General features: G+C 70.2%; 57 protein-coding genes, 2 tRNA genes and 1 riboswitch. Of the genes, 34 read left to right on the top strand and 25 right to left on the bottom strand.

Annotated features, from left to right (window positions below; all coding sequences use genetic code 11):
- Positions 1-51 precede the first annotated feature (51 nt).
- Together FK529_RS13580 and FK529_RS13575 are read right to left on the bottom strand one after the other, a co-directional pair.
- Entirely contained in the window at positions 52-1,110 is a 1,059-nt protein-coding gene (locus FK529_RS13580; RefSeq protein WP_146561976.1) for a 3-deoxy-7-phosphoheptulonate synthase, read from the bottom strand.
- A 193-nt stretch (positions 1,111-1,303) separates the two neighbouring features.
- Complete coding sequence (locus FK529_RS13575) at positions 1,304-3,274, bottom strand: thioredoxin domain-containing protein (protein WP_146561974.1); 1,971 nt, start codon at positions 3,272-3,274, stop codon at positions 1,304-1,306.
- Between the two features lie 259 nt (positions 3,275-3,533).
- Between FK529_RS13575 and FK529_RS13570 the strand changes: the two genes are divergently transcribed.
- On the top strand, positions 3,534-3,866 hold the full coding sequence (locus tag FK529_RS13570; RefSeq protein WP_205124388.1) for a hypothetical protein: 333 nt from the start codon (positions 3,534-3,536) through the stop codon (positions 3,864-3,866).
- On the opposite strand, the gene FK529_RS13565 is transcribed toward FK529_RS13570, so the two are convergent.
- The 3 genes from FK529_RS13565 to mca form a co-directional block, all read right to left on the bottom strand.
- Complete coding sequence (locus FK529_RS13565) at positions 3,867-5,783, bottom strand: ArnT family glycosyltransferase (RefSeq protein ID WP_231703080.1); 1,917 nt, start codon at positions 5,781-5,783, stop codon at positions 3,867-3,869.
- A gap of 75 nt (positions 5,784-5,858) precedes the next feature.
- Positions 5,859-6,197, bottom strand: a complete 339-nt coding sequence (locus tag FK529_RS13560) for a hypothetical protein (RefSeq protein WP_231703079.1) — start codon at positions 6,195-6,197, stop codon at positions 5,859-5,861.
- Positions 6,197-7,063, bottom strand: coding sequence for a mycothiol conjugate amidase Mca (gene mca, locus FK529_RS13555; protein ID WP_146561970.1), 867 nt, complete (start codon positions 7,061-7,063; stop codon positions 6,197-6,199). Before mca ends, FK529_RS13560 begins: the two co-directional genes overlap by 1 nt.
- A 60-nt stretch (positions 7,064-7,123) precedes the next feature.
- Between mca and FK529_RS13550 the strand changes: the two genes are divergently transcribed.
- From FK529_RS13550 to greA, 3 genes are all read left to right on the top strand, one after another.
- Positions 7,124-7,552 carry a DUF4307 domain-containing protein gene (locus FK529_RS13550; protein WP_146561968.1) on the top strand — a complete coding sequence of 143 codons (429 nt, stop codon included), beginning with the start codon at positions 7,124-7,126 and terminating at the stop codon, positions 7,550-7,552.
- The gene (locus tag FK529_RS13545) at positions 7,549-8,313 is read left to right on the top strand and encodes a queuosine precursor transporter (RefSeq protein WP_231703070.1); all 765 of its coding nucleotides are present in this window, start codon (positions 7,549-7,551) and stop codon (positions 8,311-8,313) included. The genes FK529_RS13550 and FK529_RS13545 overlap by 4 nt, the downstream gene beginning before the upstream one ends.
- A gap of 168 nt (positions 8,314-8,481) precedes the next feature.
- Positions 8,482-8,976, top strand: coding sequence for a transcription elongation factor GreA (gene greA / locus FK529_RS13540; protein WP_146561965.1), 495 nt, complete (start codon positions 8,482-8,484; stop codon positions 8,974-8,976).
- Positions 8,977-9,045: 69 nt separating this feature from the next.
- On the opposite strand, the gene FK529_RS13535 is transcribed toward greA, so the two are convergent.
- The 3 genes from FK529_RS13535 to FK529_RS13525 all read right to left on the bottom strand — a co-directional run bounded on the left by FK529_RS13535 (position 9,046) and on the right by FK529_RS13525 (position 12,889).
- On the bottom strand, positions 9,046-10,146 hold the full coding sequence (locus FK529_RS13535; RefSeq protein ID WP_146561963.1) for a polysaccharide deacetylase family protein: 1,101 nt from the start codon (positions 10,144-10,146) through the stop codon (positions 9,046-9,048).
- Between the two features lie 175 nt (positions 10,147-10,321).
- The gene (locus FK529_RS13530) at positions 10,322-11,494 is read right to left on the bottom strand and encodes a cystathionine gamma-synthase (RefSeq protein ID WP_146561961.1); all 1,173 of its coding nucleotides are present in this window, start codon (positions 11,492-11,494) and stop codon (positions 10,322-10,324) included.
- Positions 11,495-11,506: 12 nt separating this feature from the next.
- The gene (locus FK529_RS13525) at positions 11,507-12,889 is read right to left on the bottom strand and encodes a cystathionine beta-synthase (RefSeq protein ID WP_146561959.1); all 1,383 of its coding nucleotides are present in this window, start codon (positions 12,887-12,889) and stop codon (positions 11,507-11,509) included.
- A gap of 70 nt (positions 12,890-12,959) precedes the next feature.
- Between FK529_RS13525 and FK529_RS13520 the strand changes: the two genes are divergently transcribed.
- Positions 12,960-13,877: an SGNH/GDSL hydrolase family protein gene (locus tag FK529_RS13520; protein WP_146561957.1), complete on the top strand. Its 918-nt coding sequence runs from the start codon at positions 12,960-12,962 to the stop codon at positions 13,875-13,877.
- Positions 13,878-13,941: 64 nt separating this feature from the next.
- Here FK529_RS13520 and FK529_RS13515 read toward each other — a convergent pair whose 3' ends face one another.
- The 3 genes from FK529_RS13515 to FK529_RS13505 all read right to left on the bottom strand — a co-directional run bounded on the left by FK529_RS13515 (position 13,942) and on the right by FK529_RS13505 (position 15,754).
- A complete protein-coding gene (locus FK529_RS13515; protein WP_146562080.1) occupies positions 13,942-14,862 on the bottom strand; it encodes a Bax inhibitor-1/YccA family protein in 921 nt (306 codons plus the stop codon).
- Between the two features lie 127 nt (positions 14,863-14,989).
- Complete coding sequence (locus FK529_RS13510; RefSeq protein WP_146561955.1) at positions 14,990-15,529, bottom strand: Clp protease N-terminal domain-containing protein; 540 nt, start codon at positions 15,527-15,529, stop codon at positions 14,990-14,992.
- Between the two features lie 18 nt (positions 15,530-15,547).
- Positions 15,548-15,754, bottom strand: a complete 207-nt coding sequence (locus FK529_RS13505) for an RNA polymerase subunit sigma-70 (protein ID WP_146561954.1) — start codon at positions 15,752-15,754, stop codon at positions 15,548-15,550.
- An 84-nt stretch (positions 15,755-15,838) separates the two neighbouring features.
- Between FK529_RS13505 and FK529_RS13500 the strand changes: the two genes are divergently transcribed.
- The 4 genes from FK529_RS13500 to lipP1 all read left to right on the top strand — a co-directional run bounded on the left by FK529_RS13500 (position 15,839) and on the right by lipP1 (position 19,567).
- A tRNA-Leu gene (locus tag FK529_RS13500) sits at positions 15,839-15,915 on the top strand.
- A gap of 215 nt (positions 15,916-16,130) precedes the next feature.
- On the top strand, positions 16,131-16,877 hold the full coding sequence (locus tag FK529_RS13495; protein ID WP_146561952.1) for a ParA family protein: 747 nt from the start codon (positions 16,131-16,133) through the stop codon (positions 16,875-16,877).
- Between the two features lie 1,029 nt (positions 16,878-17,906).
- Positions 17,907-18,251: a hypothetical protein gene (locus FK529_RS13490; protein WP_146561950.1), complete on the top strand. Its 345-nt coding sequence runs from the start codon at positions 17,907-17,909 to the stop codon at positions 18,249-18,251.
- 383 nt (positions 18,252-18,634) lie between these two features.
- Entirely contained in the window at positions 18,635-19,567 is a 933-nt protein-coding gene (gene lipP1, locus FK529_RS13485; RefSeq protein WP_146561948.1) for a LipP1 family hormone-sensitive lipase, read from the top strand.
- Positions 19,568-19,590: 23 nt separating this feature from the next.
- Here the strand turns inward: lipP1 and FK529_RS13480 are convergent, their stop codons facing one another.
- Entirely contained in the window at positions 19,591-20,172 is a 582-nt protein-coding gene (locus tag FK529_RS13480) for a dihydrofolate reductase family protein (RefSeq protein ID WP_146561946.1), read from the bottom strand.
- Positions 20,173-20,242: 70 nt separating this feature from the next.
- A riboswitch (guanidine-III (ykkC-III) riboswitch) is annotated at positions 20,243-20,306 on the top strand.
- An 18-nt stretch (positions 20,307-20,324) separates the two neighbouring features.
- Between FK529_RS13480 and FK529_RS13475 the strand changes: the two genes are divergently transcribed.
- The gene (locus tag FK529_RS13475; protein ID WP_146561944.1) at positions 20,325-20,639 is read left to right on the top strand and encodes a DMT family transporter; all 315 of its coding nucleotides are present in this window, start codon (positions 20,325-20,327) and stop codon (positions 20,637-20,639) included.
- On the opposite strand, the gene FK529_RS13470 is transcribed toward FK529_RS13475, so the two are convergent.
- The 8 genes from FK529_RS13470 to FK529_RS13435 form a co-directional block, all read right to left on the bottom strand.
- On the bottom strand, positions 20,623-21,768 hold the full coding sequence (locus FK529_RS13470; protein ID WP_146561942.1) for a DUF418 domain-containing protein: 1,146 nt from the start codon (positions 21,766-21,768) through the stop codon (positions 20,623-20,625). The two genes, FK529_RS13475 and FK529_RS13470, sit on opposite strands and share 17 nt — an antisense overlap.
- A gap of 82 nt (positions 21,769-21,850) precedes the next feature.
- On the bottom strand, positions 21,851-22,129 hold the full coding sequence (locus FK529_RS13465) for an SDR family oxidoreductase (protein ID WP_146561941.1): 279 nt from the start codon (positions 22,127-22,129) through the stop codon (positions 21,851-21,853).
- A 91-nt stretch (positions 22,130-22,220) separates the two neighbouring features.
- On the bottom strand, positions 22,221-23,174 hold the full coding sequence (locus FK529_RS13460) for a Ppx/GppA phosphatase family protein (RefSeq protein WP_146561938.1): 954 nt from the start codon (positions 23,172-23,174) through the stop codon (positions 22,221-22,223).
- Positions 23,171-23,695 carry a DUF501 domain-containing protein gene (locus tag FK529_RS13455; protein WP_146561936.1) on the bottom strand — a complete coding sequence of 175 codons (525 nt, stop codon included), beginning with the start codon at positions 23,693-23,695 and terminating at the stop codon, positions 23,171-23,173. The genes FK529_RS13460 and FK529_RS13455 overlap by 4 nt, the downstream gene beginning before the upstream one ends.
- Complete coding sequence (locus tag FK529_RS13450) at positions 23,695-24,114, bottom strand: FtsB family cell division protein (protein ID WP_146561934.1); 420 nt, start codon at positions 24,112-24,114, stop codon at positions 23,695-23,697. The genes FK529_RS13455 and FK529_RS13450 overlap by 1 nt, the downstream gene beginning before the upstream one ends.
- A gap of 39 nt (positions 24,115-24,153) precedes the next feature.
- A complete protein-coding gene (eno, locus tag FK529_RS13445; RefSeq protein ID WP_146561932.1) occupies positions 24,154-25,437 on the bottom strand; it encodes a phosphopyruvate hydratase in 1,284 nt (427 codons plus the stop codon).
- 151 nt (positions 25,438-25,588) lie between these two features.
- A complete protein-coding gene (locus tag FK529_RS13440) occupies positions 25,589-26,983 on the bottom strand; it encodes a purine-cytosine permease family protein (protein WP_231703077.1) in 1,395 nt (464 codons plus the stop codon).
- A complete protein-coding gene (locus FK529_RS13435; protein WP_146561930.1) occupies positions 26,983-27,378 on the bottom strand; it encodes a YybH family protein in 396 nt (131 codons plus the stop codon). Before FK529_RS13435 ends, FK529_RS13440 begins: the two co-directional genes overlap by 1 nt.
- A gap of 256 nt (positions 27,379-27,634) precedes the next feature.
- Between FK529_RS13435 and FK529_RS13430 the strand changes: the two genes are divergently transcribed.
- The 20 genes from FK529_RS13430 to FK529_RS13335 all read left to right on the top strand — a co-directional run bounded on the left by FK529_RS13430 (position 27,635) and on the right by FK529_RS13335 (position 49,809).
- On the top strand, positions 27,635-28,030 hold the full coding sequence (locus FK529_RS13430; RefSeq protein WP_146561928.1) for a response regulator: 396 nt from the start codon (positions 27,635-27,637) through the stop codon (positions 28,028-28,030).
- Between the two features lie 141 nt (positions 28,031-28,171).
- Positions 28,172-28,534 (top strand): NADH-quinone oxidoreductase subunit A, encoded by a 363-nt coding sequence (locus FK529_RS13425; RefSeq protein ID WP_146561926.1) that lies wholly within the window; start codon positions 28,172-28,174, stop codon positions 28,532-28,534.
- The gene (locus tag FK529_RS13420; RefSeq protein WP_146561924.1) at positions 28,525-29,079 is read left to right on the top strand and encodes a NuoB/complex I 20 kDa subunit family protein; all 555 of its coding nucleotides are present in this window, start codon (positions 28,525-28,527) and stop codon (positions 29,077-29,079) included. The genes FK529_RS13425 and FK529_RS13420 overlap by 10 nt, the downstream gene beginning before the upstream one ends.
- On the top strand, positions 29,076-29,795 hold the full coding sequence (locus FK529_RS13415) for an NADH-quinone oxidoreductase subunit C (RefSeq protein WP_146561921.1): 720 nt from the start codon (positions 29,076-29,078) through the stop codon (positions 29,793-29,795). Before FK529_RS13420 ends, FK529_RS13415 begins: the two co-directional genes overlap by 4 nt.
- Positions 29,796-29,821: 26 nt before the next feature.
- The gene (locus FK529_RS13410) at positions 29,822-31,081 is read left to right on the top strand and encodes an NADH-quinone oxidoreductase subunit D (RefSeq protein WP_146562076.1); all 1,260 of its coding nucleotides are present in this window, start codon (positions 29,822-29,824) and stop codon (positions 31,079-31,081) included.
- Entirely contained in the window at positions 31,078-31,800 is a 723-nt protein-coding gene (gene nuoE / locus FK529_RS13405; protein ID WP_146561919.1) for an NADH-quinone oxidoreductase subunit NuoE, read from the top strand. Before FK529_RS13410 ends, nuoE begins: the two co-directional genes overlap by 4 nt.
- Positions 31,797-33,137 carry an NADH-quinone oxidoreductase subunit NuoF gene (gene nuoF / locus FK529_RS13400; protein ID WP_146561917.1) on the top strand — a complete coding sequence of 447 codons (1,341 nt, stop codon included), beginning with the start codon at positions 31,797-31,799 and terminating at the stop codon, positions 33,135-33,137. Before nuoE ends, nuoF begins: the two co-directional genes overlap by 4 nt.
- Positions 33,134-35,503: an NADH-quinone oxidoreductase subunit G gene (locus FK529_RS13395; protein WP_146561915.1), complete on the top strand. Its 2,370-nt coding sequence runs from the start codon at positions 33,134-33,136 to the stop codon at positions 35,501-35,503. Before nuoF ends, FK529_RS13395 begins: the two co-directional genes overlap by 4 nt.
- Positions 35,500-36,822, top strand: a complete 1,323-nt coding sequence (gene nuoH / locus FK529_RS13390) for an NADH-quinone oxidoreductase subunit NuoH (RefSeq protein WP_146561913.1) — start codon at positions 35,500-35,502, stop codon at positions 36,820-36,822. The genes FK529_RS13395 and nuoH overlap by 4 nt, the downstream gene beginning before the upstream one ends.
- Positions 36,815-37,318: an NADH-quinone oxidoreductase subunit NuoI gene (nuoI, locus tag FK529_RS13385; RefSeq protein ID WP_146561911.1), complete on the top strand. Its 504-nt coding sequence runs from the start codon at positions 36,815-36,817 to the stop codon at positions 37,316-37,318. Before nuoH ends, nuoI begins: the two co-directional genes overlap by 8 nt.
- Entirely contained in the window at positions 37,315-38,088 is a 774-nt protein-coding gene (locus FK529_RS13380) for an NADH-quinone oxidoreductase subunit J (RefSeq protein ID WP_146561909.1), read from the top strand. The genes nuoI and FK529_RS13380 overlap by 4 nt, the downstream gene beginning before the upstream one ends.
- The gene (gene nuoK / locus FK529_RS13375) at positions 38,085-38,384 is read left to right on the top strand and encodes an NADH-quinone oxidoreductase subunit NuoK (protein ID WP_146561907.1); all 300 of its coding nucleotides are present in this window, start codon (positions 38,085-38,087) and stop codon (positions 38,382-38,384) included. Before FK529_RS13380 ends, nuoK begins: the two co-directional genes overlap by 4 nt.
- A 3-nt stretch (positions 38,385-38,387) precedes the next feature.
- Complete coding sequence (gene nuoL / locus FK529_RS13370) at positions 38,388-40,265, top strand: NADH-quinone oxidoreductase subunit L (RefSeq protein WP_146561905.1); 1,878 nt, start codon at positions 38,388-38,390, stop codon at positions 40,263-40,265.
- Positions 40,262-41,776: an NADH-quinone oxidoreductase subunit M gene (locus FK529_RS13365; protein ID WP_146562074.1), complete on the top strand. Its 1,515-nt coding sequence runs from the start codon at positions 40,262-40,264 to the stop codon at positions 41,774-41,776. The genes nuoL and FK529_RS13365 overlap by 4 nt, the downstream gene beginning before the upstream one ends.
- Positions 41,773-43,254, top strand: coding sequence for an NADH-quinone oxidoreductase subunit NuoN (nuoN, locus tag FK529_RS13360; protein ID WP_146561902.1), 1,482 nt, complete (start codon positions 41,773-41,775; stop codon positions 43,252-43,254). The genes FK529_RS13365 and nuoN overlap by 4 nt, the downstream gene beginning before the upstream one ends.
- A 15-nt stretch (positions 43,255-43,269) precedes the next feature.
- A complete protein-coding gene (locus tag FK529_RS13355) occupies positions 43,270-43,584 on the top strand; it encodes a hypothetical protein (RefSeq protein ID WP_146561900.1) in 315 nt (104 codons plus the stop codon).
- 50 nt (positions 43,585-43,634) lie between these two features.
- On the top strand, positions 43,635-44,258 hold the full coding sequence (locus tag FK529_RS13350; RefSeq protein ID WP_146562072.1) for a TetR/AcrR family transcriptional regulator: 624 nt from the start codon (positions 43,635-43,637) through the stop codon (positions 44,256-44,258).
- A 168-nt stretch (positions 44,259-44,426) separates the two neighbouring features.
- Positions 44,427-48,077 (top strand): transcription-repair coupling factor, encoded by a 3,651-nt coding sequence (mfd, locus tag FK529_RS13345; protein ID WP_146561898.1) that lies wholly within the window; start codon positions 44,427-44,429, stop codon positions 48,075-48,077.
- Positions 48,074-49,036 carry a nucleoside triphosphate pyrophosphohydrolase gene (locus FK529_RS13340; protein ID WP_146561896.1) on the top strand — a complete coding sequence of 321 codons (963 nt, stop codon included), beginning with the start codon at positions 48,074-48,076 and terminating at the stop codon, positions 49,034-49,036. The genes mfd and FK529_RS13340 overlap by 4 nt, the downstream gene beginning before the upstream one ends.
- Positions 49,037-49,080: 44 nt before the next feature.
- Positions 49,081-49,809 (top strand): lytic transglycosylase domain-containing protein, encoded by a 729-nt coding sequence (locus tag FK529_RS13335; protein WP_146561894.1) that lies wholly within the window; start codon positions 49,081-49,083, stop codon positions 49,807-49,809.
- Between the two features lie 15 nt (positions 49,810-49,824).
- On the opposite strand, the gene FK529_RS13330 is transcribed toward FK529_RS13335, so the two are convergent.
- From FK529_RS13330 to FK529_RS13320, 3 genes are all read right to left on the bottom strand, one after another.
- Entirely contained in the window at positions 49,825-50,124 is a 300-nt protein-coding gene (locus FK529_RS13330) for a MerR family transcriptional regulator (protein WP_146561891.1), read from the bottom strand.
- A gap of 162 nt (positions 50,125-50,286) precedes the next feature.
- A complete protein-coding gene (locus FK529_RS13325; RefSeq protein WP_146561889.1) occupies positions 50,287-50,625 on the bottom strand; it encodes a hypothetical protein in 339 nt (112 codons plus the stop codon).
- A 56-nt stretch (positions 50,626-50,681) separates the two neighbouring features.
- The gene (locus FK529_RS13320) at positions 50,682-51,509 is read right to left on the bottom strand and encodes a DoxX family protein (protein WP_146561887.1); all 828 of its coding nucleotides are present in this window, start codon (positions 51,507-51,509) and stop codon (positions 50,682-50,684) included.
- Between the two features lie 364 nt (positions 51,510-51,873).
- Here FK529_RS13320 and FK529_RS13315 point away from each other — a divergent pair, with 364 nt between their 5' ends.
- The gene (locus FK529_RS13315; RefSeq protein ID WP_146561885.1) at positions 51,874-52,089 is read left to right on the top strand and encodes a hypothetical protein; all 216 of its coding nucleotides are present in this window, start codon (positions 51,874-51,876) and stop codon (positions 52,087-52,089) included.
- A 182-nt stretch (positions 52,090-52,271) separates the two neighbouring features.
- Here the strand turns inward: FK529_RS13315 and FK529_RS13310 are convergent.
- A tRNA-Gln gene (locus FK529_RS13310) sits at positions 52,272-52,343 on the bottom strand.
- Between the two features lie 130 nt (positions 52,344-52,473).
- On the opposite strand from FK529_RS13310, the gene glmU reads away from it, so the two are divergent.
- Genes glmU through arsC form a run of 3 tightly spaced genes read left to right on the top strand, consistent with a single transcriptional unit; the run spans position 52,474 to position 55,275 of the window.
- A complete protein-coding gene (gene glmU, locus FK529_RS13305) occupies positions 52,474-53,925 on the top strand; it encodes a bifunctional UDP-N-acetylglucosamine diphosphorylase/glucosamine-1-phosphate N-acetyltransferase GlmU (RefSeq protein WP_146561883.1) in 1,452 nt (483 codons plus the stop codon).
- On the top strand, positions 53,922-54,899 hold the full coding sequence (locus FK529_RS13300) for a ribose-phosphate diphosphokinase (RefSeq protein WP_146561881.1): 978 nt from the start codon (positions 53,922-53,924) through the stop codon (positions 54,897-54,899). The genes glmU and FK529_RS13300 overlap by 4 nt, the downstream gene beginning before the upstream one ends.
- Positions 54,900-54,933: 34 nt before the next feature.
- Positions 54,934-55,275, top strand: a complete 342-nt coding sequence (gene arsC, locus FK529_RS13295; RefSeq protein WP_146561879.1) for an arsenate reductase (glutaredoxin) — start codon at positions 54,934-54,936, stop codon at positions 55,273-55,275.
- 58 nt (positions 55,276-55,333) lie between these two features.
- On the opposite strand, the gene FK529_RS13290 is transcribed toward arsC, so the two are convergent.
- The gene (locus FK529_RS13290) at positions 55,334-55,525 is read right to left on the bottom strand and encodes a hypothetical protein (RefSeq protein ID WP_146561877.1); all 192 of its coding nucleotides are present in this window, start codon (positions 55,523-55,525) and stop codon (positions 55,334-55,336) included.
- Positions 55,526-55,536 lie beyond the last annotated feature (11 nt).

The raw sequence follows: 55,536 nt of genomic DNA, 5'->3' as shown, positions 1-55,536 counted from the left end.
CGGCGCGATCCCGCCGCGACCGGCCGCAGCACCCGAATTTCGGGACACGCCTCAGCGCAGCGCGGCTGCGAGATCGTGCAGCACCGAGTCGGTGGTGCCGAAGTCCATGCACTTGTCGGTCACGGACTGGCCGTAGACGAGTTGCCCGGGGCCGGGCTGCTGCGCGCCCGCGACCAGGAAGGACTCGAGCATGAGACCGGAGATGCCGGGCTCCCCCGAGGCGATGCGCGTGGCGATCTCGCGCGCCACCTCGGCCTGCCGGACGTGGTCCTTCCCCGAGTTGGCGTGCGAGCAGTCCACCATCACCGACGGCGCGAGGCCGGCCTTCTCCAGCGCGCCCACGGCGGCGGACACCGACGCGGCGTCGAAGTTGGGGCCGCCGCGGCCGCCGCGCAGGATGATGTGGCAGTTGTCGTTGCCGACGGTCTCGACGACCGCCGCGGCGCCCTCGTCGTCGGTCCCGAAGAAGACGTGCCGTGCCCCGGCCGACAGCGCACCGTCGATCGCGACCTGGACGTTCCCGTCGGTGGCGTTCTTGAAGCCGATCGGCATCGACAGCCCGGAGGCGAGCTGGCGGTGCACCTGCGACTCGGTGGTGCGGGCGCCGATCGCGCCCCAGGCGACGGTGTCGGCGATGTACTGCGGGCTCGTCGGCTCGAGGAACTCGCAGCCCACGGGAAGGCCGGTCTCCAGGATGTCGAGCAGCAGCCGCCGGGCGGTGCGGAGGCCGCGGGGCACATCGTAGGACTCGTCCATGCCGGGGTCGTTGATGAGGCCTTTCCACCCGACGGTGGTCCGCGGCTTCTCGAAGTAGACGCGCATCACGACGAGCAGCTCGTCGGCGAGCTCGTCGGCGATCGGCTTGAGCCTTCGGGCGTAGTCGAGGGCCGCCTCGGTGTCGTGCACCGAGCAGGGGCCTACGACGACGAGCAGTCGCTGGTCCCGGCCGGCGATCACGTCGGCGACCGCGGCGCGGTCGGCCTCGACCTGGGCGGCGAGGCGGGGCGCGAGTGGCAGCTCGTCCCGCAGTTGCAGCGGCGAGGGGATCGCGTGGAACGCCGAGACCCGGCGGTTCGATGTCGACGCCGGCGTTTCGAGTTCGATGGTCATGGGAAACCTTCCTGGTGGAGGCACCAGAGCCCTTCCGGTGCCATAGAAAAAGGCAGCGAGTGATCTCGCTGCCTTCGGCTCCGGGTTCGTACGGTCGGGATTATCCGCGCACGCGCGCATCACCGACGGCTCCACCCGGAGCCTCGATAAAGCGCCAATACGCGTTCATACCCACGAGCCGAACCTAGCACAGCTAGCGCAGGATCTCTGTGGCGAGGGTCTCACCGTCCGTGACGGGCAGCGAGCACACGGCGCCGTGGCACACGTACGCCGCAGCCCGCCCGTCGACGGGCCCGCGCCCCTCCAGCAACGGATGCGAATCCTTCGCTCCGGCGACGACAACCGCGCCGCCGGGCGCCAGCCGTCGCGCCTCCGCGACGAGCGCGGCGGCGCCGGCTCCGTCGGCGACGGCGATCTGCAGCCCCGCCGCGGCCTGCTCGGCCACGGCGAGATGGTGCCCCGCGCCGCGCGGTACGCGCCGGATCAGCTCCCCCGAGCGCGCCCGCGTGGCGGCGGCGAGCGCGGCGTACCGCTCGCCGAGCAGCGCCTCGGCGTAGGTGAGGGCCTCGGCGATGAGGCTCGCCCCAGCAGGGGTGGCGCCGTCGGCGGGGTCACGCGGACGAGTCAGGAGCGCCTCCCCGTCCGACGGTGCGTCGTACCAGCTCCCGCTCGCCGCAGGATCGGCGAACCGCTCGACCGCGGCGTCGAGGATCGCCGCAGCCGCTGCGGCCCACTCGGATCCGCCGGCGTGCTGCGCCAGTGCGAGCAGCCCGGTGACGAGCGCAGCGTAGTCCTCCAGCATCCCGTCGGCCTCTCCGACCGCTCCGCCGAGCGAGCTGCGGCGCAGTCGCTCACCGTCCCAATGGGTTTCGAGCACGTACCTGGCGATCGCCTCGGCCTCGTCGAGCCGGCCCGCTTCGGTGAGGGCGGTGATCGCGAGGCCGTTCCACACGGTCACCACCTTGTCGTCGCGGCCCGGCTGCGGTCGCAGCGTGCGTGCGTCGAAGAGCCGCCGGCGCACGTCCGCGAGACGCACCGGGTCGGGTTCGCCGAGCAGTTGCAGGGTGGAGTTGCCGTGCTCGAAGGTGCCGCCCGGGGTGACCGCGAAAATCTCGGCGGCCCAGGCACCGTCGGCCTCACCGAGCACCTCGACCAACTGGTCCGGCGTCCAGACGTAGGTGGCGCCCTCGACTGAGTGACCGTCGACGACGGTGTCCGCGTCGAGCGAGGAGGCGAGCCCGCCGCCGTCGACGCCGAGGTCGCGGATCAGGAAGTCCGCGGTCTCGTCCGCCACGCGCAGCGCCAGTGGCGAGCCGGTCCGCCGGCCCAGGTGCGCGTAGAAGCGGAGCAGCAGGGCGTTGTCGTAGAGCATCTTCTCGAAGTGCGGGACCACCCAGTCCGCGTCCACGGCGTACCGGGCGAAGCCGCCGGCGAGCTGGTCGTAGATGCCGCCGCGGGCCATCGCCTCGGCGCACCGCACGGCCACGCCGTAGGAGGCGGGGTCGCCGGTCCGCTCGTGATGCCGCAGCAGGGCCTCGACGGTGGCCGACGGCGGGAACTTCGGCGCGCGACCGAATCCGCCCGACGGGTCCTCGTCGGCGCAGATCGCGCGGACCGCGGCGCCCAGGTCGTCCGCGGAGGGGGCGGCACCGTCGGGCAGGCCGGCGGAGGCCTGCCGCAGGTGCGCGGCCACCTGCCCGGACACCCGGCTCACCTCGTCGCGGCGCTCGCGCCAGGTGTCGGTGATGGCCTCAAGGAGCTGGGGGAAGCTCGCCTGGCCGTTCCGCGGCTCGGGCGGGTAGTAGGTGCCGCAGTAGAAGGGCTCGCCCGACGGGGTGAGGAAGCAGGTCATGGGCCAGCCGCCCTGCCCGGTCATGGCGACGGTGGCGTTCATGTAGATCGCGTCGAGGTCGGGGCGCTCCTCCCGGTCGACCTTGATGCAGACGAAGCCGGCGTTCATCTGCGCCGCGATGGTCTCGTTCTCGAAGGACTCGTGCGCCATGACGTGGCACCAGTGGCACGCGGCGTAGCCGATGGAGAGCAGGATCGGCACGTCGCGCTCGGCTGCCTCCGCCAGCGCGGCCTCGCTCCACTCCCGCCAGTGGACCGGGTTGTCCGCGTGCTGGCGCAGGTAGGGGCTGGTGGACGCGCCGAGACGGTTCATGTCCCCATCCTGCCTCAGACCGCAGACACGGCGCGTTGTCGACGAACGGGGATCAGCGTCGACATGGCGCTCCTGATGCCGGACGTCTTCCGCTAGCGACGCCGTCGCCTTAGTCCGACGGTGCCGCCCGCGCCGGGTGCCTGCCGGTACGGGCGGCTCCGTCCGGCCCGCCTCGGTGTGCGGATACACGCTGCGGTTAATTCGGAACTAGACCGACGTATCCTCGAAGTAGTCGCATTCATCCGCGAAGGAGGCGCTCGTGACGGAATTCGTCGCGCCGTCGTGGATGCGCTCGCAGATCAGCGCCGAGCAGTACGACTCCTGGTCCGAGGAGCAATGCGTCGGCATCGAGATCGTGGACGGGATGGTCGTCGTGAGGCCGAGCGCATCGAAACGCCACAACCGCCTCGCTCGCCTGTTGGCGAACGCGCTTGATGCCGCAGCGGGCGAGGAGTGGACCGCCGACGAACCCCCGATCGTGTACACCTACGTGCTCGACCCGGCGGCCCAGTCCTACCGCGACGGGGACGTGTTCATCGGCACGGTGAACACCGCTGTCCCCTTCGCGGTATCCATCGATCTCCTTGGATGACTACGCCACCAGCTTGTAGACCGTCGCGCTCCCGACCTTCGTCGCGGTGAAGTTCTTCTCCACCCAGCTCTGGATCTCGGACTTCCCGGCGCCGGGGCGGAAGCCGCCGGTGGAGACGTAGTACGAGACCTTCCCGTCCTTCACCCACTGCTGGAACTGCGCGAGCGTGGGCGCGGGGTCGGAGCCGCTGAACCCGCCGATCGCGATCACCGGCCGGCCCGAGTTCAGTTGCAGCGAGCCCTGGCTCTGCGCGCCGTTCACCGCCGCTGCCCACGGCGTGGTGGTGCTCTTGAGCAGCGCGACCAGCTCGGCGCTCGCGGCCTGGCCGCCCGGCCCGCCGGCCCCGTCGCGCGCACCGTCGGGCAGCTCGACGCCCGCCGGCAGCTCCACCTTCGCCCCGCCGCCCGACGGTGCCCTCCCGTCGCGCCCACCACCCGGACCGCCGCCGAACACGTCGCCGGACTTCGCGGTCTTGACCGCGGTGGGCACGCCGCCACTGTGCGCGGTACCCGCCGTCGAGACGGAGAACGCCGCTGTCGCAACGCCGCCGGCGAGCAGTGCAAACACGAGCGCGACCGCCACCGCACGCCCGACCCTCCGCCGGGTCACGACCAACGCGACGATCGCCGCCGCCATCAGCACGCCCACGACGATCCCCAGCGCCGGCCAGGCGTACCCCGCCCGCCAGGCGCGGACGATGCCCCACCCGCCGGCGGCGAGCACCAACGCGATCAGCGCGAGCGTGCCCGGCACCGTCGACCTCCGGCTCCACGTGACGGCCGCACCGGCGCCCACGAGCACCGCGATCGCCGGGACCAGCGCCACGGTGTAGTACGGGTGCACGGTGCCGCTCATGTACGAGAACACCACGCCGGTCACCACGAGCCAGGTGCCGAAGACCGTCAGCCCCAGCGCGAGATCGCGGTCCAGGCGGCGGCGCGCCACCAGCACCAGGCCGATCACGAGGACCAGCAGAGCCGCGGGCAGCAGCCAGGAGATTTCGTTGCCGAATTCGTTGCTGAACAGGCGTGCGAGGCTCGGGGTGCCGCCGAAGGAGGTGCCCGTGGCGGCGTCGCCGCCCGGCCCACCGCCGCCGCCACCGAAGCCGGAATCGCCGCCGCTGTTCCCGACGATCCGCGCCAGGCCGTTGTAGCCGAGCACGAGGTCCATGAACGTGCCGTCCTTCGAGCCGCCGATGTACGGGCGCGAGGACGCGGGCCACAGCACCGTCAGCAGCACGTACCAGCCCGCCGAGACGACGACGGCCACGACACCCAGCGTCAGATCACGGCCCCGCCGCAGCCATGAGGTCTGCGCGAACAGCAGGTAGGCCAGGCCGAAGCCGGGCAGCACCAGCAGGCCCTGCAGCATCTTGGTCAGGAAGGCGAAGCCGAGCAGCGCGCCGCACGCCACGAGCCAGCGCCACGACGCGGCCTGGCACGCCCGCACGGTGCAGTAGGCGGCGGCGGTCATGAGCAGCACGAGCAGCGCGTCGGGGTTGTTGAACCGGAAGATGAGCACCGCGGCCGGGGTGAGGGCGGTCACGGCGCCGGCCAGGAGAGCTCCTCCGGTCGTGATGCGCGCGGGAAGCGAGCCGAGGAGCCGCCGCGTCGTCAGGTACACCAGCCCGACGGTCCCGACCCCCATCAGCGCCTGCGGCAGCAGGATCGACCAGGACGAGAGCCCGAAGACGCGGACGAACAGGCCGGTCACCCACAGTGCCGCGGGCGGCTTGTCGACGGTGATCACATTGCCCGGGTCGAGGGAGCCGAACAGCCACGCCTTCCAGCTCAGTCCGCCGGCCTGGGCCGCGGCGGCGTAGAAGTCGTTGCCGTAGCCGCTGATCGACAGGTTCCAGCAGTACAGCAGCGCCGTAGCGGCGAGTAGTGCGGTCACGGCCCAGCGCCGCGGAGTCATGTACTTCACGGACGCCACCCTCGCGGGCGGAACTGGGCGGACCGGCCTGTCGGGCTGGGAGGTCGCTGTGAGCGCCTAGCGGCGCGTCTCGCCCCCGGCGCCGTCGTCGCGGCCCGACGGTGCGCCGTCACCCTTGGCGAGCGAGACGTCGTGCTCGATGGCGCCGTGCTCGATGGCGCCGTGCTCGGTGCCGCCGGCCTCATCGCCCTCGCCGGGAGTCTCGTCGTCGAAGGACTCGGGGAGGTTCTTGACGTGCTTGTTCATCGAGCGGATCAGCAGGAACGTCACGGCCAGCAGGAAGACGATCACCGCGAGGCCCAGCGGGCCCGACTTGCCGAACTCCGGCCCCCTGGGCTTCTGCGGGTCCTGTGCGAGGATCGTGACGTCCGTGGCGAGCTGCAGTAGGGGCCCCATCACTTCTCGATCCCGCTGAACAGGTCCTTCTCGGGCATCCTGCTGCTCACCTTCGTCTTCGCCAATTCATACTCCTCGGTCGGCCATAGGCGCTGCTGCCATTCCATCGGCACCGCGAAGAAGGGGCCGTTGGGGTCGATCTGCGTGGCGTGGGCGCGCAACGCGTCGTCGCGCACGGGAAAGTACTCGCCGCACTCGACCTGCGTGGTCACGCGGGCCATCATGTCGTTCTTCTCGTCCTTCCACCGGGCGAGCCACTCGGTGTAGGGGTTCTCGTGGCCGTGTTTCTCGAACTCGTCGGCGAAGGCCTGGAACTTGCCGCGTAGGAAACCGTGGGAGTAGTAGACCTTCGAGATCTGCCAGGGCTCGCCGGCGTCGGGGAACTGTTCGGGGTCTGCGGCCGCCTCGTACGCCGCCATCGACACGGTGTGGGTCATGATGTGGTCCGGGTGCGGGTAGCCGCCGTTCTCGTCGTACGTGAGCATCACGTGCGGGCGGAACTCGCGGATCAGGCGCACCAGCGCCTCCGTGGGCACTTCCACCGGCTCCAGCGCGAAGCAGCCCTCGGGGAGCGGGGGCAGCGGGTCGCCCTCGGGGAGGCCCGAGTCGACGAAGCCGAGCCAGCGGTGCTCGACCCCCAGGATCGCGGCGGCCTTGGCCATCTCCTCGCGACGCACCTCCGGCAGGCGGTCCTTGACGCGGGCGACGTCCAGCGCGGGGTTGAGGATGTCGCCCCGTTCGCCACCCGTGAACGTCGCGACCAGCACGTCGTTCCCCTCGGCCGCGTACCGCGCCATGGTGGCGGCGCCCTTGCTCGACTCGTCGTCCGGGTGCGCGTGGACGGCGAGGAGGCGGTAACCGGTCATGTCCCCAGTCTTCCACGATCGACTGACGGCTCGCCGCGCCGGGTGTGCTTCGATGGAAGCATGTCGACCGCCCCCGTCCGCCCCTCCGATCGCTACCCCGACGAGCGTGATCCCGCGCGTACCCGCCGCTTCGGGATCATCGGGCTGGTCGTGGTCGTGATCCTCGGCATCGGGCTCGCGTGGGTGGGTTACCAGAAGTTCGCGCGGCAGCCGGTCACCGGCGAGACCGCGGGTTACCAGGTGCTGTCCGATTCCGCGGTGGACGTGCAGGTCACCGTCACCCGCACCGACCCCCAGCAGGCGGTCAGCTGCATCGTCTACGCCAAGAACAAGGCGGGCGACGAGATCGGGCGACGCGAGTTCTACGTCGCCCCGTCGGCGGACCCCGTCATCGTCGTGTCCGGCGAGGTGCGTACCACCGAACCGCCCGCCGTCGGGGACGTCTTCGGTTGCGGGACGAACGTGCCCGCGTATCTTGACCGTGCGTGAGCACTGACACCTCCCCCACCCCGAAGTCTGGGCGGCCGGCCCGCGTCCGCGCGCGGCCGGCGTTCGCCACCGTCTCGTCCCCCTACCTGCCCCCGATCGTCGGCCTGTTCGTCGGCGTCATGATCATCAGCAACATCACGGGCACCAAGGCCGTGCTGTTCGCCCCATCGCTGCAGTTCGAGTTCTTCGGCCTGCAGGTCAACGGCATCGCCACCGATGGCGCCTTCTACCTCTTCCCCCTCGCCTACGTCCTCGGCGACGTGATCTCCGAGGTCTACGGCTTCCGCGTCATGCGCCGCGTGATCCTCACCGGGTTCGCGATCCTCACGCTCGCGGCGCTCAGCTTCTGGGTCACCACGCTGCTCCCGCCCGCCCCCGGCTGGCCCAACAACGAGGCCTTCAACACCGTCGTGGGCGTGGTCCCACAGTTCCTCATCGCCGGCCTCGCGGGCTATCTCGTGGGCGAGTTCATGAACTCCTGGGTCCTGGTCCGGATGAAGGCCTGGACGGGCGAGAAGCACCTGTGGTCGCGCCTGCTGGGCTCCACCGTGGTCGGCCAGTTCTTCGACACCCTCGTCTTCTGCTCGATCGCCGCCCCCGCCCTCGGCTTCACCAGCGCGGGCCAGTTCCTCAACTACCTGATCCTCGGATTCGTGTGGAAGACGCTGGTCGAGATCGTCATCATGCCGCTGAGCTACGCGCTGTGCGGCTTCCTCAAGCGACGCGAGCCCACCTACCAGCAGGCACTCCTGGCCGCCTGATCCGGATGCCCCGTTCCGTTTCCCATGCTAGAATCGGCGGATGCACGGTTCCGCTTGGAGCCGTGTATTGCTGCATTTACGGGCCCCGGGCGCCGTTCCGGGGCCGGTCGGCTGCGGGATGGTGACATCCCGCAGTGGACCGTGCCGACTACGACGAAGGACGAAGAAATGACGGACACTCAGGTGACGTGGTTGACCCCCGAGTCCCACGAGCGCCTCAAGAACGAGTTGGACGCGTTGATCGCCAACCGCCCCGTCATCGCCGCCGAGATCAACGAGCGCCGCGAAGAGGGCGACCTCAAGGAGAACGGCGGTTACCACGCTGCACGCGAGGAGCAGGGCCAGCAGGAGGCGCGCATCCGCCAGCTGCAGGAACTCCTCAACAACGCCAAGGTCGGCGAGGCCCCCACCCAGTCGGGTGTGGCGCTCCCGGGCTCGGTCGTGAAGGTGTACTACGACGGTGACGAGAAGGACACCGAGACCTTCCTCATCGCGACCCGCGAGGACAGCGGCCAGGACGGCGGCCTCGAGGTCTACTCGCCGAGCTCGCCGCTGGGCGCGGCCCTCATCGACGCGAAGGTCGGCGAGACCCGCGAGTACACCATCCCGAGTGGCGCGACCGTCAAGGTCACGCTGATCAGCGCGGAGCCCTACCACTCCTAGGCTGTCCGCACCGTCGGCAACGGCCCGTCCCCGCGTGGGGACGGGCCGTTGTTGTCGACTGCAGCGGGATTAACCGGCGCGGCTGCCCAGCAACTGACTGACGGTGACGAAGGCGTAGCCCTGATCACCGAGTTGCGTCATCGTCCGGTCGAGCGCGGTCGCTGACGAGACGAAGGTGTCGTGCAGCATCACGATCTGCCCGGGCTTGACCTTCATCAGCACGTCGGTCAGGCCGTCGGGGTTCCCCTGGTAGTTGTAGTCCATCGAGTCCAGGTCCCAGAGGATCTGCGTCATGCCGAGCCGCTTGCCTGCGTCGACTACCGACGGCGACGTGTGCCCGCCCATCGGCCGGAACAGCGTGGGCGCGCTGCCCACGGAGGCGCGGATCGCGTCGCTGGTCTGCTGCAGCTGCGCGGTGGCGTCCGCCTGCGACAGGGTCGTCATGTCCTGCTGCGTCCAGGTCCCGTTGGCAACTTCGTTCCCGGTGCCGGCGATCGCCGTCATGATGTCCGGGTTGAGGCCCACCTGCGCGCCAGTCACGAAGAACGTGCCCTTGGCGCCGTGGCTGTCGAGGATCTGCAGGAACTGCCTGGTCGCGGGACCGGGGCCGCCGGAGAAGGTGAGCGCGACGCACTTGCTCTTCGCGCAGTCGACGCTGCCGTCGGCCCGGTAGACGGGCTTGATCACGGGCTTCGCCGCCGCCTGCGGGGCGGGAGCGGGAGCGGACGTTCCGCCGCCGCGGCCCGACGGTGCGCCCCCGTCCCGGTTCGCGGCGTCGCCGCCAGGTCCGGCCGTCGCGGGCGCGGCTGTCGTCGGCGCGGCCGTCGTGGGCGCCGGCGGGACCGCGGGCGCGGTGGGGCCGGCGACGGTGGGCTGCGGCCTCGCGGGCGCGCCCGGCGGCGGCACCACCACCGTCATCGTGGCCGGGGCCTGGGGCGACGGAGGCACGGTCGTCTGCCCGGGCGGCAGCACCCCGGGGTTGCCGCCCGCGCTCGGCTTCGCGGAGGCGCCCGACGGTGCCGACGGCAACGGGTCGAAGGTCAGACTCGACCCGAGGCGGCTCGGATCGCCGCCGGTCACGCCGCACCCGACCGCGACAGCAGCCGCGATCACGAGGACGCTCCCCGCGACGGCGTAGTTGCGGACCTTCCGGCTCTGATTCGGCCTCAAGAACTCACTCCAGCCACTTGTGTCACGTTCTACAACAAGCGCCACTTTAGTCCCACGAACCCTAAAGCGGAAGTCGAAGGTTCAGAAGGTGACCGAGTCGTTACTCCCGCGGGACGCGGGAGCACGGCGGGGAGCGGATTCCGCGACCAGCGCGGCGCGCAGCGCTACTGCGGCGTCAGCCGAGCGCGTTCTCCAGGTCGGCGATCAGGTCGCCGATGTCCTCGATGCCGACGGACAGGCGCACCAGGTCCTCGGGGACCTCGAGCTGTGAGCCGGCGGTGGAGGCGTGCGTCATCGCGGCGGGATGCTCGATGAGCGACTCGATGCCGCCCAGCGACTCGGCGAGCGTGAAGACCTCGGTCCGCGCGCAGAACCGCTGCGCGGCCTCACGGCCGCCGGCGAGGCGCACGGAGATCATGCCGCCGAAGCGCTTCATCTGCTTCGCCGCGACGGCGTGGTTCGGGTGGTTCTCCAAGCCCGGGTACAGCACCGTCGACACCTCAGGGCGGCCGGAGAGGAACTCGACGATCTTCTCCGCGTTGTCGCAGTGCCGGTCCATCCGGACGCCGAGGGTCTTGATGCCGCGCAGCGCGAGGTAGACGTCGAACGGGCCGGGCACGGCGCCCGCGCCGTTCTGCAGGAAGGCGAAGTCGGTGTCGAGCTGCTCGTCGTTGGTCACGAGCGCGCCGCCGACGGTGTCGCTGTGCCCGCCGAGGTACTTGGTCACCGAGTGCAGAACGACGTCAGCGCCCAGGGTGAGCGGCGTCTGCAGGTACGGGCTGGCGAAGGTGTTGTCCACCACCAGCTTCGCGCCGCCCGCGTGCGCCACCTCGGCCAGGGCCTCGATGTCACCGATGTTGAGCAGCGGGTTGGTCGGCGTCTCGATCCACACCAGCTTGGTGGTGGGACGGATCGCGGCACGTACCGCGTCGACGTCGGTGACGGGCGCGGGGGTGTGCTCGACACCCCACTGCGAGAAGACCTTGTCGATGAGCCGGAAGGTCCCGCCGTAGGCATCGTCGGGGATGATCAGGTGATCGCCCGGGCGCAGCGCGGCGCGCAGCAGGCAGTCGGTGGCGGCCATGCCGGAGGCGAAGCCGCGGCCGAACGTCCCCTCCTCGATGGCGGCGAGGTTCGCCTCGTACGCACGACGGGTCGGGTTGCCGGTGCGGGCGTACTCGAAGCCGCCGCGCATGCCGCCGACGCCGTCCTGAGCGAAGGTGGAGCTGGCGTAGATCGGGACGTTGACCGCGCCGGTCAGCGGGTCGGGCTCGTAGCCGGCGTGGATCGCGCGGGTCGAGAAGCCCTGCGCCGCATGCTTGTCGATCGCGCTCTTCTGCTCGCTCATCGTTCGACCCTTCTACTTGCCGTGGGAGAGGAAGTTCAGCACGTCGTGCCGGGTGATCACCCCGACGGGCTTGCCATCGTCGATCACCATGAGGGCATCGGACTCGCGCAGCGCGGTGTTGGCCGCCGAGACCGGCTGGCCCGCACCGATGAGCGGAAAGGCAGGGCCCATGTGCTTGCTCACCGGGTCGGCGAGGCTCGCGCGCCCCTCGAAGACCGCGGAGAGCAGCTCCCGCTCGGTGACGGCGCCCGCGACCTCGCCCGCCATGATCGGCGGTTCCGCGCCGACGACGGGCATCTGCGAGACGTTGTACTCGGCGAGGATCTCGATGGCGTCGCGGATGGTCTCCGACGGGTGCGTGTGCACCAGGTCGGGCAGCTCACCCTTCTTGCCGCGCAGGATGTCGCCGACGAGGGACTCCTGCTCGTTGGGGTCCAGCGGCGCGCGGAGGAAGCCGTAGCTCGACATCCACTTGTCGTTGAAGATCTTCGACAGGTAGCCGCGGCCACCGTCGGGCAGCAGCACGACGACGACGGCGTCGGGGTCGCGCTCGGCGACGCGCAGCGCGGCGACGACGGCCATGCCGCAGGAGCCGCCGACGAGCAGCCCCTCCTCGCGAGCGAGGCGACGGGTCATGTCGAAGGAGTCGGCGTCGGAGACGGCGATGATCTCGTCGGGGATGTCGGGGTCGTAGGCGCTCGGCCAGAAGTCCTCACCGACGCCCTCGACGAGGTACGGCCGGCCGGTGCCGCCCGAGTAGACGGAGCCCTCGGGATCCGCGCCGACGACCTTGACCTTCCCGCCCGAGACCTCCTTGAGGTAGCGACCGGTGCCGGTGATGGTGCCGCCGGTGCCGACGCCGGCCACGAAGTGGGTGATCTTGCCCTCGGTGTCGCGCCAGATCTCGGGACCGGTGGTCTCGTAGTGCGACGCGGGCCCGTTCGGGTTGGAGTACTGGTTCGGCTTCCAGGCGCCGGGGATCTCCCGCGTGAGGCGGTCGGAGACGTTGTAGTACGAGTCCGGGTGTTCCGGCGCGACGGCGGTCGGGCAGACGACGACCTCGGCGCCGTAGGCCTTGAGGACGTTGCGCTTATCCTCGCTGACCTTGTCCGGGCAGACGAAGACGCACTTGTAGCCGCGCTGCTGCGCGACGATCGCGAGGCCGACGCCCGTGTTGCCGGAGGTCGGCTCGACGATGGTGCCGCCGGGCCTCAACTCACCCGACTCCTCCGCGGCGTCGATCATCTTCACCGCGATCCGGTCCTTACTGGAACCGCCGGGGTTGAGGTACTCGATCTTGGCCGCGACCAGGCCCGAACCGGGCTTCACCACGGAGTTCAGTCGCACCAGTGGGGTGTCGCCGATCAACTCGCTGACGTGTCCTGCGATACGCATGCCTCCATGGTCCCATTCACGCTCCGTGGGGCGTGCGACCGGTGCCCGCCTCGGTGGGTAGATTGGCGGCATGGGGTACTCCCGGAGCCGACTGGCCCGTGACGCGCTGTACACCTCGGCCGCCGCCGCCAGCGGCGCCGGAGCCACCTGGGGCGCCTACGCGCTGCTGAACAAGCAGGCGCGCACCGCGCGCACCGTCATCCCCCACCGCACCGACAAGGCACCGTCGAAGGACGGCATCTACTCCCCCGGCACCACCGCCGTGACGCGGCCCGGGCCACACCGCACCGCCGACGTGAGCCTCATGGTCTTCGGGGACTCCACCGCGGCCGGACTCGGGGTCGACGATGCCGAGCACACCCCGGGCGTGCTCCTCGCGCGCGGCGTCGTGGCCGAGACGGGCCGGACCGTGCGGCTCGCCGTGAAGGCGATCGTGGGCGCGACGTCGAAGGGGCTGGCGGCGCAGATCGAGGCGGCGTTCATCGCGAAGCAGATTCCGGACGTCGCCGTGATCATCGTCGGCGCGAACGACGTCACGGCGCTCAACGCGATCGAACCCTCGGCGCGACGCCTCGGCGCGGCGGTCGCCCAATTGCGGGGCGCGGGCGCCGAGGTCGTGGTGGGCACCTGCCCGGACATCGGGGTGGTACAGGCCATCCCGCAGCCGCTACGGTCAGTGATCCGGCGGTACGGGCTGCAGTTGGCGGCGCGGCAGCGGGCGCACGTGCTCGCCGCGGGCGGGCACCCCGTGCCCTTCGCCGACACCCTGACGCCGGAGTTCCTCGACGCTCCCGAGCGCATGTTCTCGCCGGACAACTTCCACCCGTCGTCGGCGGGCTACGAGCTGGCGGCGCGGCTGCTGCTCCCCGAGGTGCTTGCTGCACTCGGCGAGTGGCACGGACCGCTCCCGTCGCCGCCGGAGGTCTCCGAGACGGCGGACGCACGCCGGCTGACCACCCGCCTGGCCCGCGCGCTGCGCCGGGACTGAACGGCACCGAGACGCCGAACGCCCCGCAGCCAGGGCGGCTGCGGGGCGTTCGGACGAGTGGAACCTAGTCGCTGCTGTAGAAGTAACTCAGCAGGCGCAGGATCTCGACATACAGCCAGACCAGCGTGACGGTCAGGCCCAGGGCCACGCCCCACGCCGCCTTCGACGGTGCGCCGGCGCGGATCAGCTGATCCGCCTGGTCGAAGTCCAGCAGGAAGCTGAACGCCGCGATCGCGATGCACACCAGCGAGAAGATGATCGCGATGGTGCCGCCGCCGCGCAGCGGGTTCGACTCATCACCGGTGACCAGGGTGAGCACCAGGTTGCCGAGCGCGAGGACGAGCACGCCGATCATCGCCGCGAAAAGCATGCGGGTGAACCGCGGCGTCACGCGGATGGCGCCGGTCTTGTAGACCACGAGCATGCCGATGAAGACACCGATGGAGGCGAGGATGGCCTGACCGATGAGCGCACCGGCGCTGACTCCGCTGACTGCGTAGTTGGCGAAGACGAACGAGATCGAGCCGACGAACAGGCCTTCCAGCGCCGCGTAGGAGAGCACGATGGCCGGGTTGTCCTGCTTGCGGCCGAAGCTGGCGATCATCACCAGCACGAAGCCGCCGATGCCGCCGATCAGCAGCAGCGGCATGGCGCCGACGATGCCGGCCGAGACGAGTGCGTAGGCCGCGACCGCGAAGGCGATCAGCACGGCGAGCGTGCTACCGGTCTTCGTCACCACGTCGTCGATGGTCATCGACCGCGAGTCCGTGCCCTGCTGGTAGGGGGCCTGCGGCGGCTGCTGGTACTGCTGGAACTGCATGCCCTGGGCGGCGCCGGCGGCACCCATCCCCAGGTTCATGCCCTGCGGGTATCCCTGCTGCTGACCGTAGCCCTGCTGCGGGTAGCCCTGCTGATAGCCGGCGGGCGCCTGCTGGCGGGTCTCCTTGGTCAGCCCGCGGAAGATCGGGTTGCTGCTTTCGCGCACCGTGGGGTCCTTTCCCTGGTCGTGCACCTGTACATGGTGTTCAACGTTCAGTCCGCGGCCAAAGTTCCCGGTTTCGACCGCAGTCTTTACGAACAGCTTAACCGTGCGGCGCCGGATGCGCAGGGGCCTACGCCGCGGGCCGATCGAGGAGGTCGTGCAGGACGCGGCGGAGGTCGTCGCGCGGCACGGCCGATTCCACCGCGGCGATCGAATCGGAATCCTCGCTGAGCAGCACCCCGAGCAGCATGTGGGCGCTCTCGATGCTGCGATCCTTGCGTTGTGCGGCCTCCCGCACCGCGAGTTCCAGGGTCCGCTTCGACGCGGGATCGAAGGGGATGTGGCCGGCGCGGAACCTCTTGCGAATGGGCCGCAGGATGTCGAAGCCGAAGCGCTTCTCGATCGCCTCCGCGACGGCGCCGACGTCGATGCCGATCCCCCGCAGGGCCTCGGTATCGCTGTCCGTGATGACGCGGCCGGCGGCGCGCGCGCGTACCACCTCGGGCGTCAGGCCCACGCCGGCCAGCTCGCGCTGCAGCGGACCGTCGACGGTGCCGAGCACTCCGAGGAGCAGATGGGTGGGCGTGATCTTGTCGGCGCCGCTCTCGCGCGCCTCCTCCTGGGCGAGCACGACCGCGACGCGGGCGCTCTTGGTGAACCGTTCGAACACAGCAGTCCTGTTCCCGGCTTATTTGCCGTATTTCTTGTGCACCGCCTGGCGGGTGACCGCGAGGTGTTCCGCGATGTCCTGCCAGGACCAGCCGCGGTTCCGGGCGTTGGACACCTGGACCGCCTCGAGTTGGTCGGCCAGCTTCCGCAGTGCGACGACGGCGCGGAGCCCCTCCGCAGGGTCCTCCGATGCCGCCGATCCGACGAGGGTGGGTGGTGAGCTCACGCCGTCAATCTACGTTGACAGCACCTGTCTGTCAACGTGTGTTGACGGCGCCGGCGGCGGGCCGCACGCTACGCTTCCCCCTGCGCCCCCATAGCCCAATTGGCAGAGGCAGCGGACTTAAAATCCGCATAGTCAGGGTTCGAATCCCTGTGGGGGCACCACATCACCGCACGTAGGCCCGGTTGAGCCCACTCCATCCGGCGCTCTCAGCTTGCCACCCCGGCACCACCCCAGCGGGGCTAGGCAGTTGACCACGTCCCGTGTTTTGCCTCTACAGGACCGCCCCCGCGAACTATCCTCAGTCATCAATTGGCCACCGCGGCGGAAGACAGCAATCTACAGTGAAGATAATTACACTCTTTAACAACAAGGTGGAGTGTCAAAGACCACCACTTGCTTCAACCTCGGTTGGATGCTCGCTTCCCGCGGAAGCCGAGCGGTCATGGTGGACGCCGATCCACAATGCAACCTCACGGGATTGGTTCTTGAACTTAGCGCCGAGGACGCCCTCGAAGAATTCTACGCGGACAATCCGGGCTCGAATCTAAAGGATGCGCTGGACCCCGCATTCAGATCCAGGCCAGTACCACTTAAGCCAATCGAGTGCGTTCCAGTCGAAGGACAGGAAGGGCTATTCCTGGCCCCCGGGCATGTTGCGTTAGCAGAGGACGAGACTTCACTTGGCGTGGCGCAGCAACTTTCGGAATCTCTGCAGAGATTGCGGAACCTACCCGGAAGCTTCTCGCATCTATTCCAGATTACAGCTGAGAAGTACCACGCCGATTACGTCATAGTTGACCTCAGCCCCGGACTAGGCGCAATTAACCAGAACCTCGTGGCAACGTCAGATTATTGCTTAGTGCCGTGCAGTCCGGACGTTTTTTCGGTCATGGCTATCGATTCGCTCTCGCGAATACTTCCAAAGTGGATTGAATGGGCCAGAAGAGCGCATAAATTGGAGGTACTTGCAGAAGCGGACTACCCCTTTCCGGAGCCAAAACTAAAGTTTCTCGGAGTCGTGGTGCAGAGATTCAGAATCCGAAGCGGCCTGCCGACTATGGCGTTTCAAAGTACTTCGACAAGCTCGATTCAACGATCGCCAACTCACTCATTCCTCAGTTGAGCAAGGCGGACTTCCTACTACCTCCGGAGGAGTACGCGAAACTCGACCTGGACGCAGCGTATGTGCTCGCAAACGTGTCTCCCGCGAACCAACGCCGCCGAGGACGACTCGATCGCAATCATCGCCTCGGCGGGGTTCGACTATATGGGTCAGATTTCGTTGCTAGCCGATTAGCCACCCAAGAAGGGGGTATCGAAGGGGCGTCAGCATGACGAGCACTCCCAAGATCACAAGAAGTATCGCGATTGTAATGACGTAAGCGGAGGCAGTCACGACAACTGGTTCCAGTACGTTCCACAAGGATCTGAGCCAGGCCATCAGCGCGACCATCGCGGCGTGCACGCCACGATCGACGGATGCCACCCCCGCCGCGGCTCCGCCTCGCTCGCTTGCCAGCCTCCAACGTTCCGTTCGCTCGGCCTCTCGGGCTTCGGCCCGCGCGGCAGCCTCCGCTCGAGCAATCTCCCGCTCACGCTCTTTGGCACGCCGCTTGCGTCCCTTCTCGACGCGCCCAGCGAAGAACGAGGCGGCTCCAAACGCGAGCTCCCCCTTCGACGGTGGAGGAGCGGGCTTGGAAGCGACCTTCCGGCGTGACGCGCCCTTCCTTTTCCCGCCGACTCGGACGGACTTCGATGCAGACACAGGGCCAACGCTTGCGCCGACCCCGATCCGCGCACCGCCCTTTCCTACGCTGCCGCGCAGCGGGCCGATCCCGCCACCGATCCTTAGCCCCATGATGCGCCCCCATCTGGACGGTTCATAGCCAGCCTTTAGGAGCTGGTCACTGATATCCAAGGGTAAACCATTTGGCCCCGCCCGGATGGCTCTGGTCCAGATGGACCTGCCGCGATGTAGTCGACGGCGCTATGAGCCCCGCCGACGAACCGAAGCAAGCAAGCAAGCACTGAACGAAACCATGGCCTGGTTCGGCGCGCGGTTCAGGGCACGGCGGTCAGAACTCGGTCTCAGTCGGGAAGCAGCAGCCGTGTCAAACTGCCACCCTGGGCCAGACAAAGTTGACATAGCCAGGTGGGTTGGATTCTCAACCGATCCGCCAGCAAACTTGTATCGGTGGTGCATGATGAGGCGCATGACCATGATGAATTTTCCGTTTGTCGGACTCCTTGTCGTCATCGCGATCGTATGCGCGATCACTCAGGGATTATCGCCTCGAGGAAGAATCGGGACGCCGCCGCGTTTGCACTTCTCGGCTTCATTCTCGGCGTTGTCGGCGTAGTGATCGCTTTGGTCGTCAGCGACGGCATTCCGAAGGCGCCACCTGGATGGCAGTCCGTTCGATGCGTCCGCTGCAATACCATCCAGAACATTCCGGCCGGCGATCCGTTTAAGTGCTATCAGTGTGGGCTGGAGTGACCACCTGACGCATTTCTCCTTTCGTCGGAGAAGACCGCTGACCTACTCCTCGCCCAGCCGTTTCACCTCGCGCATCAGGGCCTCACGCTCGACCTCGGAGCTGATCACGCCCCCGTCGCGGAGGATGGACCAGGACACGCGGTGGGAGGCGAAGCAGACCTCGACGTGGGCAGGAAAGGTGACGTCGTCGACACGCCGAGACCCTTACCAGGGGCTGCCCGCACAAGTTTGAAGAACCACTACCGCGATCAGTGCGCGCGACTCGCTGCGCCGTTCTGCAGTTGTCGCTACACTCGCGGGCAACAGAGATTCGATAGTCCGGTCGCGGACATCAATGCCTCACCAAGCTCACTCATTTGTTAGAATAGGCAATAGGAGAAGGTATGGTCCACCCACAGGTCAGGGCAATTCTGGATCAGATGTCGGCGAGCGGGTTCACAGACTTCGCCGACAACACCCTCGAGGAGAACCGGGCGCTAACGGAGCAAACCCCGCCCGAACTGCGCGGTGAAATCTTCCCGATGGCAGAAGTCTTGGACGACACCGTTTCCGGCCCTGCGGGAGACATTCCGATCCGAGTGTACAAGAATTCCGCGGAGCCGAACCAGCCGGTGCTCGTGTACTTCCACGGCGGAGGCTGGGTCGTCTGCGGTATCGAATCCCACGACGCTGCGACCCGCCGACTCGCTCATATCGCGGACGCCACAGTGGTCTCAGTCGAGTACCGCTTGGCTCCTGAGCACCCGTACCCCGCCGCCCTGGACGATACCTGGGCCGCGCTGACCGAAATCGCGGCGCGCGCCTCGGAATGGGGCGGCGATCCGGACCGCATCGCTATTGCCGGGGACAGTGCTGGTGGCCACTTGGCCGCAATCGCCGCCCAAAGAGCGGCAAAGGAAGGTGGCCCCATTCTTCGTCACCAACTATTGGTGTACCCGTTTTTGGACTTCGACGGCGACTACCCCTCATTGCATGAGAATGCGTCGGGTTATCTCCTCTCGAAGCGCGGAATCGATTGGTTCACGGAGCGGTTTCTGCGCCCTGAGGACTCCCGGAAGGACCCTCGGGTCTCCCCCTTGCTCGCCGCGAATGTCTCGGGCGTCGCTCCCGCAACGATCGTCGTCGCCGAATACGACCCGATGCGCGACCACGGGCGTGCCTACGCGGACAAGCTGCGGGCTGCGGGTGTCGATGTCGACCTGCAGGAGAACCCCGGCATGATCCACGGATTCTGGGGGTACCCCGGCGCAGTCGATCAAGCCGTTGCGTCCTTCGATGCAGCGGGCGCCCGCGTGCGGGAAGCACTGACGAAGTAGGAATCGCGCGGCGAACGCCGTGATCAGGCTTGGTGCGTCACGTCGTAGATGACCTTGAGCACCCCGTTGGGGTAGGCCTGCGATTCCCGCAGGCGCAGCGCAGTGGCGGCGCGGTCCTCCCGGCCGAAGATGCTCTTGCCGGCGCCGAGCAGATACGGGAAGACGAGGAGGTTGTACCGGTCGATGAGGCCGGCGTCGGCGAGGTTGCGCGCGAGCTCGCAGCTGCCGTGGATGAAGATCGGGCCGCCGTCGCTCTCCTTGAGCGCAGCGACGTCGTCCGCTGACCGCAGGATGGTGGTGCCGCCCCACCCGTCCACGAGCCGGTCCTCGCCGATCGTGGCGGAGGCGACGTACTTCGGCAGGTCACGGTAGGCGGCGTGGTCCTCGGACTGCGGCCACACCGCGCCGAAGGCCTCGTAGCTGCGCCGCCCGAAGAGCAGCGCGGTCGTCTCCCCCAGTTCCTCCCCCTTCAGGGTGAAGGCCTCCGGGAGGAAGTCGTGCCGTGCCACCCAGCCACCACTGCGATGCCCCTCGACGGTGCCGCCGGGCGAGTCCGCCACCCCGTCGAGCGAAACGAATCCCGTGTACACCAGTTCGCGCGTCATGCCCCTCACAGTAGTGTCCGGTAATCTTCGTCACCGCGACTTGACCCCCGAACATCGGCGAGTAACCTGACTGGCGTCGCGAAAGACATCCGGACGAGGCGCACCGTACCCGGCGAGCGAAAAGACGGTGCGAACCTGAGGAGGTTCGCATAATGGCATGGATCGTTCTGATCGTTTCCGGCATTCTCGAGGCCATCTGGGCCACCGCTCTCGGCAAGTCCGAGGGCTTCACCAAACTCAACCCGTCGATCGTCTTCGGCGTCGCGCTCGTCGCCAGCATGGCCGGGCTCGCGTACGCGATGCGCGACCTTCCCACCGGCACGGCGTACGCGGTCTGGGTCGGCATCGGCGCCACCCTCACGGTGGTCTACGCGATGGTCACGGGCGAGGAGTCGGCGTCACTGATCAAGATCGTCTGCATCATGGCCATCGTCGGCGGCGTCGTCGGGCTCAAGCTGGCCCACTGACCGTCGCGCGGGCATGCTCGCGCATCCGGGCGGTGCCGCCGTACGTCGCCGTGCGCAGCACCCATTCGACGGGGCCGTACCGGAACCGTCGGGTGTACCACCGCGCGGCCACCAGTTGGAGTGCGAAGGTGACCAGGGCGAAGGCGAGCACCGCACCGTCGGACCACATCCCGGCCTGCGCGAAACCGTAGCCCGTGAAGGCGATCGCCGCGATCAGCGACTGCGACAGGTACACCGTGGCGCTGATCCGGCCCGCCGGCGCGAAGACCTCGGACACCGCCGGTCGCGCATGGATGACCCGCAGGAAGGTGGCGGCGTACGCGGCGGCGAGTAACGGCCCGGAGATGTAGCCGAGAGCCTCGGTGTGCGGGATGTGCAGCACCACCGGGATCACCGAGAGCGGCAGGCCCAACCCGAAACCGATCGCCTGCACCCGCGGCAGGTGCGGGAGGTAGCGGGCCGGGTCCTCGAGGAGACGCGCCTTCCCCGCCGCGAGGCCGACGAGGAACAGTGGCAGTACGTTGAGCAGCCCGAAGACCACCGTGGGGCCGAGGCGTCCGACCCAGTCGTCCCATCGGTACGCGGCCGCCTCGCCCCACCCCGCCCGGACCGCGTCGAGGGCGGCGGCATTGTCGGCCGCCACCTGCGCGGCGTCGAGCGGATGGCCGATCCGCGCGACGGTGAGAGCGACGAACAACAGTAGGCACACCGTGTACAGCACACCGGCGAGCCGCAGCGCCGACCTCGCGCCGAGCCCACGGAGCGCGAGCAGGGCGAACCCGATCACGCCGTAGCCGAACAGCACGTCGCCCGTGAACAGGAACACGGTGTGCAGCAGGCCGATCGCGACGAGCGCCAGGAGTCGCCGCACGGTGCGGGCGGTCGCGTTCGCGCCGTCGCGCTCCGCGGAGCGGAACTGCAAGGTCAACGAGTACCCGAACAGGAAGGAGAACAGCACGTAGAAGCGGTTGTGCAGGAACATCTCCTCGAAGGCCCGCACCGGTCCCTCCGCGAAACCCGCGGGGTTCGCCATGATCGCGATGTTCACCGCGAAGATTCCGCCGAGCGCGAAGCCGCGGAGTGCGTCGAGCGCCGCGATGCGCGGTACCGACGGGGTGGTCGTCGTCATGCGGCAAAGCTACGACCGCTCCGCGGCGCACGCCTCCGTGAAAGCCCGGATATCCTCCCCTATTCCAGGGGCTGCGGTCCGGTCAGGCGGCGCGCTCGGCCAGCCGGCCGGCCGGGTCCAGCACGGTGTCGACCGCGCCGTGCCGCGCCTCGGCGCGATCGAGGGCCGTGGCCCACTGCTCGGGGTCGGCGAGGTCGGCGACGAGCGCGTACACATCGCCGGAGAGCACGGACACCACATCGCGGAAGGTCGTGCCCACCGCCGTCACGCGGTTGCCCGCCGCGGAGAGGTCAGCGACCAGCCGCGCCGTCGCCTCGGTCCCGTCCAGCACCACGATCACGCATTCGGTTGCCTTCGTCATCTTCAGACTTCCTTTCGCCGTCTGAGGAAGACGTTAGGCGGCCGAACCGCTTCGTGCGCTGCCGGAAGGCTGTGAGTTCGTCAACAGTGCGTTAATTCGCGGGTTCGGCGAGTCCCATGGCGACGCCGTCGAGGATGTCGCGCTCGGAGACGATGAGCTCGGTCACGCCGACCGCGGCCAGCCGCTCGGCGAGCCGCATCGCCACCAGTGCCCCGCCGCCGATCACGTCGGCGCGTCCGGGGTGCATCGGACCCAGCGCCAGGCGTTCCGCGGCGGTCATGCCCACCAGCCTGCGACACAGCCCGATGAGGTCGTCGAGCGGCACCCGCGAGCCGTGGATCAGCGCGGGGTCGTACTCCGCGAGGCCGCGTGCCAGCGCCGCGAGCGTGGTGAACGTCCCGGCGACACCGATCCAGGTGCGGACGCCGTCCAGCGGTGCGACGGCGGTGGCCGCGTCGAGCGCGGCATCGATATGGGACAGCGCGTCCGCCACCTCGAGAGCGGTCGGCGGGTCGGTGGCCAGGGCACGTTCCGTGATCCTGACGCAGCCGATGTCCGCCGAGTAGGCGTGCGCGACGGCACCGCCGGAGCCTACGACGAGCTCCGTCGAGCCGCCCCCGAGGTCGACGACGAGGGCCGGATCGGCGACGGCGAGGCCCGCGGTGGCCCCTCGGTAGGACAGCTCCGCCTCCTCCGTGCCGGCGATCACCTCGGCGCGGGCGCCGGGCGTGATCCGCCCCAGCGCAGCGGCGGTGAGGTCGAGGAAGGCGTCGCGGTTCGCGACGTCACGGGCGGCGGAGGTGGCCACCATGCGTACCCGCGTCGCACCCAGTTCGAGTGCGGTGGAGACGTACTCGTCGAGCGCAGCGCCGACCCGATCGAGGGCGGCAGCGGCGAACTCCCTCGTGGCGTCCACGCCCTCACCGAGCCGGACGATCCGCATCTCGCGGTGCAGCTCCACCAGTCCCGCCGCGGTGGCGCGGGCGACGTACAGCCGGATGCTGTTGGTACCGCAGTCGATCGCCGCGACGACGAGGGGACTCACGCACCACCCCAGGGGAACCGCGGCTCCGGCCAGTCGGCGGGGATCGCGCTGCCACGCAGGCCCGCCGCGGCGGCGAGCGCGACGGCCTCGTCGCCCAGCAGGACCACCCCGGGGCCCTCGGCGAGGGCGTAGGCGATGAGCACATGCAGGCACTTCACGCGGTCCGGCATGCCGCCGCCGGTGAAGTCGGTGCCCAGGTCCTCCAGGGCGTCGCGGGATTCCAGATAATGACGGTGCGCCGCGCGGTAGTTCTCGGCGATCGTCTCGTCGGAGGCGAGCAACGCCTCCATCTCGCGCATCACGCCCGCACTCTCCTGGCGGCTCGCCTCGGCGGTGAGCCGCGGATCCGTCAGGTAGTAGAGCGTCGGAAAGGGCGTGCCGTCGGGCAGCCGCGGCGCGGTCTTGACCACAGCGGGCTCGCCGTCGGGCGTGCGATAGGCGATGGCGAGCACGCCGCGGGGCACACGGCCCAACTGCGCGGCGACCCGGTCCAGATCCTCCTGGGCGACCGCGTCACTCATCAGTGCGGCACCGCGATCGTCCGCCACACATTGGTGTACCAGGGGTTCTGCTTGGCCTGCTCGGCCTCCACCTGCTCCGGCGTCGGTTTCGGGGCGCCCGGCACCTGCACGCGGTAGGGCGTCTCACCGGGCATCACGTACTGCAGCCGGATCCGGGCCTGCGCCTTGATGTACTCCGGATCGTCCTGCAGCCGCTTCTGCTCCTCGAGTCGCGCGATGTCGGAGAGCAACTGGGCGTGCTCCGCCGCCACCTTCTCCTCGCGCGCCTGCTCCGACATGTACGTCCGCACCGGTACGGCGAGCGTGAGGGCGAGGACGCCCAGCACCAGGAGCAGCACGACGGTCCGCCCCGCGCTCCGTCCGTCCGCACGGGCTTCGGCGCCCGAGGGGCTGCGCACGAGGCGGGACCTGCTGCTCACTTCGGCTGTGCTCCTTCGTCTCTCGATGTTGCTACTCGGCTAGCTGGTGAATTCGAAGCGGGGGAAGGCGGTGTCGCCGGCGTAGCGCGCGGCGTCTCCGAGCTCCTCCTCGATGCGCAGCAGCTGGTTGTACTTGGCGACGCGCTCGCTGCGGGCCGGGGCACCGGTCTTGATCTGGCCGCTGCCTACCGCCACCGCGAGATCGGCGATGGTGGTGTCCTCGGTCTCGCCCGAGCGATGGCTCATCATCGACTTGTAGCCGTTGTTGTGGGCCAGGGCCACCGCGTCCAGCGTCTCGGTGAGCGTGCCGATCTGGTTGACCTTCACCAGCAGCGCGTTCGCGGCGCCACGGGCAATGCCGTCCTCGAGCCGCTCCGGGTTGGTGACGAACAGGTCGTCGCCCACGAGCTGCACCTTGTCGCCGATCGCGTCGGTGAGCTCGACCCAGCCCTCCCAGTCGTCCTCCGAGAGCGGGTCCTCGATCGAGACCAACGGGAACTCGCCGACGAGGCCGCGGTAGAACTCACCCATCTCGGCCGAGCTGAGCACCTTGCCCTCGAACGCGTAGCCCTCCGGCGTGTAGAACTCGGTCGCGGCCACGTCCAGCGCGAGCGCGACATCGGTGCCCAGCTGCAGCCCGGTCTGCGCGATCGCCTCGGAGATCAGGTCCAGCGCCTCGCGAGTACCGGCGACCGACGGTGCGAAACCGCCCTCGTCACCCAGCCCCGTGTTCAGGCCCTTGGCCTTGAGGACCGACTTCAGCGCGTGGTAGACCTCGGCGCCCCAGCGCAGCGACTCCTTGAAGGTCTCGGCACCGATCGGCGCGACCATGAACTCCTGCACGTCGACGCCGCTGTCCGCGTGCGCGCCGCCGTTCAGGATGTTCATCATCGGCACCGGAAGGATGTGCGCGTTCGGGCCGCCCAGGTAGCGGAACAGCGGCAGCGCGGCCGACTCGGCGGCGGCCTTCGCCGCGGCGAGCGAGACGCCGAGCAGTGCGTTCGCGCCGAGACGGCTCTTGTCCGGCGTGCCGTCCAGGTCCAACAGCGTCTGGTCGATGATCCGCTGCTCGTCGGCGGGGATACCGATGACCTCCGGCGCGATGACCTCGAGTACGCCCTCGACGGCCTTGGTCACGCCCTTGCCCAGGTAGCGGTCGCCACCGTCACGGAGCTCCACGGCCTCGTGCTCGCCGGTCGACGCACCCGAGGGCACCGCCGCGCGAGCGAAGCTGCCGTCGGCCAGGACGACCTCGACCTCGACCGTGGGGTTACCCCGCGAATCGAGGATCTCACGGGCGCCTACCTGGATGATTTCGGACACGATCTCTCCTTCTGCACTGGCCGAGCTCGGGGCTGCAACTCAGCCGCCAGCCTAGTGCCCGGCACCCGCGACGCGAAGCCCGGCGCGCACGAAGTCCCGATCACACCGATCGGATCCACTCATACCGCGGCCCAGCGGCGCTAGCCTGCGGTCATGTCCACCGCACGGAATCCCCGGCAGCCCGATCGAGGGGAGTCGGGGCGACGGATCGCCCAGGTCCGCCCGAACCGCGGCGGACGGCTGCGCTCCCGGCCCAGTACAGTCCGGCGCTCACCACGAAGGTCGGGACCGTGGCACCCACCGGGCTGACCCACAGGTAGGTGATCGCCGAGGAGAAGCCGACGCCGGCGATCCACACGGCGACGGCGACCGGGTTCCAGCCGCCGCGGTACCAGTAGTCGCGTGAGCCGGCCTCGGCGAGCGACGCGGCGTAGCGCCCGCGCCGTAGGACGTAATAGTCCACGACGATGATCGCGAAGACCGGGATGAAGACGATGCCGATGGCCGTGAGGAACGAGGTGAATTTGTCGAGGAGCGCCAGCCACGCCGATCCGGCGATCGAGACGACGCCGAGCCCCAGCGCGGCGGGCAGGAATCGGATGCGACCGGGTTCGGCATTGACGAGCGAGGTGACCATCCCGTAGACGGCCATCGTGTTGGTGGCCATCACCGAGAAGACGACCACCCCGGCCAGAGGGACGCCGAACTCGGCCACGATCGCCGTCGGATCGAAGGACGGGGCGTCCTTGCCGTTCGCGAGCAGCCAAGCGATCGCAGTGGCACCCAGGGCCATCGCGGCAACCGTCGAAGCCACGTAGCCGAGCCCCGAGCCGATGACGCCGCCCCGCTCGCTGCGCGCGAACCGGTTGATGTCGGCCGAGAGCACCGTCCACGAGATGGCCGTGGCGACCACGATGTCGAAGATGCCGAGGCCGCTGAGGCCCTCGGGGTCGCGGGGAAGGGCGTTCAGGCGGGCGAAGCCGTCGCCGAACATATCGATGAACAAGTACCCCATGATCGCCAGGATCACGACGGCGAGAATCGGTTCCACCTTCGCGATACCTGCATGGCCGAAGATGGCCAGCGACACCACGATCACCTCGCACAGCACCGAGAACAGGACCGGATTCGAGTATCCGGTCTGCTGCTCGATCACGTAGTTCACGGTGACGCCGGCGAGCATCGCCTGCACCCAGCTCCAGCCCATGAGCACGGCGATGTTGGCGGCCACCGGGATCCGGCTGCCACGCACCCCGAAGGAGGCACGCGTCAGTGCCATCGTCGGCAGACCGGTGCGGGTGCCCACGTTCCCGACCGCGACCAGGACCAGGGCGCCGACGACAGTGCCCGCGAGGATCAGCCAAAAGGCGCCGCTCAGCGAGACTGAGGGCACGAACAGCGTGCCGGTGAGCATCGTGGTGACGACCAGGTTCGCCGCGAGCCAGATCGCGAAGATGCGCCGCCCGCCGAGCTCTCCCCGCACGGGGCTCCCGTCGTCGGCGGAGGCGTGCAGGTACGCGTCGAGCCGGCGGTAGTAGCGCAGCATCACGAGGCCGAGAGGTGTTCGTGGACGGCCACAAGGGTGCCGTCGGGAGCGGTGGCGAAGACGATCGACTCCCGCTCGCGCGTCTCGGTGCGGGACCCGTCGCGGACCTGGGTGACGGTGTGCACGTCGTGGCTGAACACCGCCGTGCCGCCCACGGCCGTCACGATCCGCGCGGTGCTCTCGCACGAGATCACGCGCCAGCCGGAGTCGATCCAACCGGCCCACAGGCGCTCGTACTCCGCACGGTCGGCCAACGTGCGCGGTTCGGTGTGGAAGACGAAGGTCGCGCGCGGGTCGAAGCCAGCGAAATAGCCGTCGGTGTCCGTGGCGGTGAAGGCCTCGATGATGCGATCGGCCGCCGCGAGCACCTCGCCCTCGGGGATCGTGCGCTGCATTTCATCTCCTGACCTGCGGTTCTCCCGCTCCCGGGTCGGCCCACCTTAAGCCCGATCACGGGACGCCGCAAGCAGGTGTTCACTCCATGGTTTCCGATTTCGATCGTTCTGCGCGATCAGACCACCGTCAGGCCGTGCGCCGGCCCTATCTCGCGCCGATCAGCGCACTATTGGTGCAGCCGATCGTTCGAATATTCGGCGGAACAACACCCGCAAACGGCTTCGTAACCCGACCGGCGTCCCTATCGTGGGGACCATGACCGGCGCAGCCCCGCTCGTCCTCGTCTACAGCTCCAACGCGCGTCACCGCGCGGAGATCATCGCCGCCCTGGGCACGCGCCCCGCGCCGGGCAGACCCCCGATCGCCGTCCTCGAAGCCGCGACCGCGCCGGCCGTGATCGCCCGCCTGGACGAGGGCGGGGTCGCGCTCGTCGTGCTCGACGGTGAAGCCGCGCCCGCGGGCGGATTGGGGCTGGCCCGGCAGGTGCGCGACGAGATCGCACCGTGCCCGCCCCTCCTGGTCATCACGGCCCGCAGCGCCGACAGCTGGTTGGCACGCTGGTCCCAGGCCGACGCCTGGGTGAGCCACCCGCTCGACCCGTTCGAACTGGCGGGCGCCGCGGGGCGCCTGCTGGCCACCGCGACTCTCTGACATCCGACACGCTCGCCCGAAAAGGCCCACCCCGGTCTCGCGTTCGACCTATAGTTGTGACGTAGCTCACAACGTCACTCAGGGGAACCTAACCGGTTCTGCTGAATGGGATTTCGCCTACACCGCGGAAGGAGCGTCGCCGTGGACCTGTACGTGCCCATCCTGGTACTCGGGGCGATCGCGGCCGCCTTCGCAGTGTTCTCCGTGGGTGTCGCCCGATTCGTGGGGCCGCGGCGGATCAACCGCGCGAAACTCGAGGCCTACGAGTGCGGCATCGATCCGTCGCCGACGCCCGCCTCGGGCGGCGGACGGTTCCCGGTGAAGTTCTACCTCACGGCCATGTTGTTCATCATCTTCGACATCGAGATCGTCTTCCTCTACCCGTGGGCGGTGCACTTCGACGTGCTGGGAACCTACGGCCTGCTCGTGATGGCGCTGTTCCTGGTGAACGTGACGGTCGCCTACGTCTACGAGTGGCGGCGAGGGGGACTTCAGTGGGACTAGAAGACAAGGTTCCGGGCGGTTTCCTCCTGTCGACGCTCGAAGTGGTGGCGGGGTACGCGCGGAAGGGATCCCTGTGGCCGGCCACCTTCGGGCTGGCGTGCTGCGCCATCGAGATGATGGCCACCACCGGGCCGCGCTTCGACATCGCCCGATTCGGCATGGAGGCCTTCCGTGCCTCGCCCCGGCAGGCGGACCTGATGATCGTCGCCGGTCGGGTCAGCCAGAAGATGGCACCGGTGCTGCGCCAGGTGTACGACCAGATGGCGGAGCCGAAATGGGTCCTCGCCATGGGGGTCTGCGCCAGCTCGGGCGGCATGTTCAACAACTACGCCGTGGTGCAGGGCGTGGACCACGTGGTGCCCGTGGACATCTACCTCCCCGGATGTCCGCCCCGCCCGGAGATGCTGCTCAACGCCCTGCTGGCCCTGCACGAGAAGGTCGCCGAGACGCCGATGGGCGTGCACCGCGAGGCGGCGCGGCGCGCGGCGGAGGAGGCCGCTCTCGCCTCGCGGCCCACCATCGAGTTCACAGGACTGCTGCGATGACCGGCACCCCCGAGCCGCCCGAGCCCGGCGGCGCCGTCGAACCCGCCACACCACCGCCGGACGTGGTGCGCACCCGGACGGGCATGTTCAGCGGCGGCACGGGAGACACCTCCGGTTACGGGCGGATCAGGCGCCCCGTCGCCATGCCCGGGCCGGGCGAGGAGCCGCTGCCGGCGGGGTACGACCGGGTCGTCGCGGTGCTGAGGGAGGCCCTGGACCGGTCCGACGGTGCGCCCTTCACCGACGCCGTGCGCGCGGTTCTCGTGTACCGCGGCGAGGTCACGCTGCGGGTGCCGCGCGAGCACGTGGTGGCGGTGGCGCGGCTGCTGCGCGACGAGCCGGCGCTGCGGTTCGAGATGTGTTTGGGCACCTCCGGCGTGCACTTCCCGGAGAACGCCGGGGCGGAGCTGCGGGCGGTCACGCACCTGCGGTCGATCACGCACGGCCGCCGCCTACGCCTCGAAACCTCCTGTCCCGAAGCTGATCCGCACCTCCCCTCGCTCTTCGGCGTGTACCCGACGACGGATTGGCACGAGCGGGAGACCTACGACTTCTTCGGCATCGTCTTCGACGGGCATCCCTCTCTCACCCGGATCGAGATGCCGGACGACTGGGAGGGCCACCCGCAGCGCAAGGACTACCCGCTCGGCGGCATCGGCGTCGAATTCCACGGCGCCGCGGTCTCCGCACCGGATACCCGGAGGTCGTACTCGTGACCACCGGCTACAGCGAGTTCACCGCGATGGGCTCCGACTGGGACGACATCAGCGCCGAAGCGCTCGGCCGGGAGCGGATCGTGGTGAACATGGGTCCCCAGCACCCGTCCACGCACGGCGTCCTGCGCCTCATCCTCGAGCTCGACGGCGAGACGGTGACCGAGGCGCGGTGCGGGATCGGCTTCCTGCACACCGGCATCGAGAAGAACCTCGAGTTCCGCACCTGGACGCAGGGCACCACGTTCGTCACCCGCATGGATTACCTCGCCCCGCTGTTCAACGAGGCCGCGTACTGCCTCGCCGTGGAGAAGCTGCTCGGCATCACCGAGGAGATCCCCGCACGCGCGACCGTGATCCGCGTCCTGCTGATGGAGCTCAACCGGATCACCAGCCACCTCGTCGCGCTGGCCACGGGGGGCATGGAACTGGGTGCGGTCTCCCCCATGCTGCGGGGCTTCGAGATCCGGGAACAGATCCTCGACGTCTTCGAGACCATCACCGGACTGCGCATGAACCACGCCTACATCCGCCCGGGTGGCGTCGCGGCCGACCTGCCCGACGAGGCGATCCCGCAGATCCGCGAGTTGCTCAGAACGCTGCCTCCGCAGCTGGCGTCCATGTCGTCGATGCTCACCGAGAACCCGATCTGGATCGCGCGGACCAAGAACATCGGCTACCTCGACCTCACGGGCTGCATGGCGCTCGGGATCACCGGCCCCGTCCTGCGGGCGACGGGCCTCCCGCACGACCTGCGCCGCAGTGAACCCTACTGCGGCTACGAGGACTACGACTTCGATGTGATCACCGACAGCGGGTGCGACTGCTACGGCCGCTACCTGATCCGGGTGCTGGAGATGACGCAGTCGCTGCGGATCGTCGAGCAGTGCCTCGACAAGCTCACTCCCGGTCCCGTCATGGTCGACGACGCCCGCCTCGGCTGGCCCGCCGATCTCGCGGTCGGTCCCGACGGGCTCGGCAACTCGCGCAAGCACATCGCCGAGATCATGGGCGAGTCGATGGAGTCGCTGATCCACCACTTCAAGCTGGTCACCGAGGGCTTCGCGGTTCCGGCCGGGCAGGTGGCCGCCTCGGTCGAGGCGCCCCGCGGCGAGCTGCTGGTGCACGCCGTCAGCGACGGCGGCACTCGTCCCTACCGCGTGCACTTCCGCGATCCGTCGTTCACGAATCTGCAGGCGGTGGCGGCGATGTGCGAGGGCGGCATGGTCTCCGACGTGATCGCGGCCGTCGCCAGTATCGACCCCGTGATGGGAGGGGTGGACCGATGAGCGAACCCGTCTTCCTGGAATTCGGCGCGCGACCGCAGGAGGCCGTGCAGCTGTACCGGCCCGGAGCACCCACCGAGTACCCCGCGGAGGTGACCGAGCGGCTCGCGGCCGACGCCGAACAGCTCGTCGCCCGGTACCCCGAGAAGCGGTCCGCACTGCTGCCGCTGCTGCACCTGGTGCAGTCCGAGGACGGCTACATCACCCCGGCCGGCGTCGAGTTCTGCGCCACCGCACTGGACCTCACCGCCGCCGAAGTGGTCTCCGTCGCCACGTTCTACTCGATGTACCGGCGCGGCCCCACCGGCGAGTACCTCGTCGGCGTCTGCACCACCACGCTGTGCGCCGTGCTCGGCGGCGACGCGATCCTCGCCTCCCTGTGCGAGCACCTCGGGATCGACCCGGGCGGCACCACCGCCGACGGGAAGGTCACCGTCGAGCGGATCGAGTGCAACGCGGCCTGCGACTACGCCCCCGTCGTGATGGTCAACTGGGAGTTCTTCGACGACCAGACGGTAGCGAGCGCCCGCGACCTGGTCGACGCGCTGCGGTCCGGCCGGCCACCGTCGCCGACGCGCGGCGCTCCGCTGGGCACTTTCCGCGAAACCGCCCGGCTGCTCGCCGGTTTCGACGACATCCGGCCCGGCGCCGTCTCCGCGTCGGGCGTGGGCGGCGCCCCCACGGTGGCCGGCCTGCTGGCGGTCCGGGAGGCGGAGTCATGACCGCGCACCTCACGCCCGTGCTCTCCGCTCACTGGGGCGATCCCGAGCCGTGGACCATCGACTCCTACCGCGCGACGGGCGGCTACGAGGGCCTCGAGCGCGCGCTCGCGATGGCGCCCGACGAGGTGATCGCGCTGGTGAAGGACGCGGGATTGCGCGGCCGCGGCGGCGCCGGCTTCCCGACGGGCCTGAAATGGAGCTTCATCCCGCAGCTGCGCGCCGGCGAGGAGCCCAAGCCCGGCGCCGATAAGCCGCACTACCTCGTGGTGAACGCCGACGAGTCCGAACCCGGCACGTGCAAGGACATGCCGCTCATGTTCGCCACGCCGCACACGCTGATCGAGGGCGTCATCATCGCCTCGTACGCGATCCGCGCGCGGCGGGCCTTCATCTACGTCCGCGGCGAGGTGCTGAGCGTGCAGCGGCGGCTGCGCGCCGCCGTCGCCGAGGCGTACGCGGCCGGCTACCTGGGCACGCCGTTGGGCCCCAGCGGCTTCAGTCTGGAGCTGGTGGTCCACGGGGGCGCCGGCGCGTACATCTGCGGCGAGGAGACGGCGCTCCTGGACTCGCTGGAGGGCCGCCGCGGGCAGCCGCGGCTGCGGCCGCCGTTCCCCGCCGTCGCGGGCCTGTACGCCTCGCCGACGTGCGTCAACAACGCCGAGTCGATCGCCAGCGTCCCGGCGATCCTCGCGCGCGGGTCCGCGTGGTTCCGCAGCATGGGCAGCGAGAAGTCGCCCGGTTTCACGCTGTACTCGATCTCGGGGCACGTGGTGCGGCCCGGGCAGTACGAGGCGGCGCTCGGCGTGACGCTGCGGGAGATGCTCGACCTCGCGGGCGGCGTCCGGCCAGGCCACGAGCTGAAGTTCTGGACGCCCGGGGGCTCGTCCACCCCGCTGCTCACCGCTGAGCACCTGGACGTACCGCTCGACTACGAGGGCGTCGCCGGCGCCGGCTCCATGCTCGGCACCAAGGCACTGCAGATCTTCGACGAGACCGTCTGCGTGGTGCGGGCCGTGCTGCGCTGGCTGGAGTTCTACGCCCATGAGTCGTGCGGCAAATGCACGCCGTGCCGCGAGGGCACCTACTGGCTGGTGCGGCTGCTGCGCCGGCTGGAGGCGGGTGAGGGCCGCGTGGAGGACCTGGACACGCTCGCCGAGGTGGCCGACGGCGTTCTCGGCAAGGCCTTCTGCGCACTCGGCGACGGTGCCGCCAGCCCCATCCAGAGCTCCTTGCGGTACTTCCGCGAGGAGTACGAGCTGCACGTCGCCGAGGGCGGCTGCCCCTTCGACCCCGCGGCCTCGATGCGCGAGGCCCCGGTCCCGGGGGGCGCCCGATGACCGCACCCGAGCCCGTGAAGGCCACCATCGACGGCATCGAGATCGAGGTCCCGCCGGGCACCCTCGTGATCCGCGCCGCCGAGGCGTTGGGCATCGCGATCCCCCGCTTCTGCGATCACCCGCTGCTCGCCCCTGCGGGCGCGTGCCGGCAGTGCCTGGTGGACGTGGAGGGCCAGCGCAAGCCACTCGCCTCCTGCACAACGACGGTGACCGAGGGCATGGTGGTACGCACACAGGCCACCTCCGCCGCCGCGGCGGGCGCCCAGCGCAGCGTGATGGAGCTGCTGCTGGTCAACCACCCGCTGGACTGCCCGGTGTGCGACAAGGGCGGCGAGTGCCCGCTGCAGAACCAGGCCATGTCCGCCGGCCGCGCCACGTCGCGTTTCCCGTCCGCCGACAAGCGCACCTACCCCAAGCCGATCCCGCTCTCGGCGGAGATCGTGCTCGACCGCGAGCGTTGCGTCCTGTGCGCCCGGTGCACCCGGTTCTCCGACGAGATCGCGGGCGACGATTTCATCGAGCTCATGGACCGCGGTGCGCTGCAACAGGTCGGCGTCGCAGGCGATCAACCGCTGGACTCGTACTTCTCCGGCAACACCGTGCAGATCTGTCCCGTCGGCGCGCTCACCAGCACCTCGTACCGGTTCCGCGCGCGCCCCTTCGACCTGACGTCCACCCCGTCGGCGTGCGAGCACTGCGCCAGCGGCTGCGGGCTGCGCGTGGATCACCGGCGCGGTGAGGTCCTGCGCCGCCTCGCCGGCGACGACGCCGAGGTCAACGAGGAATGGAACTGCGACAAGGGACGGTGGGCGTTCACCTACGCCTCCGGGCCGGACCGGCTCACCACTCCGCTGGTCCGCGGCGCCGACGGCGCGCTCGCCCCCGCCTCGTGGCCCGAGGCGATCGCGGCCGCCGCGAAGGGGCTCACGGGGCGCGCGGCAGCGGTGCTCGCCGGCGGGCGCGGCACCGTCGAGGATCTCTACGCGTACTCCGCCTTCGCCCGCATCGCGCTGCGCACCAACGATATCGACTTCCGTATCCGGCCGCACAGCGCAGAGGAGGCCTCGTTCCTGGCCTCCGGCGCGGTGGATGAAGTGACCTACGCAGACCTGGAGACGGCGTCGGTCGTGCTGCTCGCGGGCTTCGAGCCCGAGGAGGAGTCGCCCATCGTGCACCTGCGGCTACGTAAATCGGTGCGGGCGGGCGGCACCCGGGTGCTCTCGATCGCCCCGTTCGCCTCCCGCGGGCTGGGCCGCCTCGACGGCACCCTGCTCCACTGCGTTCCCGGCGGCGAGGCCGCCGCCCTCGCCGACTCCGCGCTGGCGCAGCAGCTGTCGGCCCCCGGCGCGGTGATCCTCGTCGGGGAGCGACTCGCCGAGGCACCGGGGGCCCTCGCCGCCGCGTCCGCGCTCGCGGGCACCACGGGCGCGCGTCTCGCCTGGATCCCGCGCCGCGCGGGCGAGCCCGGCGCGGTCGCCGCGGGGGCGCTGGCCGGGATGTTGCCCGGCGGCCGCCTCACCACCGACCAGGCGCACCGCAGGGAGCTCGAAGCTCTGTGGGGCGTCACCCCGCCCGACGGCCCCGGCCGCGATACCGCCGGCATCCTCGCCGCCGCCGCAGCCGGCGACCTGTCCGCCCTGGTGTGCGGCGCGGTCGACGTCGGCGACCTGCCCGATCCCGGGGCCGCGCGCCGCGCGCTGGACGCCGCCTTCGTGGTGAGCCTCGAGCAGCGGGAGTCCGAGGTCACCGCCCGGGCCGACGTGGTGCTCCCCGTCGCCACCGTGGCCCAGCGCGGGGGCACCTTCCGCAACTGGGAGGGCCGGATGCGGTCTTTCGCCGCGGCGCTCCCGTCGCCCGGCGCACTCGCCGACGCGCGGGTACTCGCGGTCCTCGCGCAGGCCATGCGCGCCGACCTCGGCTTCACCGACACCGGCGGGGCCGCCGCCGCGCTCCGCACGCTCGGCTCGGCGCGGCCGCCACGCCGGCCCGTCTCCGCTCGCCCCGGCGCCGCCGGTGTCCCCGGCGCCGCCGGTGTCCCCGGCGACGGCGAGGCCCTGCTCGCGACGTGGCGGCAGCTCCTCGACCTGGGTCGCGGCCAGGACGGCGCGCCGGACCTCGCCGCCACCGCGCGACGCCCCGTCGCGCGGCTGTCCGCCGCGACCGCCCGCGAAATCCAGGTCGCCGACGGTTCTCTCGTCGTCGTATCCACTCGGCACGGTGCGATCACACTGCCGGTGGCGATCACCGAGATGCCTGACCGTGTGGTGTGGGTGCCGCAGAACTCGCCGGGCAGCACCGTCTTCGAGACGCTGCGCGTCACCTCGGGTGCGGTCGTGTCGATCGGTCAGTGGGGGTATCCGCGATGATCGGCACACTCGCGCTCGGGCCGCACGGGCCCGTCGACCTCTCCGCCTTCGGCCGCGACCCGTGGTGGCTGATCCTGGGCAAGGCCGTCGCGGTCTTCGGCTTCCTGGTGCTGACGGTGCTCGCCGCGATCCTCATCGAGCGCAAGGTGATGGCGCGAATGCAGCACCGGTACGGCCCGAACCGGTTGGGGCCCTTCGGGATTCTGCAGTCCCTCGCGGACGGCATCAAGCTGGCGCTCAAGGAGGGCATCACCCCGGCCGGCGTCGACAAGCCCGTCTACCTCCTCGCCCCCATCATCGCCACCATTCCCGCCTTCATGGCCTTCGCCGTGATCCCCTTCGGCCCGCAGGTCTCGGTCTTCGGGACGTGGACGCCGCTGCAGCTCACCGACCTTCCGGTTGCGGTGCTGTACGTGCTCGCGATCACCAGCATCGGCGTCTACGGCATCGTGCTCGCGGGCTGGTCGTCCGGGTCCACGTATCCGCTGCTCGGCGGCCTGCGGTCCACCGCCCAGGTGATCAGCTACGAGGTCGCGATGGGCCTGTCCTTCGCCGCCGTCTTCCTCTACGCCGGCACCATGGCCACGTCGGGCATCGTGGCCCGGCAGGAAGGTGTCTGGTACGTCTTCCTCCTGCTGCCCTCGTTCGTGGTCTACGTGGTCTCCATGGTCGGCGAGACCAACCGCGCCCCCTTCGACCTCCCGGAGGCCGAGGGCGAGCTGGTGGGCGGCTTCCACACCGAGTACAGCTCGCTGAAGTTCGCCATGTTCATGCTCGCGGAGTACGTGAACATGACCACGGTCTCGGCGCTGGCCACCACGCTGTTCCTCGGCGGCTGGCACGCGCCGTGGCCGCTGAACCTGTGGGACGGGGCGAATTCCGGCTGGTGGCCGGTGCTCTGGTTCGTGGGCAAGGTGTGGTGCTTCCTGTTCGCCTTCATCTGGCTGCGCACCACGCTGCCGCGGCTGCGGTACGACCAGTTCATGCGGTTCGGCTGGCAACTGCTGATCCCGACCGCGCTGGCGTGGGTGCTGGTCGCCGGTGCGGTGCAGGCCTGGGCCCTCGCCGGGCACTCGACGACGGTCCTGGCCCCCGCGGTCTCGTTGCTCTTCACCCTCGCCGTGCTCGCCGTCCTGGTGGCCCGGCACCGTCGACAGACGGCACCCGAGCCGGGCCCCGACCCGGAGACCTTCTCGCTGCCCTTCGATCCCCTGGCCGGGGGCTTCCCGGTGCCGCCCATGCCGGGCCAGTACCTGTCCGAGCCCGCGCGGCGCGCTCTGCCGCACGAGACCGACGCGAAGGAGGCGTCCCATGGCTGACCCCCTAGGACTCGCCGGATTCGGCGTGACCCTGCGGACCATGTTCACCAGACCGGTGACCGAGAACTACCCGGAGGAGAAGGCGCCCACCGCCGGCCGCTATCACGGGCGGCACCAGCTCAACCGGTACGCCGACGGGCTGGAGAAGTGCATCGGCTGCGAGCTGTGCGCGTGGAGCTGCCCGGCCGATGCGATCTACGTGGAGGGCGCCGACAACACCGACGAGGAGCGGTACTCCCCCGGCGAGCGCTACGGCCGGACCTACCAGATCAATTACCTGCGCTGCATCGGCTGCGGCCTCTGCGTCGAGGCGTGCCCCACGCGCGCGCTGACGATGACGAACGACTACGAGATGGCCGACCGCGACCGCGCCGCGCTGATCTACGACAAGGACGACCTGCTGGCGCCGCTGCACGAGGGCGAGGCGCCACCGCCGCACGCGATGCGCGAGAGCCTCACCGCCGCCGACTACTACCGGGGAGAGGTGGATTCGTGACGGGCGAGCTGTGGACGTTCTGGATCGTCGCCGTACCCGCGGTCGCCTTCGCCCTCGGCGTCGTACTCGCCTCCAAGGCCGTGTACTCGGCGCTGTGCCTGGCCGCCACCATGATCCTGCTCGCGATCCTCTACATCGCCCAGGACGCGACCTTCCTCGGGGTGGTGCAGATCGTGGTCTACACCGGCGCGGTGATGATGCTGTTCCTGTTCGTCGTCATGCTCGTGGGCGTCGACTCCTCCGACTCCCTGGTCGAGACCCTGCGCGGGCACCGGATCGCCGCCGCCGCGGCTGGTCTCGCGTTCGGGATACTCCTCATCGGCCTCGTGGCCCGGGCCACGTTGCCGGGCCCCGGCGCACCGTCGGGCGAGTACCCGCCGAACTCGGTGGAGGCCCTGGCGGACACCGTCTTCGTGCGCTACCTGTGGGCCTTCGAGCTGACCGCCGCGCTGCTCATCACCGCCACGCTGGGCGCGATGATCCTCGCGCACCGGGAGAACCTCGCCACCGCGCTCAGCCAGCGCGAGCAGTCGATCCGTCGGTTCCGCGAGGGCCGCCGCGCCACTCCGCTGCCCAACCCCGGCGTCTATGCGCTGGGCAACGCCGTCGACCTGCCGGCCCGGCTGCCCGACGGGACGCCCGCCCTCGAATCCGTCAACCACACGCTCATCCCGCGCGCGCCCGGCGAGCGCCGAGCCCTGCCCGACCGCGCCGCCTCCCTCGACGACGAAGTCCCGCACGTGCTGCGCGACGACGAGGTGTCGCCGTGAACCCGCACCTCTACCTGTACCTCGCGGCGCTGCTCTTCGCGATCGGATCCGCCGGGGTGCTGTTGCGCCGCAACGCCATCGTCGTGTTCATGTGCATCGAGCTGATGCTCAACGCCGCGAACCTCACGCTCGTCACCGCGGGCCGGATGCACGCCGTGCCGCACGGGCAGGTGCTCGCCTTCTTCACGATGGTCGTGGCCGCCGCCGAGGTGGTGGTGGGCCTGGCGATCATCATCGCCATCTTCCGGGTCCGTCGGTCCGTGTCCGTCGACGAGCCGCACCTGCTGAGGCGGTGAGAGGTGACGGTACTCCTCGCGGCCCTGCCCCTGATCCCTCTCGCCGGAGCGGCGGTGCTGCTGCTCGGCGGGCGCCGCACGAACGGCTGGGGCCACCTGTTCGGGACCGCCGTCGCCGCGCTCTCCTTCGTCGTCGCGGCCGTCGCCTTCGTCCTGCTGCTGGCCCGCGATCCCGCCGACCGCTCGGTGCGGACCGTGCTCTACCACTGGTTCTCGGGCGGCGACCTCTCGGTGGACCTCGCCTTCCGGCTCGACCAGCTGTCGGTGTGCTTCGCCCTCCTCATCACCGGCGTGGGCACCCTGATCCACGTCTACTCGATCGGCTACATGGCGGCCGATCCGGGGCGCCGGCGGTTCTTCGGCTACCTCAACCTGTTCCTCGGCGCGATGCTGGTGCTGGTACTGGCCGACGATCTGGTGGTGCTCTACCTCGGCTGGGAGGGCGTGGGTCTCGCCTCCTACCTGCTCATCGGCTTCTGGCAGCACAAGCCCTCGGCGGCGACGGCCGCGCGGAAGGCGTTCATCGTCAACCGTGTCGGCGACATGGGGCTGGCCCTGGCGGTGGCGGTCACCCTCATGACCTTCGGAACCACCACCTTCGGCGAGTTCCTCCCCCGCGCCGGTGAGGCCGGCGAGGGCGTGCTCACCTGGCTCGGGCTGCTGCTCCTGCTGGCCGCCTGCGCCAAGTCCGCCCAGGTGCCGCTGCAGAGCTGGCTCGGCGACGCCATGGAGGGCCCCACCCCCGTCTCCGCCCTCATCCACGCCGCGACGATGGTCACGGCGGGCGTCTACCTCATCGTGCGCACGGGCCCCGTCTTCGAGGCGGCGCCCGTGGCGCAGGGCTTCGTGCTCGCGGTCGGCACCGTCACCCTGCTCTTCGGCGCGGTGATCGGCTGCGCGAAGGACGACATCAAGAAGGCCCTCGCCGCCTCGACCATGAGCCAGATCGGCTACATGGTGCTCGCCGCCGGTCTCGGTCCCGCCGGCTACGCCCTGGCGATCGCGCACCTGCTCGCGCACGGCTGCTTCAAGGCCGGCCTGTTCCTCGGCGCGGGCTCGGTGATGCACGGGATGAACGACGAGACGGACATGCGGCGGTACGGCGGCCTGGCGAAGATCATGCCGGTCACCGCCGTCACCTTCGGCCTCGGCTATCTGGCGATCATCGGCGTCCCGCCCCTGTCGGGCTTCTTCACCAAGGACGGGATCATCGAGGCGGCGCTGGGGCGCGGCGGCGTCGCCGGGATCGTGCTGGGCGGCGCCGCGATCCTCGGCGCGGGCATCACGGGCTTCTACATGACGAGGGTGATGGTGCTGACCTTCTTCGGCGCCCCCCGCTGGCGCGCGGGCACCCACCCGCACGAGTCACCACGGGTGATGACGGCGCCCATGGTCGTGCTGGCGCTGGGCAGCATCGGCGCCGGCGCCCTCCTGGTGATCGGCGGCAGGCTGTCCGACTTCCTCGCCCCCGCCGTCGGATCCGCGCCCGAGGTGCACCATGCGATCCCCGTCTGGGCGGTCACCCTCCTGGTGCTCGCCGCCGTCGCGATCGGCGTGGCGGTGGCGGTCCGCTCGACCCGGACGGTGCCCGTGGAGGCACCGTCGACGGTGAGCGCGCTGACCCGCGCCGCGCGTAAGGACCTGTACGGCGACGCCCTCAACGAGGCCGTCTTCCTCCGGCCCGGGCAGGCCGCGACCGAGGCGCTGCTCGTCGCCGAGCGCAAGGGCATCGACGGCGCGATCGACGCGATTCCCGCGGGCGTGCACGTCGGATCACTGATGTTGCGCCGCACGCAGACCGGGTACGCCCGGAGCTACGCGCTGACCATGCTGGCCGGGACGGCGGTGCTCATCGGCGCCGCGGCGGTGTGGCTCTCGTGAGCGGGCCGTGGCTGACGCTGCTGTGGGCGGCGCCGGCGGTCGGGGCCGTCGCCGCCGCGGCCGTGCCCCGCGCGGCGCGCTGGATCGGTCTCGCGGCCGCGTTCATCGCGCTGGTGATCGGCATCGGACTCGCCGCCGCCTTCGACCCCGCGAGCGGCTTCCAGTTCGTCGAATCCCACTCGTGGATACCGTCGTTCGGGGCGGGATACCGCCTGGGGCTCGACGGCACCGGGCTGGTGCTGGTGCTGCTCACCGTCGCGCTGCTGCCAGTCCTGCTCCTCGCCGCGTGGCGCGAGACCGCCCCCGACAGCGAGCGGGCGGGCACCTACGTCGCGCTCACGCTGGCGGTCGAGGCGATGGTGCTGGTCAGCTTCGTCGCCACCGACGTGCTGCTGTTCTACCTGGTCTTCGAGGCCATGCTGATCCCGCTGTACTTCCTCCTGGCCGGGTTCGGGGGCACCGGTAGCGATTCCGGTGCCCGCGGCCGCGCCGCGGTGAAGTTCCTGCTCTACAACCTCGCCGGCGGGCTCGTGATGCTCGCCGCGGTCGTCGGGCTGTACGCCACGTCCGGCACTTTCGACCTGCGCGCCCTCGTCGACGGTGCGCGGCCCGGACCCGGCATCGCCCAGGACCTGATGTTCCTGGGCTTCCTGTTCGCGTTCGCCGTGAAAGCACCGCTGTGGCCGCTGCACACCTGGCTGCCGGGCGCTGCGGTGCAGACGAACCCGCCGACCGCCGTGCTGATGATGGCGATCGTCGACAAGGTCGGCACCTTCGCCATGCTGCGATACTGCCTCACCCTGTTCCCCGACGCGGCGGCCCGGTTCGCGCCGTGGGTCGCGGCGCTGGCGGTGATCGGCATCGTCTACGGCGCGATCCTGGCGATCGGGCAGTCCGACGTGATGTCGCTCATCGCGTACACGTCGATCAGCCACTTCGGCTTCATCATCCTTGGCGTCTTCGCGCGCACCGGCGATTCGCAGTCCGGCTCGGTGCTCTACATGGTGAATCACGGTGTGGCCACGGCCGCGCTGTTCCTCACCGCCGGGGTCCTGGTGGCGCGCCGCGGCAGTCGCAGGATCGGCGACTTCGGCGGCGTCTGGTCGCGGGCGCCGAAGCTGGGCGCGATCTTCCTCATCGCCGGCCTCGCGACGCTCTCCCTGCCCGGCCTCGGGCCCTTCGTCTCCGAGTTGCTCGTCGTGGTCGGCACTTACCCGCGGTGGGCGCTCGCCGCGATCGTCTCCGTCCTCGCCCTGGTGCTGTCGGCGATGTACGTGCTGTGGACCTACCAGCGCATGTTCACGGGTCCCGCGCCGGAGGCCGTGGAGCGCGCCTTCGGCGCCGGGAGCGCAGCGAGCGGGCCGGGCGGCTCGGGCGATGCGCGCCCGGGCGAGTTGCTCGTGCTGGTGCCGCTCGTGGTGGCCCTGTTCGTGCTGGGCTTCTTCCCCGGCCCCGCGCTGGACGCGATCACCCCGTCGGTCTCGCCCACGGTCGCGGAGGTCGCCCGGTGAACCCGCAACCGCTCGGCACGCTGGCCGCGCTCCCGGCGCCGTCGATCGAGTACTCGCAGATCGCGCCCGCGATCATCATCTTCGCGGCGGCGATCGTCGGCGTGCTCGTGGAGTCCTTCGCGCCCGCGACGATCCGGCGCACGTCACACGCGGTGCTCGGCGGCGGCGCGGTGGTGGCGGCGCTCCTCGCGGTGGCGGTGCTCGCGGACACCGGGGCGCGCCCGCGGGCCGTACTGGCGGGGTCGGTCGCCGACGACGGCCTCTCGCTCGCGCTGCAGGGGCTGCTCCTGATCTCCACGCTGCCGGCACTGGCGCTCCTGGTGGCACGCTACGACTCCCTGACGCACACGGAGGCGGTGCCGCTCACGCTGTTCGCGCTCGGCGGCATGCTGGCGTTCGTCTCGGCTCAGGACTGGCTCACGCTGTTCGTCGCGCTCGAGGTCTTCTCGTTGCCGCTGTATCTGCTGTGCGCGCTGGCGAGGCGGCGCGGACTGTTGCCGCTCGAGGCGGCGGTGAAGTACTTCCTGCTCGGCGCGTTCAGCTCCGCGATCCTGCTCTTCGGCATCGCCCTGCGGTTCGCGGCGACGGGCTCCACGTCGATCACCGCGGTGCCGCAGGACGCGGTACTCGGCACGATCGGCGCCGCGCTGATCGGCGTGGGCCTGCTGTTCAAGGTGGGTGCCGTGCCCTTCCACTCGTGGGTCCCGGACGTCTATCAGGGCGCGCCGACGCCGGTGACCGCGTTCATGGCGGCGGCCACGAAGATCGCGGCGTTCGGCGTGATCGTGCGGCTCACCCTGGTGGCCTTCGACGACGTGCCCTGGCGTCCGGTGATCGCGGCGGTGGCGGCGGTGACCGTCGTCGTCGGCTCGGTCATCGCGGTCACGCAGTCGGACGTCAAGCGGCTGCTCGCCTATTCGGCGATCGCGCACACCGGATTCCTGCTCATCGGCGTCTTTGCGGGGACGGTCCGCGGGACCGGCGCGGTCTGCTTCTACCTGGCGGTCTACGGGATCAGCACCGTCGGCGCCTTCGCCGTCGCCGCCGCGGTGCGCGAGCTCCGGCCGGACGGGACGAGCGTCGAGGTCGGCGAGCTCGATCGGTGGGCCGGGCTGGGCCGCACCCGGCCGCTCCTCGCGGGTGCGATGGCGCTGTTCCTGCTCTCCTTCGCCGGGATCCCGTTGACCGCGGGTTTCGTCGGCAAGTTCGCGGTCTTCGCGGCCGCGGCACAGCGCGGTGGCGCGTGGTTGGTGGTGGTCGGTGTGCTCGCGAGCGCGCTGGCCGCCGTCTTCTATCTCCGCATGCTGATGACCATGTACTTCGCGCCCGCGCATGAGTTCGCGCCCGACGTCCCGCGGGTGGGTCCGCTCACCGGTTTCGCGATCGCTCTCGGCGTGGTGACGGTGATCGCGCTCGGCGTCTTCCCGCAGCCGGTGTTGGACCTGTTCGCCGATCTCACGGTGTTCTCGGGGCGGTAAGTAGAATCGTCACCCATGAGTGACAAGCCGCTTCCGTTCAGCAACGGCCTGCAGTTGAAGTCGATGGGCGCAGTCCTGCTGCTGGTGCTCGGCGTGCTGATCTGGCGGCTCACCGATGCGACCACGACGACCGCGCGGGTGCTGTACGTCGCGGCCATCGTCTTCGAGCTGCTGTTCTTCGTCGGGCTGATCTTCGCGAGCCGGTTCATCAAGAAGCAGCACGACAAGGCCGAGGCCGCGTACCAGGCGCAGGTGGCCGCGCAGGCCGAGGCCGCGCGCAAGCCGGCCGACGGTGCCGAGCCCGAGGCCGGCCCGACGGGCACGCCGTGACCTCCTCCGCCAAGCCGAGCCGTGCGGCAGGAACGCCGGCGCGGAAGCGGATGCCCGCCGCCGAGCGGCGCAATCAGCTGGTGGACACGGCGCGATCGGTGTTCGCCGACCGCGGCTACGAGGCGGCCACCATCGAGGAGGTCGCGTCGAAGGCCGGGGTCTCCAAGCCCGTGGTCTACGAGCACTTCGGCGGCAAGGAGGGCCTGTACGCCGTGGTCGTCGACCGCGAGATGGAGATCGTCCTCGAGGTCTTCTCCCGCGCCATGCTCGAGGACCGGTCGAAGACCCGGATCGAGCAGATCGCGCTCGCGCTGCTCACCTACGTCGAGGAGCGGGCGGACGGCTTCCGCATCCTCACCCGCAACAGTTCCGTCGAGCATTCGGGCGGCTATTCGACGCTGCTCAACGACCTCGTCGGGCAGGTGGAGAGCCATCTCGAGGGCGAGTTCCAGAGCAAGAATCTCGACCCGGGCCTCGCGCCGCTCTACGCGCAGGCGTTGGTCGGCATGGTCGCCATGACGGCGCAGTGGTGGCTCGAGGTGCGCGACCCGCCCAAGGAGGCCGTGGCCGCGCACATCGTGAACCTCTCCTGGTACGGCCTCATCGGCCTCAAGGAGAACCCCGTCGCCATCGAGCCCAGCCGGCTGGACGGGCCCGTCGACGACGTGGAGTGATCCGGGCCGCCGGCGATTCGGCGCCCCTAGCGGGACGGTCACCTCCCTACGTCCATGGACAGGGGGAATGCACGACACGCGAGGGCGATGCACATCCCTCTAGGGAGAGCCGCGGAGCGGCGCTCGGGCCCGTCGGCGCGTGTCGGGCGTCGCCAATACACTGGATCGGTGCCTGACGCCGCCCCCTCCTCCGTCCCCGCCCTTTCCGGACTGACCAGGGCGGTCGCCGCCGATCCCGACATCGCCGCCTTCGCGGAGGCCGCGGGCAGGCCCGACCTCACCGTCACCGCGGTCGACGGGGCGCGTCCGTTCCTCGTCGCGGCCCTCGCCGACCGCGTGCCCGTCCTCGTCGTCACCGCCACCGGGCGCGAGGCCGACGACCTGACCTCCGAGCTGCGGGAGATGCTGGGCGACGGTGCCGTGGCCCAGTTCCCCAGCTGGGAGACCCTGCCGCACGAGCGCCTCTCGCCCGGCGCCGACACCGTCGGGCGACGCCTGCAGGTGCTGCGCCGCCTGGCCCACCCGGAGGACGCGCAGTACGGCGAGCCCCTGCGGGCCGTGGTGGCGACGGTCCGCTCCCTGGTGCAGCCGATGGCGCCCGGACTCGGCGACGCCCCGTCGATCACGCTGCGCGAGGGCGTAGAGCACGACTTCGACCGGCTCGTCGAGACCCTGGTGGAGCTCGCCTACACGCGGGTCGACATGGTGGGCAAGCGCGGCGAGTTCGCGGTGCGCGGCGGCATCCTCGACGTCTTCCCCACCACCACGGATCTGCCCGTGCGCGTGGAGTTCTGGGGCGACGAGATCACCGACCTGCGCGCCTTCTCCGTGGCCGATCAGCGCTCGCAGCCCGAGGTCGAGCTGGGCACCGTGCACGTCTACCCCTGCCGCGAGCTGCTGCTCACCGCGGAGGTCCGCGAGCGCGCGGCGGCGCTCAAGGCCGAGCACGAGTCGGACGCCGCCCTGGTGGAGATGCTGGAGAAACTCTCCCAGGGCATCCCGGTGGAGGGCATGGAGGCCCTGATCCCCGCGCTCGTCCCGGGCGAGCTGCAACTACTCACCGACGTCCTGCCCGCGGGGGCGCACACCCTGCTGCTCGATCCCGAGAAGATCCGCACCCGCGCCGCGGACCTCGGCCGCACCGGGCAGGAGTTCCTCGAGGCCTCGTGGACCGCGGCAGCCCTCGGCTCGGCCGCTCCCCTGGACCCGTCGGGCATGAACCTGGGCGCCAGCGCCTACCGCGCTCTCGACGAGGTGCACGACTCCGTCTCGGCGGCCGGGCGGCCGTGGTGGACCGTCTCGCCGCTGGCGGCCGGACCGGAGGAGGGGCCGGACCACCTCACCGTGCGGGTCGAATCCGCCCCCGCGCCCAGGGGTTCCGAGGCCGAGGCGGAGAAGCTGTTCGCGACGCTGCGCGCCCATGCCGCGTCCGGCGGCACCGGCGTGATCGTGGTCGCGGGTCAGGGGACGCGCGCCCGCATCCTGGAGCGACTGCGCGACGCCGAGGTCCCCGCCACCGAGCTGGACGCGGGCGCCGCCCCGGAACCGGGCACCGTCGGCGTGCTGCGCGGCAGCCTGCAGACGGGCCTGACCGCGCCCGCCGGGAAGCTAGTGCTGCTCGCCGAACCCGACCTGACGGGCAACCGGGTCGCCGGCGTCGGCGACGGCCGCCGGCTTCCGGCCAAGCGCCGAAACCAGGTAGACCCGCTCGCGCTCACCGCGGGCGACCTCGTGGTGCACGACGAGCACGGCATCGGCAAGTTCGTCGAGATGATCGAACGCACCGTGGCGGGCGCCCGCCGCGAGTACCTGGTGATCGAGTACGCGCCGGGCAAGCGGGGACAGCCGGGCGACAAGCTCTTCGTCCCGATGGAGTCGCTGGACCAGCTCTCCCGGTACGTCGGCGGCGAGATGCCGGCCCTGTCGAAGATGGGCGGCAGCGACTGGCAGAACACCAAGCGCAAGGCGCGCAAGGCCGTCCGCGAGATCGCAGGCGAGCTGGTACAGCTCTACGCGGCCCGCAACGCCGCGCCCGGCCACGCCTTCGCCCCCGACTCCCCGTGGCAGCGCGAGATGGAGGACGCCTTCCCGTTCACGGAGACCGTCGACCAGATGACCGTGATCGGCGACGTGAAGGCCGACATGGAGAAGGCCGTCCCGATGGACCGTGTCGTCATCGGCGACGTCGGCTACGGCAAGACGGAGATCGCGGTGCGCGCCGCTTTCAAGGCCGTCCAGGACGGCAAGCAGGTCGCTGTGCTCGTGCCGACGACGCTGCTCGCGCAACAGCACCTGAAGACCTTCGAGGAGCGGATGCAGGGCTTCCCGGTCACGGTCAAGGGCCTGTCCCGGTTCACCGACAAGCTCGAGACGCGGACGGTGCTCGAGGGCTTGGCCGACGGCAGCGTCGACGTGGTGGTGGGCACCCACCGGCTGCTGCAGACCGGCGTGCGGTGGAAGGACCTCGGCCTCGTCGTGGTCGACGAGGAGCAGCGCTTCGGCGTCGAGCACAAGGAGCACATCAAGGCCTTGCGCACCAACGTCGACGTGCTCACCATGAGCGCCACCCCGATCCCTCGCACGCTGGAGATGAGCATGGCCGGCATCCGCGAGATGTCCACCATCCTCACGCCGCCCGAGGAGCGCCATCCGGTGCTCACCTACGTGGGCGCCTACGACGACAAGCAGGTGGCCGCCGCCATCCGCCGCGAGCTGCTGCGCGACGGCCAGATCTTCTACGTGCACAACCGGGTCAGCTCGATCGACCGGGCCGCCAAGCACCTCCGCGACTTGGTCCCCGAAGCGCGGGTCGTCGTCGCGCACGGCCAGATGGGCGAGGAGGCCCTGGAGAGCACCGTGCAGGGCTTCTGGAACCGCGAGTTCGACGTGTTGGTGTGCACCACCATCGTCGAGACCGGCCTCGACATCTCCAACGCCAACACCCTCATCGTGGAGCGCGCCGAGAACCTCGGCCTCTCTCAGCTGCACCAGCTGCGCGGACGCGTGGGCCGCTCCCGCGAGCGCGGCTACGCCTACTTCCTCTACCCGCCGGAGAAGCCGCTCACCGAGACCGCCTACGACCGGCTCGCGACCATCGCGCAGAACAACGACCTCGGTGCCGGCATGGCCGTGGCCATGAAGGACCTCGAGATCCGCGGCGCCGGCAACGTTCTCGGCGCCGAGCAGTCCGGGCACGTGGCGGGAGTGGGCTTCGACCTCTACGTGCGGCTCGTCGGCGAGGCGGTGGAGGCCTACCGCGCCGCCGCCGACGGCACCCCGATCACCGTGCCCGAGGAGCAGAAGGAGGTGCGCATCGACCTCCCGGTGGACGCGCACATCCCGCCCGACTACGTCACGAGCGACCGGCTGCGCCTGGAGGCCTACCGCAAACTGGCCGCCGCGCACGACGATACGGCCGTCGCCGAGGTGCTCACCGAGCTCACCGACCGGTACGGCCCGCCGCCGGTGGAGGTGGACCGCCTCGCGGCGATCGCCCGGCTGCGCTCGCTCGCGCGGGACGCGGGCGTCACCGAGATCACGGTGACCGGCACCAATCTCCGCATCGCGCCGATGGAGCTGCTGGACTCGCAACAGATGCGCCTCAAGCGGCTCTACCCCAGCGGCTCCTACCGCGCCGCCACCCGCACCATCACCTTCCCCGTCCCTCGCGTGGGCGGGGGCGGCGTCGGCAGCGAGCGGGTGCGCGATATCGAGGTGCTGCAGGCCGTCGCCGATTTCCTGGCCGCGATGGCGGGCAAGGGCGCCGGCTACTGGCGCCTCGATCAGCCGCCCCGCGCCGTCGCGGCGGAGGCCCCGTGAGCGGGGCGCGCGGCACCGTCGTCCTGCTCGACCCCGCGCTGCCGACGCTGCTGCCCGTCGCGGCCCTCGGGCGGCTCACCGGCCCCGTCTATTACACGGAGGAGCTGCCGGTGCGGCTCGCGTGGCATCTGCCAGACGGGCGGCCCGCACTCGGCGCGGAACTGCCCGACGGGGCGGTGCTGCTCACCTCCGACGACTCGCACCCCGCCGCCGCCGCACTCAGGGCGGCCGGCGCCGACGTGATCGCCGCGCCCCGGCCCGCCGGGCTCGCCGTGCTCGACACCGTCGCCCTGATCGACCGGCTGCGACGCGAGGGCCCCTGGGAGTCGGAGCAGACGCACGCGAGCCTGCTGCGCTACCTGGTGGAGGAGACCTACGAGGTCGCGGACGCCGTCGCCGCGCTCGAGGATCCCGACGATGGTGCCGCGGCCGCGGCCGAGCTGCGGAGCGAACTCGGCGACCTGCTGCTGCAGGTGGTCTTCCACGCACGGATCGCGGAGGAGGGCCCGCACCCCTTCGCCATCGACGACGTGGCGCGCACCCTGTCCGCGAAAGTGCGGCGGCGCACGCCGCACCTCGCCGACGGTGCCGACGTCGACGTGGCGACGCAGGCCGAGAACTGGGAGCGGCAGAAGCGGCTCGAGCGCGGCGACCGCGCCTCGGTGCTCGATTCCATCTCGCTCGGCCAGCCCGCGTTGGCGCTGGTGGCGAAGGTCTTCGAGCGGCTGCGCACCGTCGACTTCCCGGCCGAACTGGTGCCGGACGACGTGCGCACCCTCACCGTCGACCCGACGGTGACGGACGCGGCGTACGAGCTGGACTACCGGCGACGGGTCCTGGCGTTCATGGAGCGGGTGCGCGAGGCCGAGGCGCTGATGGCGTCCGACGGGGTAGAATCGTGGGCCACGGCCTGGGGGGCCGGCAGCGCCGGGAACCCCGAGGCACGGCCCGGACGTTGAGATCGCGTCCCCACGTTGACGGCAAGAGAGTTCACGGCAAGGTCATGGTCAGTTCCCGCCTGCGCGCTGCGCTGGTAGTCGGCGTCGCGTCGACGGTGCTCGCCGGCTGCGGCGCGATCGCCCCGCGCCCCGAGATCCCGCAGGGCATTCCGCCCGGCGCGGGCGCTCCCGTGCCCTTGATCAATGTGAACGGCCCCGGCCGCACGGCGGACCTGCTCCGCGACTGGGCCACGCCCATCAGCGTGGCCACCGGCATCCCGCGCATCTCGCTCGAGGCCTACGGCAATGCCGCGGAGGCGACGCGACAGCGAACGCCCGAGTGCGGCATCACGTGGACCACCCTGGCGGGCATCGCGTTCATCGAGAGCAAGCACGGCACCTATCACGGTGCGACGATCGCGCCGAACGGCAAGGTTTCGCCGCCCATCCGCGGAGTGCCGCTGGACGGCACGAACGGCAACATGGAGATTCGGGCCACCGGTACCGATCCGCACCGCCCGAACGCGACGTTCGACGCGGCGATGGGCCCGTTCCAGTTCATCCCCGAGACCTGGCAGCGGTTCGGGGTGGACGCCAACGGCGACGGCCAGGCCGACCCGGACAACATCGACGACGCCGCGATGACCGCGGCGCGCTACCTGTGCGTCTCGGGCAAGGACCTGACCACGGCGAGGGGCTGGGAGAAGGCCGTGATGGTCTACAACCAGTCCCGCAAGTACCTGCTCGACGTGCGCGACGCCGCCGCCGCCTATTCGATCAACGTGCAGCCGTAGCCCTCACGCGAGCCCTCACGCGTCGGCGCGGGCGGAGTCGAGCTGTGCCCGCAGGTCCGCGCACTCGTCCTCCAGGGCCAGGATGCGCTCCACGCCCGGGAGGTTGACGCCGGTGGAGACGAGTTCGGTGATCCGGCGGATCCGTGCGATGTCGTCCTCGCTGTACCGGCGCGTGCCGCCCGCGGTGCGCTGCGGCCGGATCAGGTGCCGCCGCTCGTAGAGGCGCAGCGTCTGGAGGCCGACCTGGGAGAGCTCGGACGCCACCGAGATGCTGTACACGCCGAGATCGGAGCGCACGCGTTGCGTCTGCGTCATCGCACTCCTCCTTCGCCCGTGAGTTCCCGATGCACCGCAGCACTGCTGCGTCCGCAGTGCTGCGTCGCTCGGGATGGATAACCTGATCACTTCACTGTAGATTCTGCGCCCGCCTGCGGTGGGCCCACCCGCCGTCCCCGCGGAGCCGGTCCGCGGGGACGGTCAGGAGTGCGGGACCTCGACCAGGGGCGGCAGGTCCCGGACGGCGGCGTCGTAGGCGTCGATCAGCCACGCCGCCGACCGGTCCGCGATGAGCACACCGGCCCCGTCTTCGAGGGCGCCGTCGAAGAACCGGACCCGCCACGGCGCACCGGCGTCCTCGTCGGCGAGGCCGATCAGCACGTCCGTGTTCGTCGCGAGCAGGTACCGACCGAGCTCGAATTCGACCCGCAAGGCGTACTGGCCGTCGACGTTCTCGACTCGCGCGCTCCGCTGCGTCGACACCTCCAGCGCGTGCAACGCGTCGGTGTACCGCCCGGTGAATTCTGGCCTGCGGGGCACGGCGTCTCGATTCTCGTCGACTGACCGCGGCCGCGAACCGGGCCGGGCGGCCCACGTTACGCGACGCGCGACCGCTTCCTCTCCGCCACCGCAGCGGACGCCTCGTCCCGGAGGGTGTGCAGCCGTTCCCCGGCCGCGTCGACGAGGCCTGCGGCGGTGTCCGCGGCGTCAGCCAGCACCGGACGCGCACGGTCCACGGCGTCGTCGACCACCGGCTTGACCTTGTCCACCGCGTCGGCGATCGCCGGCTTCGCCTTCTCGACGGCGTCGCTGATCGCCGGCTTCGCCTTCTCGACCGCACCTGCGACCGCGGGCTTGGCCTTGCCGATCGCGCTCGCGCCGTACTCCTGGACCGCGTGGGCCCGCTCCTGCCAGGGCTTCTCCTCGCCGGGACCGCCGGGCGTGATCGCCGAGACGGTGTCGGAGACCCGCGCGGAGGCGCGCTCCGCCGCTCGCCGTGCCCGCCACGTGACACCGGGCTTGCCCTCGGTGTCGAAGCCCGCGATCAGCAGGCCACCGAGCAGCGACAGGTTCTTCACGAAGTGCAGCTGCTGCTCGCGACGGACCTCGGGATCCGACTCCTCCCAGAACGCGTGGTCGACCACCGTCGCGGGCACGAGGGTGCCGGCGAGGGCCAGCGACGCGAGCCGCGGTGCCCGCCCGATGGCGAGCAGCAGGCCCCCGCCGAGCTGGACGCCCGCGTTGATCCGTACCCAACTCTGAGCACTCGTCGGCAGCGCCGTCGACTCCGGAAGAGCGTCGGTGGCCTTCTCCACGAGCGGGGCGACGGTGTCGGCCTTCCGCCCTGGATCGGTCGTCAGGCCGGTGTAACCGGTGTAGACGAAGATCGAACCGAGCAGAGGTCGTGCGATCCGTCGAATCATTGTCCAGCTCCCATCATCATCGAGTCTCGGGCCGTCGGAGCGGCCGCGATCTGCAGGGCGAGGGGCGACAGCATCAGGTGCTGCGGTCGATCACCTCTCGCTCCCTACTGAAATCTATGTCGTGTGGAACAGATTTCACGCTATGGCCGGAGCTGATTCCTGTCAACGGATACGCCAGAAAGGAGGTGTCAGGGACGCCGAAGGCCGCTGTCACCTGCGCATATTCAATAGTGTGTCGCGCGTCACAGTGGGTCTTGGGCCCGGATCGCTCGTCGATTCGCAGGAGACGACGGCGGCGGCGAACCGCAGGGAATGCCCACCCCGTCGACACCGGATCCCCAGGTTCGCGGCGCACCGTCGAACCATGAACCTCAACAGAAAGAACCTCGCCGCGGCCGGATTCCTCGCGATCTCGGCCTTCACCGTCACCCCCGCCCTCGCCGCCGCCGACACCCCGTCGATGTACGACTCGTGCAGCTCCACCCAGGAGGGGCAGCGCATCACCACGCCGAACGGCGACACCCTCGAGTGCGTCGAGGTGGACACCGGCTCCGGATACGACTGGGAGGCGCCGAACTGAGACCGGCCTGCCCGCAGGACAGCCCGCCACACCCGGATTGCGTACACACACCCCGCTTGCCGGGTGTGCTCGCGCAGTTCGGGTGTTCTCGCGGTCTCGCACCCGAAATGCGCGCAGCCCGGCGGCGTCGGGCCCCGATCGCCGCGCTCACCGCCCCGGAGGTCGCGATCCGCCGCGTACTGCTCTCCCGCCAGGACTCGAACCTGAAATGTCTGAACCAAAATCAGAAGTGTTGCCGATTACACCACGGGAGACCGGGCCCGGGCTGGCGCGCGGAACCGTCGCCCAGCATTGTGCCACGGACGCTCCACTCGGGCGGTTCTCGTAGGATTGCGCCGACTCTCGGCGCGAACGCACGACACCGACGACACCTCAGGAGCAGCGATGGCGAACGGAACAGCGGTGGTGATCCTTGCCGCGGGCGCGGGCACGCGGATGCGGTCGAAGGTCCCCAAGGTGCTGCATACGATCGCGGGCCGCACGCTGTTGGGCCACGCGCTGCACGCCGCCGCGGGAATCCGGCCCGAACACCTCGTGGTGGTCGTCGGCCACGACCGCGACCGGGTCGCCACGGCGGCGCAGGCCACCGCCGGCGAGCTGGAGCACGAGATCCTCGTCGCTGTGCAGGAGGAGCAGCGCGGCACGGGCGACGCCGTGCAGGCGGGCCTGGGCGCCCTCCCCGCGGGCTTCACCGGCACCGTCGTCGTGACGGCCGCCGATGTGCCCCTCCTGGACACCGCGACGCTGCGCACGCTCCTGGGCACCCACACCGCCGGCGTCGGTGCCGCGGTCACGGTGCTGACCACCGCCGTCGCCGACCCGAGCGGCTACGGCCGCGTGCTGCGCACGCAGGACGGCCAGGTCACGCAGATCGTCGAGCAGAAGGACGCGACGCCCGAGCAGCTCGCCATCACGGAGATCAACTCCGGTGTCTACGCCTTCGACCACACCCAGCTGGTGGCCGCCCTGGCGCAGCTGCGTCCCGACAACTCGCAGGGCGAGCTGTACCTGACCGACGTGATCGGCATCGCCCGCGCGGCCGGCCAGCTCGTGCGCGGCGACCACGTCGCCGACGAGATGCTCGTGGCCGGCTGCAACGACCGGATCCAGCTGTCCCGGCTGGGCCGAGAGCTGAACCGGCGGATCGTCGAACGGCACCAGCTGGCCGGGGTCACCGTCGTCGACCCGGAGAACACGTACATCGACGTCGACGTCGAGATCGCCCAAGACGTCATCATCGCGCCGGGGACGCACCTGCGCGGCGCCACCGTGATCGCCGAGGACGCGGTGATCGGCCCCGACACCACGCTCGTCGACACCGAGGTGGGCGCCGGCGCGACGGTGCTGCGCAGCGAGGTGCACCTGTCGGTGATCCGCGAGAACGCGACCGTCGGGCCCTTCAGCTACCTGCGACCGAACACCGACCTCGGTCCGAAGGGCAAGATCGGCGCGTTCGCCGAGACCAAGAACGCGCTGATCGGAGCAGGCAGCAAGATCCCGCACCTGAGCTACATCGGCGACGCGACCATCGGCGAGGGCAGCAACATCGGCTGCGCGACGGTGACGGTGAATTACGACGGGGTGAACAAACACCGAACGGTGATCGGCGACCACGTGCGCATCGGATCGGACACGATGCTCATCGCACCGGTGGAGGTCGGCGACGGGGCATACAGCGGAGCGGGTACCGTGATCAAGCGCGACGTGCCGCCGGGAGCCCTGGCGGTCTCCGCCGCGGATCAGCGGAACATCGAGGAATGGGTACTCCACCGGCGTCCGGGCACCAGCTCGGCCGAGGCGGCCCAGCAGGCTATCGCGAGGATTGACGAGCAGTGAGCAACTGGATCGATAACCAGAAGAACCTGATGCTGTTCTCGGGGCGTGCCCACCCCGAGCTCGCGCAGCAGGTCGCCGACGAGCTCGGAGTGGAGGTCACCCCGCAGACGGCACGCGATTTCGCCAACGGCGAGATCTTCGTGCGCTTCGAGGAGTCGGTGCGCGGTAGCGACGCCTTCGTCCTGCAGAGCGCCCCGTACCCGGTCAATCAGTGGATCATGGAGACGCTGATCATGATCGACGCGCTCAAGCGCGGCTCGGCGAAGCGGATCACCGCGATCCTGCCCTTCTACCCCTACGCCCGCCAGGACAAGAAGCACCGCGGCCGCGAGCCGATCTCGGCGCGCCTGGTGGCGGACCTGTTCAAGACCGCGGGCGCCGACCGCATCATCACCGTCGACCTGCACACGGACCAGATCCAGGGCTTCTTCGACGGCCCCGTCGATCACATGCACGCGCAGACCATGCTCGCCGATCACGTGCGCGAGAACTACGGCACCGAGAACATGGTGGTCGTCTCCCCCGACGCCGGCCGCGTCAAGGTGGGCGAGAAGTGGGCCGACGCCCTCGACGGCGCGCCCCTGGCCTTCGTGCACAAGACCCGCGACCCCAACGTCGCGAACGAGGTGAAGAGCAACCGCGTGGTCGGCGACGTCGCGGGCCGCACCTGCGTCCTGATCGACGACATGATCGACACGGGCGGCACCATCGCCGGTGCCGTGGGCGTGCTCAAGGAGGCCGGCGCGAAGGACGTGATCATCGCGACCACGCACGGCGTCTTCTCCGAGCCCGCCACCGAACGGCTGGCGAACTGCGGCGCGCGTGAGGTCATCGCGACGAACACGCTGCCGATCCCGCCCGAGAAGCACTTCGACACGCTCACCGTGCTGCCGATCGCGCCGCTGCTCGCCCGCACCATCCGCGAGGTCTTCGAGAACGGCTCGGTCACGAGCCTGTTCAACGGCAACGCGTAGCGGCACCGTCGGAGGCGGCGGCTAGGTTGGGGTCATGGACGCGACGATCTACCACAACCCCCGCTGCACCAAGTCCCGCCAGGCGCTGGCCCGGCTCGAGGAGGCGGGCGCGACGGTGACGGTGGTCAAGTACCTCGATCAGGTGCCGTCGAAGCAGGAACTGGCGAAACTGATCGACGATGCCGGGCTCACCGTCCGGCAGGCCGTCCGCACCCGCGAGGCGGAGTACAAAGAGCTCGGGCTCGCCGACGCGACCGACGACGCGCTCCTCGACGCGATGATCGCGCACCCCAAGCTCATCGAGCGGCCCTTCGTGGTGACGGCGAAGGGCACCCGCATGGCCCGCCCGACCGAGGCCGTCGACGAGATCCTGTAGCGGAGGCGCGCACGCGGAGCCCCAGCGGGGCAGCACGCGGGTTCAGGCGTACGCGGGTTCAGGCGTACGCGGCGAAGACCGCGGCGAGGATCGCGCACACCGCGGCGCCGCTGACGGCGCCCGCCGCGAGGAGCGCGTGCGTCGTATAGGTGGCGTCCGAGGCCGGGCGGCGCGGCTCCGAGATCACGCAGGCTGCGACGACGCCCGCCAGCGCCGCCACCGCGAGTACCGCCACTACGATCCACGTCATCCCGACTCCCT

The sequence above is a fragment of the Tsukamurella asaccharolytica genome, assembly GCF_007858435.1.
GTDB lineage: Bacteria > Actinomycetota > Actinomycetes > Mycobacteriales > Mycobacteriaceae > Tsukamurella > Tsukamurella asaccharolytica.
Note: the sequence above shows the minus strand (reverse complement) of the source record. Positions and strands in the feature narration are given on the sequence as shown.

What these genes read in the sequence shown, in the direction of transcription:
- FK529_RS13580 (WP_146561976.1), bottom strand. Translation starts at nt 1,110, where the DNA reads ATGACCATCGAACTCGAAACGCCGGCGTCGACATCGAACCGCCGGGTC.
- FK529_RS13575 (WP_146561974.1), bottom strand. Translation starts at nt 3,274, where the DNA reads ATGAACCGTCTCGGCGCGTCCACCAGCCCCTACCTGCGCCAGCACGCG.
- FK529_RS13565 (WP_231703080.1), bottom strand. Translation starts at nt 5,783, where the DNA reads ATGACTCCGCGGCGCTGGGCCGTGACCGCACTACTCGCCGCTACGGCG.
- FK529_RS13560 (WP_231703079.1), bottom strand. Translation starts at nt 6,197, where the DNA reads ATGGGGCCCCTACTGCAGCTCGCCACGGACGTCACGATCCTCGCACAG.
- mca (WP_146561970.1), bottom strand. Translation starts at nt 7,063, where the DNA reads ATGACCGGTTACCGCCTCCTCGCCGTCCACGCGCACCCGGACGACGAG.
- FK529_RS13550 (WP_146561968.1), top strand. Translation starts at nt 7,124, where the DNA reads ATGTCGACCGCCCCCGTCCGCCCCTCCGATCGCTACCCCGACGAGCGT.
- greA (WP_146561965.1), top strand. Translation starts at nt 8,482, where the DNA reads ATGACGGACACTCAGGTGACGTGGTTGACCCCCGAGTCCCACGAGCGC.
- FK529_RS13530 (WP_146561961.1), bottom strand. Translation starts at nt 11,494, where the DNA reads ATGAGCGAGCAGAAGAGCGCGATCGACAAGCATGCGGCGCAGGGCTTC.
- FK529_RS13525 (WP_146561959.1), bottom strand. Translation starts at nt 12,889, where the DNA reads ATGCGTATCGCAGGACACGTCAGCGAGTTGATCGGCGACACCCCACTG.
- FK529_RS13520 (WP_146561957.1), top strand. Translation starts at nt 12,960, where the DNA reads ATGGGGTACTCCCGGAGCCGACTGGCCCGTGACGCGCTGTACACCTCG.
- lipP1 (WP_146561948.1), top strand. Translation starts at nt 18,635, where the DNA reads ATGGTCCACCCACAGGTCAGGGCAATTCTGGATCAGATGTCGGCGAGC.
- FK529_RS13480 (WP_146561946.1), bottom strand. Translation starts at nt 20,172, where the DNA reads ATGACGCGCGAACTGGTGTACACGGGATTCGTTTCGCTCGACGGGGTG.
- FK529_RS13475 (WP_146561944.1), top strand. Translation starts at nt 20,325, where the DNA reads ATGGCATGGATCGTTCTGATCGTTTCCGGCATTCTCGAGGCCATCTGG.
- FK529_RS13470 (WP_146561942.1), bottom strand. Translation starts at nt 21,768, where the DNA reads ATGACGACGACCACCCCGTCGGTACCGCGCATCGCGGCGCTCGACGCA.
- FK529_RS13465 (WP_146561941.1), bottom strand. Translation starts at nt 22,129, where the DNA reads ATGACGAAGGCAACCGAATGCGTGATCGTGGTGCTGGACGGGACCGAG.
- FK529_RS13455 (WP_146561936.1), bottom strand. Translation starts at nt 23,695, where the DNA reads ATGAGTGACGCGGTCGCCCAGGAGGATCTGGACCGGGTCGCCGCGCAG.
- FK529_RS13440 (WP_231703077.1), bottom strand. Translation starts at nt 26,983, where the DNA reads ATGCTGCGCTACTACCGCCGGCTCGACGCGTACCTGCACGCCTCCGCC.
- FK529_RS13435 (WP_146561930.1), bottom strand. Translation starts at nt 27,378, where the DNA reads ATGCAGCGCACGATCCCCGAGGGCGAGGTGCTCGCGGCGGCCGATCGC.
- FK529_RS13430 (WP_146561928.1), top strand. Translation starts at nt 27,635, where the DNA reads ATGACCGGCGCAGCCCCGCTCGTCCTCGTCTACAGCTCCAACGCGCGT.
- FK529_RS13415 (WP_146561921.1), top strand. Translation starts at nt 29,076, where the DNA reads ATGACCGGCACCCCCGAGCCGCCCGAGCCCGGCGGCGCCGTCGAACCC.
- FK529_RS13410 (WP_146562076.1), top strand. Translation starts at nt 29,822, where the DNA reads ATGGGCTCCGACTGGGACGACATCAGCGCCGAAGCGCTCGGCCGGGAG.
- nuoE (WP_146561919.1), top strand. Translation starts at nt 31,078, where the DNA reads ATGAGCGAACCCGTCTTCCTGGAATTCGGCGCGCGACCGCAGGAGGCC.
- nuoF (WP_146561917.1), top strand. Translation starts at nt 31,797, where the DNA reads ATGACCGCGCACCTCACGCCCGTGCTCTCCGCTCACTGGGGCGATCCC.
- FK529_RS13395 (WP_146561915.1), top strand. Translation starts at nt 33,134, where the DNA reads ATGACCGCACCCGAGCCCGTGAAGGCCACCATCGACGGCATCGAGATC.
- nuoH (WP_146561913.1), top strand. Translation starts at nt 35,500, where the DNA reads ATGATCGGCACACTCGCGCTCGGGCCGCACGGGCCCGTCGACCTCTCC.
- nuoI (WP_146561911.1), top strand. Translation starts at nt 36,815, where the DNA reads ATGGCTGACCCCCTAGGACTCGCCGGATTCGGCGTGACCCTGCGGACC.
- FK529_RS13355 (WP_146561900.1), top strand. Translation starts at nt 43,270, where the DNA reads ATGAGTGACAAGCCGCTTCCGTTCAGCAACGGCCTGCAGTTGAAGTCG.
- FK529_RS13350 (WP_146562072.1), top strand. Translation starts at nt 43,635, where the DNA reads ATGCCCGCCGCCGAGCGGCGCAATCAGCTGGTGGACACGGCGCGATCG.
- FK529_RS13335 (WP_146561894.1), top strand. Translation starts at nt 49,081, where the DNA reads ATGGTCAGTTCCCGCCTGCGCGCTGCGCTGGTAGTCGGCGTCGCGTCG.
- FK529_RS13330 (WP_146561891.1), bottom strand. Translation starts at nt 50,124, where the DNA reads ATGACGCAGACGCAACGCGTGCGCTCCGATCTCGGCGTGTACAGCATC.
- FK529_RS13320 (WP_146561887.1), bottom strand. Translation starts at nt 51,509, where the DNA reads ATGATTCGACGGATCGCACGACCTCTGCTCGGTTCGATCTTCGTCTAC.
- FK529_RS13315 (WP_146561885.1), top strand. Translation starts at nt 51,874, where the DNA reads ATGAACCTCAACAGAAAGAACCTCGCCGCGGCCGGATTCCTCGCGATC.
- glmU (WP_146561883.1), top strand. Translation starts at nt 52,474, where the DNA reads ATGGCGAACGGAACAGCGGTGGTGATCCTTGCCGCGGGCGCGGGCACG.
- arsC (WP_146561879.1), top strand. Translation starts at nt 54,934, where the DNA reads ATGGACGCGACGATCTACCACAACCCCCGCTGCACCAAGTCCCGCCAG.
- FK529_RS13290 (WP_146561877.1), bottom strand. Translation starts at nt 55,525, where the DNA reads ATGACGTGGATCGTAGTGGCGGTACTCGCGGTGGCGGCGCTGGCGGGC.